Annotated in this window: 42 protein-coding genes and 3 tRNA genes; 28 read left to right on the top strand and 17 right to left on the bottom strand. The window is 39.2% G+C overall.

The annotated features are described in order from the left end of the window. Positions 1-10: 10 nt before the first annotated feature. The 3 genes from H5117_RS18010 to H5117_RS18000 form a co-directional block, all read right to left on the bottom strand. A tRNA-Asn gene (locus H5117_RS18010) sits at positions 11-87 on the bottom strand. Positions 88-108: 21 nt separating this feature from the next. Continuing rightward, positions 109-185: transfer RNA gene (locus tag H5117_RS18005), tRNA-Asn, on the bottom strand. Positions 186-206: 21 nt separating this feature from the next. After that, positions 207-283, bottom strand: a tRNA-Asn gene (locus H5117_RS18000). A gap of 1051 nt (positions 284-1334) precedes the next feature. Between H5117_RS18000 and H5117_RS17995 the strand changes: the two genes are divergently transcribed. The 5 genes from H5117_RS17995 (at position 1335) to H5117_RS17975 (ending at position 7451) form a co-directional block, all read left to right on the top strand. Next, positions 1335-2714: an MATE family efflux transporter gene (locus H5117_RS17995; protein WP_138489356.1), complete on the top strand. Its 1380-nt coding sequence runs from the start codon at positions 1335-1337 to the stop codon at positions 2712-2714. Next, positions 2711-4705 carry an excinuclease ABC subunit UvrB gene (uvrB, locus tag H5117_RS17990; protein WP_039487290.1) on the top strand — a complete coding sequence of 665 codons (1995 nt, stop codon included), beginning with the start codon at positions 2711-2713 and terminating at the stop codon, positions 4703-4705. The genes H5117_RS17995 and uvrB overlap by 4 nt, the downstream gene beginning before the upstream one ends. A 2-nt stretch (positions 4706-4707) precedes the next feature. Further along, entirely contained in the window at positions 4708-5646 is a 939-nt protein-coding gene (locus H5117_RS17985) for a class I SAM-dependent methyltransferase (RefSeq protein WP_182738820.1), read from the top strand. Continuing rightward, the gene (locus tag H5117_RS17980; RefSeq protein WP_182738819.1) at positions 5647-6327 is read left to right on the top strand and encodes a tRNA (adenine(22)-N(1))-methyltransferase TrmK; all 681 of its coding nucleotides are present in this window, start codon (positions 5647-5649) and stop codon (positions 6325-6327) included. 101 nt (positions 6328-6428) lie between these two features. Further along, entirely contained in the window at positions 6429-7451 is a 1023-nt protein-coding gene (locus H5117_RS17975; RefSeq protein ID WP_182738818.1) for a hypothetical protein, read from the top strand. A gap of 4 nt (positions 7452-7455) precedes the next feature. Here H5117_RS17975 and H5117_RS17970 read toward each other — a convergent pair whose 3' ends face one another. Next, positions 7456-7698, bottom strand: coding sequence for a hypothetical protein (locus H5117_RS17970; RefSeq protein WP_010553668.1), 243 nt, complete (start codon positions 7696-7698; stop codon positions 7456-7458). A 198-nt stretch (positions 7699-7896) separates the two neighbouring features. On the opposite strand from H5117_RS17970, the gene H5117_RS17965 reads away from it, so the two are divergent. Continuing rightward, entirely contained in the window at positions 7897-8346 is a 450-nt protein-coding gene (locus H5117_RS17965) for an isoprenylcysteine carboxylmethyltransferase family protein (RefSeq protein WP_182738817.1), read from the top strand. 94 nt (positions 8347-8440) lie between these two features. Here H5117_RS17965 and queC read toward each other — a convergent pair whose 3' ends face one another. Beyond that, on the bottom strand, positions 8441-9097 hold the full coding sequence (gene queC, locus H5117_RS17960; RefSeq protein ID WP_002960416.1) for a 7-cyano-7-deazaguanine synthase QueC: 657 nt from the start codon (positions 9095-9097) through the stop codon (positions 8441-8443). 145 nt (positions 9098-9242) lie between these two features. Between queC and queE the strand changes: the two genes are divergently transcribed. The 4 genes from queE (at position 9243) to H5117_RS17940 (ending at position 12668) form a co-directional block, all read left to right on the top strand. Then, positions 9243-9908 (top strand): 7-carboxy-7-deazaguanine synthase QueE, encoded by a 666-nt coding sequence (gene queE / locus H5117_RS17955; RefSeq protein WP_024591014.1) that lies wholly within the window; start codon positions 9243-9245, stop codon positions 9906-9908. A 226-nt stretch (positions 9909-10134) separates the two neighbouring features. Continuing rightward, entirely contained in the window at positions 10135-10878 is a 744-nt protein-coding gene (locus H5117_RS17950) for a class I SAM-dependent methyltransferase (protein ID WP_182738816.1), read from the top strand. A 367-nt stretch (positions 10879-11245) separates the two neighbouring features. After that, positions 11246-12172: a hypothetical protein gene (locus H5117_RS17945; RefSeq protein ID WP_182738815.1), complete on the top strand. Its 927-nt coding sequence runs from the start codon at positions 11246-11248 to the stop codon at positions 12170-12172. Beyond that, positions 12141-12668 (top strand): hypothetical protein, encoded by a 528-nt coding sequence (locus tag H5117_RS17940; protein WP_182194268.1) that lies wholly within the window; start codon positions 12141-12143, stop codon positions 12666-12668. The genes H5117_RS17945 and H5117_RS17940 overlap by 32 nt, the downstream gene beginning before the upstream one ends. Positions 12669-12946: 278 nt before the next feature. Here the strand turns inward: H5117_RS17940 and bcp are convergent, their stop codons facing one another. Together bcp and H5117_RS17930 are read right to left on the bottom strand one after the other, a co-directional pair. Next, a complete protein-coding gene (gene bcp, locus H5117_RS17935) occupies positions 12947-13426 on the bottom strand; it encodes a thioredoxin-dependent thiol peroxidase (protein WP_002963124.1) in 480 nt (159 codons plus the stop codon). An 11-nt stretch (positions 13427-13437) separates the two neighbouring features. Continuing rightward, the gene (locus H5117_RS17930; RefSeq protein WP_007583906.1) at positions 13438-13971 is read right to left on the bottom strand and encodes a glycine cleavage system protein R; all 534 of its coding nucleotides are present in this window, start codon (positions 13969-13971) and stop codon (positions 13438-13440) included. A gap of 358 nt (positions 13972-14329) precedes the next feature. Here H5117_RS17930 and bamC point away from each other — a divergent pair, with 358 nt between their 5' ends. Then, the gene (gene bamC, locus H5117_RS17925; RefSeq protein ID WP_039487313.1) at positions 14330-15391 is read left to right on the top strand and encodes an outer membrane protein assembly factor BamC; all 1062 of its coding nucleotides are present in this window, start codon (positions 14330-14332) and stop codon (positions 15389-15391) included. A gap of 66 nt (positions 15392-15457) precedes the next feature. Continuing rightward, entirely contained in the window at positions 15458-16828 is a 1371-nt protein-coding gene (locus H5117_RS17920; RefSeq protein ID WP_138489349.1) for a YjiH family protein, read from the top strand. 53 nt (positions 16829-16881) lie between these two features. On the opposite strand, the gene H5117_RS17915 is transcribed toward H5117_RS17920, so the two are convergent. After that, a complete protein-coding gene (locus tag H5117_RS17915) occupies positions 16882-17028 on the bottom strand; it encodes a DUF2897 family protein (RefSeq protein ID WP_182738814.1) in 147 nt (48 codons plus the stop codon). 89 nt (positions 17029-17117) lie between these two features. After that, positions 17118-17654: an acyloxyacyl hydrolase gene (locus H5117_RS17910; RefSeq protein ID WP_182738813.1), complete on the bottom strand. Its 537-nt coding sequence runs from the start codon at positions 17652-17654 to the stop codon at positions 17118-17120. 245 nt (positions 17655-17899) lie between these two features. On the opposite strand from H5117_RS17910, the gene H5117_RS17905 reads away from it, so the two are divergent. Both H5117_RS17905 and H5117_RS17900 read left to right on the top strand, forming a co-directional pair. Then, positions 17900-18493 (top strand): phospholipid-binding protein MlaC, encoded by a 594-nt coding sequence (locus H5117_RS17905; protein WP_024595677.1) that lies wholly within the window; start codon positions 17900-17902, stop codon positions 18491-18493. Positions 18494-18850: 357 nt separating this feature from the next. Further along, complete coding sequence (locus H5117_RS17900) at positions 18851-20188, top strand: ankyrin repeat domain-containing protein (protein WP_182672817.1); 1338 nt, start codon at positions 18851-18853, stop codon at positions 20186-20188. Between the two features lie 80 nt (positions 20189-20268). On the opposite strand, the gene H5117_RS17895 is transcribed toward H5117_RS17900, so the two are convergent. From H5117_RS17895 to H5117_RS17875, 5 genes are read right to left on the bottom strand one after another with little or no spacing between them, the layout of a single operon-like run. Then, on the bottom strand, positions 20269-20712 hold the full coding sequence (locus H5117_RS17895) for a DUF2069 domain-containing protein (RefSeq protein WP_024595679.1): 444 nt from the start codon (positions 20710-20712) through the stop codon (positions 20269-20271). Beyond that, positions 20709-21263 (bottom strand): NAD(P)H:quinone oxidoreductase, encoded by a 555-nt coding sequence (gene wrbA, locus H5117_RS17890; RefSeq protein WP_002961459.1) that lies wholly within the window; start codon positions 21261-21263, stop codon positions 20709-20711. The genes H5117_RS17895 and wrbA overlap by 4 nt, the downstream gene beginning before the upstream one ends. Beyond that, positions 21263-21610, bottom strand: coding sequence for an arsenate reductase (glutaredoxin) (gene arsC / locus H5117_RS17885; RefSeq protein WP_024595681.1), 348 nt, complete (start codon positions 21608-21610; stop codon positions 21263-21265). The genes wrbA and arsC overlap by 1 nt, the downstream gene beginning before the upstream one ends. A gap of 53 nt (positions 21611-21663) precedes the next feature. Beyond that, a complete protein-coding gene (locus tag H5117_RS17880) occupies positions 21664-23121 on the bottom strand; it encodes a M48 family metalloprotease (protein ID WP_039487326.1) in 1458 nt (485 codons plus the stop codon). A gap of 1 nt (position 23122) precedes the next feature. Continuing rightward, the gene (locus H5117_RS17875; RefSeq protein ID WP_024597628.1) at positions 23123-23788 is read right to left on the bottom strand and encodes a hypothetical protein; all 666 of its coding nucleotides are present in this window, start codon (positions 23786-23788) and stop codon (positions 23123-23125) included. A 145-nt stretch (positions 23789-23933) separates the two neighbouring features. On the opposite strand from H5117_RS17875, the gene H5117_RS17870 reads away from it, so the two are divergent. The 11 genes from H5117_RS17870 to H5117_RS17820 all read left to right on the top strand — a co-directional run bounded on the left by H5117_RS17870 (position 23934) and on the right by H5117_RS17820 (position 39158). Beyond that, positions 23934-24152 carry a sulfurtransferase TusA family protein gene (locus H5117_RS17870; RefSeq protein ID WP_002961455.1) on the top strand — a complete coding sequence of 73 codons (219 nt, stop codon included), beginning with the start codon at positions 23934-23936 and terminating at the stop codon, positions 24150-24152. Beyond that, a complete protein-coding gene (locus tag H5117_RS17865; protein WP_182738812.1) occupies positions 24145-25221 on the top strand; it encodes an AI-2E family transporter in 1077 nt (358 codons plus the stop codon). The genes H5117_RS17870 and H5117_RS17865 overlap by 8 nt, the downstream gene beginning before the upstream one ends. Positions 25222-25356: 135 nt before the next feature. Continuing rightward, positions 25357-27612, top strand: a complete 2256-nt coding sequence (locus H5117_RS17860) for an aminotransferase class V-fold PLP-dependent enzyme (protein ID WP_182738811.1) — start codon at positions 25357-25359, stop codon at positions 27610-27612. A 400-nt stretch (positions 27613-28012) separates the two neighbouring features. Continuing rightward, positions 28013-29659 (top strand): glucose-6-phosphate isomerase, encoded by a 1647-nt coding sequence (gene pgi / locus H5117_RS17855; protein WP_039487336.1) that lies wholly within the window; start codon positions 28013-28015, stop codon positions 29657-29659. Between the two features lie 269 nt (positions 29660-29928). After that, complete coding sequence (gene zwf, locus H5117_RS17850) at positions 29929-31401, top strand: glucose-6-phosphate dehydrogenase (RefSeq protein ID WP_024597624.1); 1473 nt, start codon at positions 29929-29931, stop codon at positions 31399-31401. A gap of 2 nt (positions 31402-31403) precedes the next feature. Beyond that, a complete protein-coding gene (gene pgl, locus H5117_RS17845) occupies positions 31404-32114 on the top strand; it encodes a 6-phosphogluconolactonase (RefSeq protein ID WP_182693523.1) in 711 nt (236 codons plus the stop codon). A gap of 336 nt (positions 32115-32450) precedes the next feature. Continuing rightward, the gene (locus tag H5117_RS17840; RefSeq protein ID WP_024597622.1) at positions 32451-33155 is read left to right on the top strand and encodes a SapC family protein; all 705 of its coding nucleotides are present in this window, start codon (positions 32451-32453) and stop codon (positions 33153-33155) included. A gap of 127 nt (positions 33156-33282) precedes the next feature. Further along, positions 33283-34314, top strand: coding sequence for an isoaspartyl peptidase/L-asparaginase family protein (locus tag H5117_RS17835; RefSeq protein ID WP_029752414.1), 1032 nt, complete (start codon positions 33283-33285; stop codon positions 34312-34314). Positions 34315-34508: 194 nt separating this feature from the next. After that, complete coding sequence (gene hrpA, locus H5117_RS17830) at positions 34509-38396, top strand: ATP-dependent RNA helicase HrpA (RefSeq protein ID WP_182738810.1); 3888 nt, start codon at positions 34509-34511, stop codon at positions 38394-38396. Positions 38397-38471: 75 nt separating this feature from the next. Beyond that, complete coding sequence (locus H5117_RS17825) at positions 38472-38852, top strand: PleD family two-component system response regulator (RefSeq protein ID WP_024597850.1); 381 nt, start codon at positions 38472-38474, stop codon at positions 38850-38852. Between the two features lie 9 nt (positions 38853-38861). Then, positions 38862-39158 carry a PilZ domain-containing protein gene (locus H5117_RS17820; RefSeq protein ID WP_007581065.1) on the top strand — a complete coding sequence of 99 codons (297 nt, stop codon included), beginning with the start codon at positions 38862-38864 and terminating at the stop codon, positions 39156-39158. Positions 39159-39187: 29 nt separating this feature from the next. Here the strand turns inward: H5117_RS17820 and H5117_RS17815 are convergent, their stop codons facing one another. Continuing rightward, entirely contained in the window at positions 39188-40378 is a 1191-nt protein-coding gene (locus H5117_RS17815) for a class I SAM-dependent methyltransferase (protein WP_002961441.1), read from the bottom strand. Positions 40379-40518: 140 nt separating this feature from the next. On the opposite strand from H5117_RS17815, the gene H5117_RS17810 reads away from it, so the two are divergent. After that, entirely contained in the window at positions 40519-41175 is a 657-nt protein-coding gene (locus H5117_RS17810) for an HD domain-containing protein (protein WP_039487345.1), read from the top strand. A 1-nt stretch (position 41176) separates the two neighbouring features. Beyond that, the gene (locus tag H5117_RS17805) at positions 41177-41617 is read left to right on the top strand and encodes a VOC family protein (protein ID WP_182738809.1); all 441 of its coding nucleotides are present in this window, start codon (positions 41177-41179) and stop codon (positions 41615-41617) included. On the opposite strand, the gene H5117_RS17800 is transcribed toward H5117_RS17805, so the two are convergent. Together H5117_RS17800 and H5117_RS17795 are read right to left on the bottom strand one after the other, a co-directional pair. Beyond that, positions 41614-42606, bottom strand: coding sequence for a two-component system response regulator (locus tag H5117_RS17800; protein WP_182738808.1), 993 nt, complete (start codon positions 42604-42606; stop codon positions 41614-41616). The two genes, H5117_RS17805 and H5117_RS17800, sit on opposite strands and share 4 nt — an antisense overlap. Before the next feature lie 3 nt (positions 42607-42609). Next, positions 42610-45963, bottom strand: coding sequence for an MHYT domain-containing protein (locus H5117_RS17795; RefSeq protein ID WP_182738807.1), 3354 nt, complete (start codon positions 45961-45963; stop codon positions 42610-42612). 315 nt (positions 45964-46278) lie between these two features. On the opposite strand from H5117_RS17795, the gene H5117_RS17790 reads away from it, so the two are divergent. Continuing rightward, positions 46279-46977 carry a M48 family metallopeptidase gene (locus H5117_RS17790; protein WP_182716748.1) on the top strand — a complete coding sequence of 233 codons (699 nt, stop codon included), beginning with the start codon at positions 46279-46281 and terminating at the stop codon, positions 46975-46977. Positions 46978-47033: the final 56 nt, after the last annotated feature.

The following is a 47033-nucleotide window of genomic DNA, read 5'->3' as shown; positions in this document are numbered from 1 at the left end:
TATGATGATTTGGCTCCCCCTCCCCGACTCGAACGGGAGACCTGCGGATTAACAGTCCGTCGCTCTAACCAGCTGAGCGAAGGGGGAACTACATCATAAACATAAACTTGGCTCCCCCTCCCCGACTCGAACGGGGGACCTGCGGATTAACAGTCCGTCGCTCTAACCAACTGAGCTAAGGGGGAATCGTTTATGGTTGAAAAACTTGGCTCCCCCTCCCCGACTCGAACGGGGGACCTGCGGATTAACAGTCCGTCGCTCTAACCAACTGAGCTAAGGGGGAAGCGTCTTGCCTTTCAACGGGGCGAAATATTAATGACCGAGCCGCAAAGTGTCAACATATAAAAGTCATAAATTGAAAAAAGAGGTTTATTCGTTGTTTTTATGTTCGATCTGCGTGATTTATAGCTCTATTAAAGCTGTTTTTTTAAGAATTTAAGAATACTAATGCGAGTTTTATTATTGTTGAGTCTTTAAATTGGTTAAATTAAACACGCCATTAAAGCCACTTGTAATTAAAAAACAACTCAAAAACATAAAATTTCATTTTTTACTTTCGGGTATTCTTCGTATTTATTTACTTTTTTATTTTGATTTTCTAAAAATATACCTGCATGAATAGTCATAAAAGTATTTTCCCTCTTAATAGTGATCCAATTTTGATCTATAAATTGAGTATTTATTATCTTCGCTCAAAAATAGAACAATCAATAACTTAACTTTGTATTAAACGTTTTTTATTTACTAACGTATAAGTATGTTAAGAAGAAAAATCGGCAAGCTTGCGTTTTCAGTGTGAGTTTATAAAAATGCCACAATTAGCAAATCAACAATTGGTTGGACCTCAGCGAAAATTGCGAGTCTCTCAAGGCCTTTATAAATGCGGCTTTGAATGAGTTATCCACGGTTTCTGTGGATAACTCTGTTTATGAAACTTTAAGAACATCATCGGCACCAATGTTTTAGGGTGCTACAACGATTTCAAGCTTTTAAATCACTATTTTTTATTCATTGTAAAACAGTGGGTTATGTTTTGGTGGCTAATAGATGTAACTCCATGAATGAATTTTTTCGTAACGATAAACCAAGTAGTTGCTTTGTGTAAAAAAGCATCAGATAACACAGGGTGTTTGTAATAAAAGTTATAAAAATGTGTTTTAATTGTTTTTTGGCGTGTTTAGGCTCTATTTTAACAAAAAGATGTAAAAACCAAGTTTTACTATTTTTTAGAATATTTACTTACGTAATTACATCAATTGTAGTGATAAATCCGTGGCTTGAACTGTCTTGATGCTTTAAAATGATTCGTTCAGTAAAAGAGGCCTATTTATTTCATGCGCGCAATTTCAAAATCTCAGACTCGCCCAGATTTACTAAACGATCCTATCTTGCCTACATTAAAGACGATGACCATACCGATGATATTCGGCATGATCACACTAATGATGTTCAATATTGTAGACACCTTTTTTATAAGTTTACTTGGCACCGAACCATTAGCTGCCGTGAGCTTTACATTTCCAGTTACTTTTACCGTTATCAGCTTAGCAATAGGGCTGGGGATCGGTACATCAGCAGTAATAGCGAAAGCGCTCGGCAGTAATAAAATTGATGAAGCACGTTTTGATGCCAGTATTTCTTTAATGGTTGGTGTGGTTTTGGTTATTGTGTTGTCATCTGTTGGATATTTACTGATTGACCCCATATTTACTTTACTAGGAGCGGGCGCGCAAGTATTGCCGTTAATACATGAATACATGAATGTATGGTTTATCGGTAGCGTATTTTTAATAACCCCAATGATTGGTAATTCGGTACTGCGTGCCAGCGGTGATACCAAAACGCCAAGTATAGTAATGGGCGGAGCCGGGCTGATAAACGCCGTACTTGACCCAATACTGATATTTGGCTTTGGGCCGGTACCCGCGTTAGGAATTCAAGGCGCTGCCATAGCAAGTGTTGTCGCATGGTCGGTCGCTGTGGTTATTATTTTATATATATTAGCGGTTAAAAAACGTTTGTTGAGTCTAAAAGCGGGCAAGCAAACTGTAACTGGCGCTATTCGTAAAATATTAAAAATTGGTTTACCTGCTGCAGGTGCAAACATGCTTACACCCGTTGCAATGGCTGTAATGACCGCCTTAGTAGCGCATCATGGGCCAGAAGCCGTGGCCGCATTTGGAGTAGGAAGCCGGATAGAATCTATTGCAAGTATTTTAGTGCTTGCGCTATCGATGACATTACCGCCATTTGTGAGTCAAAATTTTGGGGCTGGCAAATTATGCCGTGTTAAAGAAGCGTATACCGGCACACTAAAATTTGTGATGGTATGGCAATTTGCCATTTACGTATTACTAATTGCATTTTCAGGTGTAATAAGCCAATTATTTGGTAAAGAACAAGCCGTAATAGATGTAATTAAGCTCTTTATTTATACCATCCCACTAAGCTATGGCTTACAAGGGGTGATCATATTATCAAACTCATCGTTTAATGCTTTACACAAACCAATGAACGCATTGGTACTAAGCGTTATTCGTTTATTCATATTTTATGTACCATTTGCTTATATCGGTAACGAAATAGCCGGATTATTAGGGTTATTTATAGGCGCTGCCATAGGTAATTTATTTACAGCAATAGTGGCATATAAATGGTTTATGAAAAAACTAGAAGCGCTGAGCGGCGAATCGTTACAGGAGTGCAATAATTGAGCGACCATTTTCAGTTAAAATCACATTTCAAACCAGCTGGCGATCAGCCTACCGCCATTAAACAGCTATGCGAAGGGTTAGAAGCGGGGCTTGCACACCAAACGTTATTAGGTGCCACCGGTACAGGTAAAACCTTTACTATGGCCAATATTATTAGCGATTTAAATCGTCCAACAATAATAATGGCGCACAATAAAACATTGGCTGCGCAGCTATACGGCGAGATGAAAGAGTTTTTTCCTAAAAACGCGGTTGAATACTTTGTATCGTATTACGATTACTACCAGCCAGAAGCCTATGTTGTATCTAGCGACACATTTATTGAAAAAGATGCTTCGATAAATGAGCACATAGAGCAAATGCGTTTAAGCGCGACCAAAGCATTACTTGAGCGTCGCGACACCATTATTGTGGCATCGGTATCGGCTATTTATGGTTTGGGTGACCCTAAATCGTACATGAAAATGATGCTGCTTTTAAAAGTGGGCGAAAAAGTAGATCAACGCGACATGCTACGCCGCCTTGCTGAAATACAATATACCCGCAATGATATAGATTTTAGCCGAGGTACATACCGCGTACGTGGCGAAGTAGTTGATATATTCCCAGCAGAATCAGACACTTTTGCTGTTCGAGTAGAAATGTTTGATGATGAAATAGAACGCTTAAGTATTTTTGACCCGCTTACCGGTGCAATTGAAAAGCACATAGTGCGCGCTACTATTTATCCTAAAACGCACTATGTTACCCCGCGTGAAAAAATACTTGGCGCTATCGAAAAAATAAAAGAAGAACTAAAAGAGCGACGCGCCCAGTTACTCAGTGCAAACAAGTTAGTAGAAGAGCAACGTGTAGCACAGCGAACGCAATACGATATAGAAATGATGACCGAGCTTGGTTATTGCTCGGGTATAGAAAACTACAGCCGCTATTTATCTGGGCGTACGCCAGGCGATCCGCCGCCAACATTGCTTGATTACCTACCTGATGACGCATTAATGATTATTGATGAATCGCACGTAACCGTATCGCAAATTGGCGCCATGTATAAAGGCGACAGAAGCCGTAAAGAAAACCTTGTTGAGTATGGTTTTAGAATGCCCTCAGCAATGGATAATAGGCCACTGCGTTTTGAAGAGTTTGAAGCCATAGCACCACAAACTATTTATGTATCGGCAACGCCTGGCGACTTTGAGTTAGAGCGCTGCGCGGGCGAAATAGCAGAGCAAGTAATTCGCCCAACAGGGCTGCTCGACCCACTTATAGAAGTACGTCCTGTGGGCGATCAGGTTGATGATTTACTCTCAGAAATATACAAAAGTGTGGAGAAGGGCGAACGCGTACTGGTAACTACACTTACTAAACGTATGTCTGAGGATTTAACAGACTACCTAAGCGAGCATAATGTAAAAGTACGTTACTTACATTCAGACATTGATACCGTTGAGCGCGTAGAAATAATTCGTGACTTACGAGCAGGCGTGTTTGATGTGTTAGTGGGCATTAACTTACTGCGAGAAGGCCTTGATATGCCAGAAGTGGCACTTGTTGCCATACTTGATGCTGACAAAGAGGGCTTTTTACGCTCAGCTCGCTCGCTGATACAAACTATTGGCCGTGCTGCTCGTCACTTAGATGGCCGCGCTATTTTATATGGCGACAGAATTACAAAATCAATGGCAAAAGCCATGGACGAAACAGCACGCAGGCGCGAAATTCAGCATGCATATAACGTTGAGCACGGCATAGAGCCTCATGCTCTGGCTAAAAAAATACTTGATGTAATGGATGTAGGCGAAGAAGCGGCTCCTAAAGACAACCTTAAACTTATTCGTAAAGAGTCTAAAAAAGTTCTTAGCGCGAAAGAAATTGCCGTGCAAATTAAGCAGCTTGAAACCAAAATGCATGCATACGCAAGCGACCTAGAATTTGAAAAAGCGGGCTCTGTTCGCGATGAAATACATGAACTACAACAACAGTTGATTAACTAAAAATGACAGCAAACTTTACACCTCTTATTACTGCGCTTGAAGACGCGCCAATTTTAAAAAATGAACTGTGTCGTGTTTTTCATGGCCGAGGCCACAGCGTCGAAGCATTAAGCCATATTAATTTAGACTTTTACCCGCCCAGTTTATTTTTGGTTTCGTACGATGAAATTGACGAGCAAACACTAAGCGAGCTCACCAATGTTGTGTGGCAGTGGGCGCAAGAAAATCAGCCTGAGCTTATTACGTCACTTGTGTACCAGCAACGTGCTGGTGTACAAAGCCAAAACACCGTGGTTTATGGGCAATTACCTAACCCACATGTTGTAACCGAAAATGGCATTCGCTTTTTGGTTGATTTACAGAGCCGCCAAAATACCGGAATATTTCCCGATATGCGCAGCGGCCGTGAATTTGTAATGGCCAACAGCAAGCATGGCAAAGTGCTTAATTTGTTTTCGTATACATGTGGGTTTTCGCTTGCCGCCATGCAAGGCGGGGCAGATCATGTGATGAACATGGATATGAGCAAAGGAGTGCTAAAAGTCGGCAAGCAAAACCATCAGCTAAATGGTTTTGAGCGCGGGGTAAGTTTTTTACCTCACGATATTTTAAAATCGTTTGGAAAACTAAAAAAAGCAGCCCCGTTTGATTTAATAATAGTTGATCCGCCAAGCTTTCAAAAAGGCAGCTTTATATTAACTAAAGACTATCAAAAAGTGCTGCGCAGGTTGCCAGAGCTACTTTGCGATACCACACAATTACTATTATGTGCGAATAGCCCAGAGCTTAGCGAAGAGGCGTTTAAAACATTAATAAACGAGAACACCCAAGGCGCAATTGAATTTGTTGAGCGCCTAGCCCCCACCGAGCGTTTTATTGAAGTAGACAGCGACAAAAGTTTAAAAGCGCTTGTCTATAAAACGTCACAAACACCTGCTTAAATGAAGCTCAGTAAACGCCTAACTGCCATTGATACATTAATTTCGCAGCATCACGATATTATTTGGGATTGTTGCTGCGACCATGGTTATTTAGGCATGGCGCTATTAAAACGCGCAGCTGCAAACCACGTTATTTTTGTAGATATAGTCGCCACTTTAATGAACGATTTAGAAGCGCAATTATCATCTATTAATAAATTACAAAAAACCTGTGATAAAAACCCGCAGTGGCAGGTCTTGTGTCAGGATGTAGGCAAAATAGAAATTGCTCAAAGTAAAAGCCAAGTAGTTGTAATAGCAGGTGTTGGCGGTGAGCTGTTGTTAAGTTTAGTACAACAAATCATTGCTAATAACGCAGTTGAGCATTTAAATAATGTTCGGTTTATTTTATGCCCAGTGCATCACACTTATAAGTTGCGAGTGGGTTTAAAACAACTCGGTTTAGGGCTTATAAGTGAACAAATAGTTTACGACAACAAACGTTTTTATGAAGTGATTGAAGTGAGCTTTAGTACCAATAATGAGATTAGCCATACCGGCAACAAAATGTGGGACTTTGCTAGTACAGAGCACGCTATGTACCAACGGCAACTCATAAATCATTATAATAAAATGCTCAATAAAGATAAGCCATACTATCAAAAAGTTATAACAGACTATCAAGAACTCACCGTTAGTTAAAAAAGCCCAAAATTAGGGCGTACATGTGATCTAATTACGACGTTGACGACGTAATGTGTTCATAGTTTATATCGCACTACGCGAGTTTATTTGGTTTATTTATGTCAGATAACAAGAGTCACATTAATCATTTGCTCAGCAATGAGCAAAAATGGCAACACAGTTACGAGCAACCTATTTCTTATGCACCCCTTGTGCAATTGGCTAATAGTAATTGGGTGGTGCCACAGCATTTTTTACGTTACAAGCACACGCTCCAAAGCGTAAACGAAGTACTTGAGAGTATTGAGTTTTCGGCTCACTTTAGAGTGCTCGCTGCACAAAAAGGTGAAGAAATTTACCTGCAAGTAGCAGTGCTGAGCCCTGATAACTACCAAAAAAGCGCATCTACTAATGAAGCCAAATCTAAAAAACTATTATTTGGCAGACGTTGGATAGTAGAGGAAAACTTACCTACTTCAGAGCTTATTCAAACCGCATTTTTAGCGTTAAAAGTAGCGCGAGAACATGAAGTAAGAGAACTTTTTCAGTTAATGCAAAGCGGCGCAACAAGCACGCCATTTAACAATCACCACGACTTACCTGTAATGGCGCAAAACCCTGAACTTGTTAAAAGCGAAGCGGTTACAAGTAACGTTGATGAAGTGCTTAAACGTATTGTATTTGCAGGAAAAAGTATTGAGCTGAAAAGTCAGCAGCAAGTAGCCGAGCAACATTTATATACTGTTGAACTGTTGTGTGAGGATTGCCAGCTTAGCGAGTTTAATAAAAAAACAATTGCGTTTTTAACAGCAGACTCATCCGCTAATAGTTTTTTACACGGCTTAATTGCGGCATTGGTGGCCATAAGTAATGACTACGTAAACGAGCAGTTTAAATACAAAGGTTTTGCCCGTTTTAGCAAGCACGTAGTAGTTGAACAAATAGGTAACCTAAGTATCGCTATGCGCTCGCCAAGTACCGTAGGGCTTTGCTCTATGGGTAAGCAACATGCTAATCAGTTAAATTTTGAGATAGACAGTGGGCGAGCACCACAGGGCTGCGGGCAAGCTATTGGTGGGTTTTTAGCTGCTCACGGCATTGAGCAGCCAGAAAATGCGCATTTATATCCAAATTACTTATAAAAACTTAAAGTTTATTAATTTCATCTTTAACGTTAAAGCTTGAATCAGTAACAATAGCCTCAAGTGTTTGTACACGCTCTTTTAATGCAAGCACTTGTGCGTTTGTTTCAGCTAGTTGTTTATGGGCATCGCTGTTGTTGTTTTGCATTTTATGCTTAAACTCAAGATGCTTTTTATACATATCGTAAACTACTCCTGAGCCAACCGAAATTAGCACAATAAGTACAATCATCGTAGTTCCAGACATAACCTCATTCCTTATCATTTTATTATTCGTTTATGGTTAAAGTATAACCTTTAAGCGCTTATGATAAAGCTGACAATTGTAACTTAATTTGTATAGCTTAATTAAGCTCAGCTTTGAGCGTGTTCATCATTTATACACTTAAGATATTGTTTAATGGCTGCATAAATAAACATATTTTAGTCAATACAGTGAGTTGCCATGTTAAATAATAAAATTCCACCGGTTATCGTTGTGCTGTTTTTTGCAGGCATAATGGCGCTTATTGCGCATTACAGTGTTATTGATTTCACCGCCTTTATTACCTACTTAGCAGCAAGTTTGGTCATTATTGGGTGTGTTTTTTGTATTGCAGGGGTAGCGAGCTTTAAATTAGCAAACACCACAGTAAATCCTAATAAACCTGAGCAAGCGTCAAAACTTATTACGAGCGGCATTTATAAAATTTCGCGTAACCCAATGTACGTGGGTTTTGCATTTATTTTAGCAGGGTGGGGTGTTTGGTTAAGTTCCTTGTGGGCGCTTTTATGTATTATCGGGTTTATTGCCTATTTAACATTTTTTCAAATAATACCCGAGGAGCGTGCGCTCACTAAATTATTTGGCGAAGAGTTTACCGCTTACAAAGCGCGCGTAAAACGCTGGCTGTAATCAATATCATTGACTTAAAACGTGACAAACAAAAAAGGCTATCGATGATAGCCTTTTTTTGTTTGCAGCAATTGTATTACTAATTAATTGCGGCTTATTCGTATTCTAACGGGTCTGTAATGTTATTTAGTGCAAATGCTTCAAGGCGTTCTTGGCACGCGCCACATTTACCACAGGCCTTTTCACGGCCGTTATAACATGTCCACGTTTGGCTGTAATCTAAACCCATTTCAATACCGTCGGTCAAAATACCAATTTTAGTATTATTTAAATACGGGCTAAAAATTTCTACCGCGTCGTAGTTCGCAATACGACACACATCATCCATTTTTTGCACAAATTCAGGACGGCAATCAGGGTAAATAGCATGATCCCCAGAGTGAGCGCCGTAATAAACTTGGCTAGCTTTAAGTGATACCGCGTAGCCAACAGCAAGCGAGAGCAAAATCATATTACGATTAGGTACAATCGTACTTTTCATGCTTTCTTCTTCGTAGTGGCCTTCAGGTACGTCAATATCATCAGTAAGTGATGAGCCACCAATAAGTTGGTTAATCGCCGAAATATCAACAATTTTATGCGGAACGTTTAATTTTTCACACACACTTGCCGCTACTTTAAGCTCTTTTACATGACGCTGACCATAGTCAAATGAAAGGGCATATACATCATGGCCTTGTTGCAGGGCTTTATTTAATACGGTAAATGAGTCCATACCGCCGGAATAAATAACAACTACTTTTTGCGTCATATCTGTTTTGCTCTTAGTTTTAATAGAGGTTTATATCAGGGCGCGATATACTACACGGCCGCAGCTTAAATAACAATTTTTGCACAGCGCTTTTTGGTTTTTTAATAGTAGCAATTTGGCTGCTAGGTAGTAAGTGAGATCTCTTTTGTACAAAATTAATGAAGTGTTTGAAACCATTCAAGGTGAAGCTAGCTTTACTGGCACACCCTCAATATTTTTACGTCTGCAAGGCTGCCCAGTAGGCTGCTCTTGGTGCGACACCAAGCAAACGTGGGATGTTGATAATGTATATAAAGTATCGCTGGATGAAACCGTAGAAAAAAAAGCCGACTCAGATCATTGGGCTAACGCCAGTGCAGAGCAAATTTTAGCGCTGTTTCAATCACGTGGTTACACCGCAAAGCATGTTGTAATTACTGGTGGCGAGCCATGCATGTTTGATTTAAATCCAGTCTGTAACTTATTACACGAACACGGTTTTAGCACACAAATAGAAACTAGCGGCACGTTTGAAATACTCGCCCCAGAGCAAACATGGGTAACGGTATCGCCAAAAATCAATATGCGCGGCGGTTATGAAGTACTTACCAGTGCAATGAAGCGTGCCAACGAAATTAAACACCCCGTTGCCATGCAAAAGCATGTAGAAGAGTTAGAAGAATTATTTGCTAAAACAGGTGTTAACCCTAAGCTTGTTTATTTACAGCCAATAAGCCAAAAAGTATCAGCAACTAAACTCGCAATCGACACCTGTATTGCCAAAAACTGGCGCCTATCAATACAAGTACATAAGTATTTAGGAATTAGTTAAAGCCAGCTTAAAGTTATATTACGTATGTTGGGTAGAGCGAAGCTAAACCCAACAAATCTCCACTTCCGCACCATTTTCTAATAACGTTTTATAACATTTAAATACGTGGATTGGATAAGCGAAGCACCACCCGACAACCCTAAAGCACATATCTTCTTCGCTAATAGCCATAACTAGTTTACTATGCGCGACTTAAAAATATTCTACTACTTACCACTAGGCTTATATGTCCGCAAACGCGCTTTACACCGACCTTTCTGATTACTACGACTTAATGTGTGCAGATATTAATTATCAAGCCCAAAGCAATTCTATTCACAGGCTGCACCAAATTTTTGGTAATGGCGGAAATACCCATCTCGATTTAGCATGTGGCACCGGCCCGCATGTGCGTCACTTTATTGATAACGGTTATAAAAGTAGTGGGCTTGACTTAAACCAGCCAATGCTCGATAAAGCAAAAGTTCGTTGCCCAGAAGCGCAATTTTCATTGCAAAACATGAGTGAATTTAAGGTAACCGAGCACTTGGATTTAATTACCTGCTTTTTGTATTCAATCCATTACTGCGACGGCATTAATAAGTTAAAAGAATGCCTTGCCAGCGTACACAGCGCATTAAACGTAGGTGGAATATTTTGTTTTAACACGGTTGATAAAAACAAAATCGACAGCGATTCATTTGTAGAGCACACAGCAACAAGCGAAAATAGCTTCTTCACATTTCGTTCTGGCTGGCACTATAGTGGCAGCGGCAGTAAACAGTTATTAAAACTCAGCATAGAAAAAACCACCGCAGACAAAACACTCGTATGGCACGACGAGCACCCAATGGTCGCTTTTAGTTACACCGAGCTTAAAGAAGCCTTAAAACCGTACTTCGAAATTCACATATTTGAACATGACTACGACAAAATAACCCCATGGGCACAGCGCTCAGGCAACGCCATTTTTGTCTGCGTAAAAATTTAAGTTAAACACGTACGTTGGGTAGAGCGTAGCGAAACCCAACGAGCTCCATACCCACGGCCAATACCCACACCCAATAACCCCGCATTATATATTTGAAAACGTAGGTCGGATAAGCGAAGCGCCATCCGACACAGTAGCTTGTTTAAGTTTCGGCGAATATAAACAGCTAATTATGATGTATGAAGTCAAGATTTGACCCCTATGGCTGTTATTGTTAAATGGTTAAAAATAGCAAAACAAGGCACTAATTAATTATGATGTGTGAGGTCAAAATTTTTACCATTTGGTATTGCCTCCAAGAGGATTTTAAACTGTCTACTTTGTGTGTATTATCAAAAAATAATAATACATATAAGGAAATATAAAAATGAATAAAGAGTACCTGATTTTACGCTACTCATTAGTAGAAGAAGCGCAAAAAGCGCTTAATACAAAAGCAATACCACCAGTTAAAGGCCATGCAATTTTACCAGCGATAAAGAATGATAGAGAGTTTAAGTCAGCAGGCGCTCTTTATAGCGTACTTGGGTTTAAAGAACTTGTTCCGTCTTTTGGATATGATTTTCCAAATGGACGTTTTTATTGTGGGAAAATTGCAAAACTAAAAAAACAGCAAACAGGTGAAAAAATTCCAGGTGACATTGTTGAAGTGGTGCATGACAACTGGATCCCGTTATCAGTAGTAATTGATATACAAACACAACACATATTTGTTAGGAAAGATTGGCGATATGGCGACCCTGAACATATTGCTAGGTCATTGCAGACAGCCTTTACTGACCCAGTACTTGCTACTTATAACCATCGTATTTTTATTGAAGGTAAGTCAGAGTCAGCTAAGTTTTGGAACATTGTAAGTTCGAAAAGTAAAATATACAGGCTAGAGTTTAAGTTGATATCTCCAAATATTTTAGATACAAACCAAAAAGCAAGGGATGCGGTTGAAGCATTGCAAGATATATTTGGGCAAGATGAGATAGATATTACTTTGAAAAATGACTCTGGTGATTTAAAAGTACCAGAGGCACCTGTATCTAACTATCTAGAGTATATTGCAGAAGGCGAAGGTAGTTGGAGTGTTGTCACAGAAGGTGAGCGAGGCGGCAAGAAGGCGCATAGTAGTAATGAAAATATTGATACAGTAAGTCTACCGTCTATTGAAAGTGAGAATGAAACTGATGATTCTCAAATGGAGTTAGGTGAAAAAGCAGACTCTGTGCATACCTTAAATTATAAAGAGTCAAATTTAGGTGCTGAAGTTTATGCGACAATTAAACATATGGGTAAAAGTTAAAAAACCATTATTAATTGGTTTATATATCTTGGCGTCTTTAATTCTATGTTTCGCTGTTTTGCATATGACTAATGGGGCTGCAAAAAAGTTATTTGATACTGTATTGGCAGTTTTCCCTTACTTTGTGGCTGCCGCGAGTGCGTTAACGTGGGCGTTGTTTAACTATATTGAAGGTGTGTTAAAGGATGTAAGTGAGCTAAAAGGTAATCAAAAAAAGATAGGGATTGCAGTAGAAAAATTAACAGATCTAAAAAATGAAGTTATCAGTAACGCTGCTTTTATTATATTATTATTGTTTTTAGATGCCCTGTTTAAGGGGGGAGCTGGCTTGTTTGACGGGGATTCAACCCTTTTAGAGTGGCTCTTTTTGTCAGTCAGGGGGGGCGTTATTTCCTTGGCAATTTATGCAGCATATGATCAGTTTCAGGGTTTTAAAAGAGCGCAACAATTTAGACTAATCATCAATAATGGGAAAAGACAAAACAATAGCAAATAGTGTTAATAGCCTTGTGTATTTTCACTGTATTGATGGCGTAATATTAACAATTGAGGCTTGAGGGATTCTCCATAAATTTAACCTAAAACCATAGGGATAAAATCTTGACTTCATACATCAAAATTATTGATTGCCTATTTATCCCTCGAGCATGCTCTTATAAATCTAAGGTTTAATAACTAGCATAAAAAAAGCGTTGCCCTTGAGCAACGCTTTTCTGTATTTGTCTAATAGCTGGTAGCTAACTTACTTAGCCGCTAGCTTATTCTGCCACAAACTTATTCTGCAGCTAAATAATCCAACACTACTTGATGATGATCTTTAGTTTTAAACTTATCAAATAGGTGTTTTATTTTACCGTCTTGGCCTACTAAAAACGTTAGGCGGTGAATACCATCGTACTCTTTACCCATAAACTTTTTGTAGCCCCATACACCAAATGCTTCAGCAATGGCGTGGTCTTCATCGGCTAATAAATCAAAATTAAGCTCTTTTTTAGTTTCAAAGTTTTTAAGGCGCTTAATTGGATCTGGGCTAATACCTACAACGCGGGTGTTAAATTTAGCAAGCTGTGCTTGCTCATCGCGTAGGTTTTCGGCTTGTACAGTACAACCCGGCGTTGACGCTTTAGGGTAAAAGTACACAAGCACTTGTTGCTCTTTTAACAGCTCGCTTAATGTTACTGTTTCGTCGTTTTGGTTTTGTAGGCTAAAAGCGGGTGCAGTATCGCCAGCTTGTAATGGACTAATTGTGTTCATGTTTAGCATCCTTAACGAATTCGTTTAAAAATATAATCTACGTTTAGTGTGTGAGAAAGGCTCTCAAAACTAATTTTAAATTGATCTATATCTACATCAACAGGTATGTTGAATTCAAGTTCACAACGCATTTTAATGTTGTCTTCTTGGGAATAAGTGTCTGACTTAAGTGAGCAAATACTAATATTATTGTCGGCAAAAAAGCGCGTTACTTTGCTCAATGTACCAGGGGTGTCTATGCCTGTGTATTCTAGTGTGTAACCTGCACAAAACTCGCTAGGAGTATGACTTGCTGTGCGCTTCATCATGGTTAGCAGGCCAAGTTCCATGGCTTTAGTGGGCAGTACGTGCTCTATGCGGCTTATTGCCGACATGTCGCCGCTAAGTAGCATTATGAAGGTAAATTCGCAGCCTAAAATAGCAATACGGCTGTCAATAATGTTGCAGTGGCAATCGCTAACCAGTTGGGTTAGTTCACTTACTATACCGGGTCTGTCTTCGCCAATCGCTGTTAAAACAATTTGATGATTTGAAAATGCAGTCATGAGTTCAAATACCTTGTTACTTGGATTATATCAACCGAGTTGGCAACACCAAAAATACACACAAGAAGTTGCACGGCGGCGAAGTTTAACACAAAAAGGGCTCTAAACTACAGCACACGCTAATTAAGCGCTTTTAAAGTGCGGTGTTTCTTGTTTTTACTGGCACGGGAAAGTACCATAGCTAAAATTTGCTTATTTGCGCTTAGTTGCTTACTAAGTTGAAGTGCTGAACTTTATTGCATTTAGGCAGCCAAATAATAAATGTAAAGTTAATATTGATTTTACACTGAACCAAATCGGTATTACCCACTCATATATTTGTTAAAACAATTAAAGGGTATGCTAAGGAGAAATATCTGTGCAGTATTGGATCCCAAAAGCACTTGCAGTAAGTGTATTGGTAAGTTTATCAGGGTGTAGTGTATTTATTAATAAGGCACATGACGAGCGTAATTATCGTACGCATGAGCCTGTAAAAGCACCAGCGTCGTTATCTCAACCAGCTCAAGACCCAGTTTATAAAATGGATGTAGGTCAATACGACAACAATCCTGAAGCTACAAATTACCGCCCACCAGCACAAGTATTAACAATTGCTAAAGGCAGTTGGGTAGAAGAGACAGATAAACAAGCGCGTATTTATTTTGATAAAAACGATGGCATTGCTGATTTAGATGAGTTTCTTTGGGATACGATTAAATCTGTCCTAGCTGATAATAATGCAGGAACTACTAAAGAAGATAAGCTACTTGGTATTATTGAAACTGATTGGTACTCAATCATTAAAACCGAAGAAGGTTTTTGGTGGTGGGGCGATGAAGTTAACGATGATTTAGAAAAATTCAGATTCACTATTGAAGAAAAATCACATCAACGCACTGCGTCTTTACGTGTAGAGCTGATTGATTTTAAAGGTGATAAAACGCTAACAGACTTACTCAAGCAGCAGCTAGAAGTACGTGCGCTTAACCAAGTAGTAAGCGAGTTTGATTACCGTTACCGTCAACTTGAAGTTGATATGCGTAAACGCCAAGGTATTATTTCTCTTGAAATGGGCTTTGATAATAAAGGTAATGCAGCACTTGTAACTGAGCAATCTTACGACGCTGTGTTTGACCGTTTCTCTGGGTTTTTAGAGCGCTTGTCGTTCTCTATTGTTGAAATTAACCCAGATACGGGCTTAATTACTGCAGATTATACTAAACCAGAAACAAGCGTTTGGGATTCAATTTGGGGTGATGACGTAGCTCAACTACCTATTGATGAAGGCCAATACCAAATTTTAGTAAGCAAAACTAAAGAAGGCGGTACTAGCTTAACGTGGATGGATGATAAAGGCGAAACGCTTGAGCCAGGTACTATGAATGGTTTACAACAAGCATTAGAAGCAGCACTCATTCAGCGCGGCATTAAAATTTAAATAATAATAAGTTTTACCACAAAAAGAGCGCTATGCTCTTTTTGTGGTTTTTATAGGTTAAACAATATGTCTCAGCTACCTGAACGTTCACACTATACGTGGCGCACTTGGTTTACTTTTTTGGTTCCTTCGTTAATTGGTGTGTTTTTATTTATGACACCCATTAGTACTTCGCAAGGGATGACCATTCCTATTGCAGTTATGGCAAAAGCGGTTCAAGCAATGATGCTTGGCTCTGCTCAAGCAATTATTACCCTCATTATTTGTATTACAGGGGTTATTTCTGTAATTACTAAAGTGTTTAAACCCGCCGCTATATGTAACTCACCTTTGTTAAAGCATTTATTTGATGTGAGCTGGACATGGCTGGTGGTACGCTTATTTGGTATGGCGTTTGGTTTAATGACGTACTTAAGCCTAGGCAGCGAGATGATTACCTCGGCCAATACTGGCGCGCTGGTATTAAATGACTTATTGCCTGTGTTGTTTTCGGTATTTATTTTAGCGGGCTTATTACTGCCGCTATTAATTAACTTTGGTCTATTAGAGCTTGCTGGTACGTTAATGACCAAAGTAATGCGCCCTGTATTTGGTGTACCAGGCAGAAGCGCGGTAGACTGTACTGCGTCGTGGTTAGGTGATGGCAGTGTGGGTATTTTGATGACTGCAAGGCAGTACGATCAAAAGCATTATACACAACGCGAAGCGGCTATTATTGGTACTACGTTTTCAGCGGTTTCAATTACATTTAGTTTAGTGGTGCTTGGGCAAGTTAAACTTGAATACCTATTTGCACCGTTTTACGCAACGGTATGTTTAGCCGGTATTGTTGCCGCTATTATTGTGCCGCGATTACCGCCACTGCGCTTTAAAAAAGACTTACTCATTGATGGCACTGAGCCAGATAGAGACGCTGAAACAATTCCGGGTCATAAAACTTTATTTGGCCATTCGTTAGATGTTGCACTAGCTAAAGCAGATAACTCAACGGGTGTTAAAGGCACTATAAAAGAGGGCGTACATAATGCGCTTGATATGGTGTTTGGTGTGTTACCTGTAGTAATGGCGGTAGGCACATTTGCACTGATCATTGCTGAGCATACGCCTATATTTCAGTATTTAGGTATGCCGTTTGTGCCATTTTTAGAGCTATTGCAAGTACCCGAAGCAGCCGCTGCGTCGCAAACTATTATGGTTGGTTTTGCTGATATGTTTATTCCGTCAATATTAGCAGCAGGGACTATTGAAAGTGATGTAACGCGCTTTATTATTGCCGCAATGAGTGTAACTCAGCTTATTTATATGTCTGAGGTAGGTGCACTTTTACTTGGCAGTAAAATACCGGTAAATATTTTAGAGCTATTTATTATATTTATTTTGCGAACGCTAATTACTTTACCTGTTATTGCGCTAATGGCGCATTGGCTAGTAGGCTAAATTAGCAAAAATATGATTTAGCGAATTGGTATTATTGAAAAAGCCCTGATTGATCAGGGCTTTTTTGTGTCTGTTGTATTTTTTATATTGGCGTTGGACTTTATAAACTCCTGTTTTGCAGAGAGTCTAATCAGCGCAATATTACCAATGATAATGGCAAAAACAACAGCGACAATAATTACAATATGCCAAGTTTGCATCGCAGTATCACTTAATATTTAGTACGTTTAAGTGTGACCGCTTTGCGCTATAACAGCAATTAATTTACTCAAAAATACAACCAATAACCTTAAAAACGTCTCGCTACCGAAAGCGTTAAAAAGTTAAGCCCAGGGTTTGGCTCTTTAAAGCCTGCGTTTGAATAGTGAATAACGCGAAGGGCAACATTGGTGTGGCCAAAATCGGCTACAAGGCCTATGCGGTCTTCAAATTGGTAGTGAGTACTTATGTTTTTACCGGCAAACTGCGTTTCATCAATTAGTGATATACCAATACCTGCTTCTACATAAAATGGGGTGTTGTTAAAACTAAAAGCAGGAAATTGCAGCACAGGTGACATAGCAAGTACTAGGTTTGATTGTGTTTCATCGCCGTGGCGGTATTCCCACATGTTTACGCTGGTTTCAAAGTAAAAGCGTGCATCACCAATAATGTTTTGCATACCAGGTGCATGATACTGATACGCAAGCTTAACGCCGTTTACGTTACCTTCGCCTTTGAGAAAGTCAACGGCATAACCGTGGTCCGATTGAGCAAAAGCAAGCTTGCCAAAAAGTGAAACTACTAATACAAAAGAGATAATAAGTGTTTTAAGTGACGTTTTCATAAGTGCCAAATGTTCGTTTGATTTAAGTTGATAACTAAATGATAAGGGCGGCCTGTTAACAATTACAATGAGGACAAAATGCCGGTTGTATATGAGCTGTTAATGGAGTTTTCTAACTGCTTGAATTTATTTTATTTATTTGATTGGTGCTAATTGGGCATTAATAAGTTGCTTATTTGTGCCTTTTTTATTGCGTATAGTTCGCGTAAATTACAGCCATCTTAATCACACAGACATATACAATTATGAAACTCTTTAAACTATTCGTTTTAGCCACTGCTTTTTTTAGCAGTTCGTTATTTGCACAAGCTCAGCAATCACCAGATCAGTTACTTGAATCGGTAGCCGACAAGCTTTTTGCAGATATTGGCCAAGTAAACTCAAAAGGTACAGCCAGCAAAGACGCGATGGCTGCCATTGTTGAAAAACGTTTAATGCCACATATTGACGTTAAGTTTGTGTCGTTTAAATTATTAGGTAAACACATTAAAGGTATTGAGCGCGAGCAAGCTGTTCAATTTATAGATGCAGTAGAGCATTACTTAACAGGCACATACGCCGGTGCACTAATGAAGTACACGGGTCAAAAAGTAGTATTTGAGCGTAATAACGCAAAAAGTGACTCTGAGTACGCAACAGTTAATACGCAAATTATTGAGCCAAATGCGCCTACTATCGACTTAAGCTTTAAGCTTCGTTTAGGTAAAAACAATGAGTGGAAAGTATACGATATTGTTGCTGAAGGCATTTCACTATTAAGTGCTAAACAAAAAGAGATTATTCAACGCATTTCTGATGTGGGTTTAGAGCAAGTTATTAGCGAGTTAAAAAGTAAATAGACTATTTGTCTGGCTCTGATTAAGCCCAACTCCAACCTCAAAAACGGCCAATTACTTATGTACTTGGCCGTTTTTATATTTTTGCTAAGGACAATACCAATCCACAGTAATACTTAATCATTTAGAGCAACTAAATAACGAAATTTTTGCCTTGCTATCACACGGTTTTCTACCTCAAAATAAATCACTTAATTAAGCGAATTGGTATAATCCTAAAGGATTGTTGTTATTGCGTAATTTTGCGCTAGCAGCAAAACAAAGGTGTGCTAGAATATCGGCACTTTGATTAAGCGTGGTGTCAGCTTAAAACTGATATAACTTACCACCCCCAAGCCACACTGGAGTTGTGTTGTTTTAATGGAAAATGTACTGATTTGGCCAAAGGAATACCCATTACTTATTAAAGGACTGGTAGAACAAAACGGTGCCTTTATTTTAGATGCTTTGGAAGCTTGGCCTGCTTGTCGTTCTACAAATGAAGACGATGGTGTATGCACCACCGTGCTGCCACCTATTTATTATTTGGCATGGCTAACCCCGCTGGAGCCATTTGAAGAATGTTACTTTCAGCATATCTCTGAATATGACGAAGACGCACAAGCGTATATTAGTGCGGTTAAAAGCCATTACTACGATAATGAATACACCCCTGAAAGCTTAGTACTTATGCTGTGCCAGCGCCTTGAAAAATATGCAAGCGTGGCTGCACAAAATACCATAGATACGCCACTGTCTTTAGTTGATTTATTTTTTAGTAAACGCTACTTCACCTTAATTGAGCATGCGTTAAATAATAAAAGTAAACTCTCGGCAAAGGACACATTAGCGCTTTGGAAAGAAGTTGATTTTAGAGAGCGCCTAAGTGCGTTTATTCCAGAGTCTATTGCTGACTTGGATACCCTTTGTGAACTTGCCAGCGAAAAAGTAGCTGCGGGTAAAGACTATTTTACGCTGCTTACGCAGGTTTCTCCTGATGTTGACTCTGTTGTACTGCTAGAAAAAGCTTTGCTTACTCATTTACGTAAAAAAACAGCTAAGCAAACAATGGCTATGCGTTTTATTGAACAAGGCGCTACTGGTGTACTTGCTGATGAAAACAATAAAACAGCCTTTATGTGGGCCGCCGAAAAAGGCTTTGTAAATGTGGTTGAAACGCTACTTGCAAAGCAAGACAAAAAAGCGACAGATAACTTAGGTAATACTGCGCTTCATTATGCTGTGTTTGCTAAAAATGAGTCGTTAATGGTGCTGCTTATTAAAGCCGGATACGATTTTAGAGCACGTAATAAAGAAGGTTTAAGCTGTTACCGTTTAGCGGTGAGTATTAAAGCTAATAACTTAGTTAAATGTTTAGAGCGTGACTTTGGTATTAAAGAACTTTCGCCAGAAGGGCAGTTCGATCGCATTAAAAAAGTGCATGTGCTACATGCTATTGTGACTATATTGCTGCCTTTACAGTTGTTTTTCTTTTTTGATGAAACCCTCTCAATTAAAAGTGAGCTGACGCTGGGTTTAACTATGACTGCAGTGATTTGTTTTTTCTTTGCGACCACATTAAAGCGCTGTGCGCTATATCCACATATTAAACACCCTTGGGGTTTATTTGTGCTTAGAGGCTTTTCGTTTATTAGCTTAATTGCTCAAATAGGGTTGGCGAGTATTGTGGTGCTAGCTGCCTTGAGCGATTTAGTTTAGCTAGTTTTAAACAATTAATAAAAAACGCGCTTAAAGTAATTTAAGCGCGTTTTTTTGTATATATCGTTTATGGTTAAGCCTTATTTACCGTGCTCATTTGCTGCTTTTTCTTCAGCTAATTCTTCTTTAAGCTTACGGATTTTTAAACCTTGTTCTTGTCCGCGGTGTCTTGCGTAGTAAGTACAGCCAATAAACATTGAAGAGGCAAACACAAGCTCTAACAACACCCAAATTAATTCATCTGGTGCTGCCCACAGCATGGTAAGCCCGTGGATAAAATAAAGCATTACAATAAAGTTAGCCCACGCATAGGTGTATGTGTTGTCTTGAATTATGCCTCTTAGCGGCAGCAGTAAAGGAATGATAGGAAAAAACAATGACACCCAACTAGTATTACCGTCTAGAGGGGGTACAAAATACATCCACAAAGGAATCAGAATAAGTAAACCAACATAGCCAAATAGTGCTGCACGTTGAAATTTTACCGTAATCGGCTTTTTAGCTGGACTGTCAGCTGTAGTCATTTAAGTTTTCTCGCAATGTGAGTAAGGCGTTTACCAACGCTTTGGCATATTTTAATTTCGTCTTTGCTTAGCTGTGCACTATTAGCGCTGCCAGCGACGTGTGTTGCACCGTATGGTGTTCCACCAGTTTGTGTTGCAAGTAGTTCGGGCACATCGTATGGCACACCCATAAGCATCATACCGTGGTGTAATAGTGGCAAAGATAAGTTAAGTAAGGTTGCTTCATTTCCACCATGCATACTACTTGATGACGAAAATACACACGCTGGCTTATCGATTAATTGGCCTTTTAGCCACAAGTCGCTGGTGGTTTCCCAAAAGCTTTTTGCTTGAGAGGCCATCATGCCAAATCGAGTTGGTGTACCAAATGCTAAACCATCGCAATTTATTAAATCATCTTTGGTGATCACAATATCGTGCGCATTTTTAGCCACAAAGGTGCGAAGTAGTGCACTAGCACCTTGTTGCTCTATCGACTCTGCTATCTCGTGAGCCATTGCTTCAACTGAGCCATGGCTTGAGTGATAAAGCACCACAATGGTTGCACTCATTATAAAACGCTTAGTACGTTTTCTGGTGGACGACCAATCGCTGCTTTATTGTTATTAACTACGATAGGGCGTTCAATCAATTTTGGGTATTTAACCATAGCGTTAATAAGTGCATCCTCATTTGTTTCATCTTTCAAATTAAGCGCTTTGTAGTCATCTTCTTTTGTGCGCATCATTTCACGTACGGATGAAAAACCAAGTTGGATTACAAGCGTTGAAATTTGCTCGTGAGTAAGAGGGGTTTTTAAATACTCTACAACACTTGGCTCTATCGCTTTACTTTGCAGTAGCGCTAGCGTTTCGCGTGATTTAGAACAACGTGGGTTGTGGTAAATAGTAACAGACATAAAATGATTCCAAAGTGTGAATTGCGTCTATTTTAGGGTAAGCGCTTGCAGACTTAAAGTCTTGCAAGCTCTTTTTGTAAAAGTCGATACTGGGTAAGTAGTGCTTTTAAACGTTGTTGCTTTACAAGTTCGGTTGGCTCTACGAAGTTAAGTGCTTTTTGTACTTCGTCTGCGGCTTTTAAATAAGCACCGTATTGAGCCAATACATCGGCGTTCGCTTCGTGATATGAGGCTAATTTATCTTGTTTTTTATACGCATCAGCCAGAAGTTGCTTACCTAGGTTATGATCTGGCTTTTCGAGTAAAAAACTTTTCAAAATATTTTCGGCTAGTTCATATTGCTCAGCTTCAAGTGCTGCGTTGGCATAGTTGAGCGTAATTACCTGATTATTAGGGCGATACTGATTTAAATCGGCTAAAAATTTTACGGCTTCATCTGCCTTTTTTTGCGCGATGAGTAAATCGGTATGGGTATCTATATAAAATAGGTTTTTAGGATCGTTTTTTAAAAGCTCGTCTAGTATTGGGGCTGCTTCATCAAGCTTTTTTTGATCAAGTAAGCTAATAGCTAAACCGTACTTTAAAGCGGTGTTATCGTAGCTATTTTCGCGTAGTCGTTTTCTAAATAGGTCTTCGGCGTTTTCTGGTTTGTTGTCGTAGCGCGCAAGCACGCGGCTTTTAGCTAAATTAAACTCAAGACTGGCACTCATATGACGCACAGGAAATTGCTCTGCACGCAAACGTACATCAGATACTCGACTCTCTGGTAATGGGTGAGTAAGTAAAAACGCAGGTGGTTTATATTTATAACGAATTTGCGCGGCAAGTTTAGTTAAAAATTCGCTTGATGCACGAGCATCAAAGCCTGCATTGTTAAGCGTTTGCATGCCTATGCGGTCAGCTTCTTGCTCGGCTGAGCGACTATGCGTTAACTGACTAAAAGCAGATTGTGTTTGGCTGGCAGATATAATCGCAATACCCGCATCTGGTGCAACAACGGTTGCTAATATGCCGGCTATCATACCGGCAATAGTCAGCGCGCTGTTATCTTGTTGTTGTTGTATTCTTCGTGCTAAGTGGCGCTGTGTTACGTGAGCAATTTCGTGACCAAGCACTGAGGCAAACTGACTCTCGTTATCGGCTTGAGCTATTAACCCTGTATGCACGCCTACATGGCCGCCATAAAAGGCGAAGGCATTTATTTCTGAGTTGTTTATCCAAAAAAACGAAAACGGAAAGCGCACGTCATTAGCATTAGCAACGAGTTTACGGCCAATAGTTGTGAGGTATTCATCAAGCACTGGGTCATTTATTACTGGTGATGAGCCTCGTATTTGCATCATCATTACTTCGCCAATGGCTTGTTCTTTTTCGAGTGGCAGTGCTTGTAATGCAGATGTTCCTAAATCAGGAAGCGTAAAGTTGGTTTGCGCTTTTAAAGGTTCGCTTATTAATAAGCTAAACGTAAGCGCAGCACTGCATAAAGTGATAAATGCTGATTTTAGCTGCATTTTATTCCTTGTTAATTTGTTCGCCAATTGCAATTTTGGCTATGTCTATTTCGTCACTGCTTGCACGGCTGTCTTTTTCGCACAATTGGTATAGTTCTTTTATTGTGACTCCATCAAGCTTTACAACGTTCAATTCTCGCTGCAAAAAAGTAATAATTTTATGTACTACTTTGTGTGCATGTAAAATAATGGCTTTATCTGCTTTGTCGCCTCGTTCAAAATAAAAGCCAATAAACTTATGTAACTGACTTATTCTGATCAAGTTTTTCATTGAATGTGGGTCCCACACTCTAAACTCCATAAAGCGATTGTTTTTTATGTATTGATCAACAATAACATCTTTAGCATAAGGCTGTGCCCATAGCTCAAAGCCTCTGTCGGTAAATACTTGGTGCAGCGCAATACGTGGCTTATGTTTGGTATGTATTTCACCTAAGTTATCTTCATAGCCTTCTAATAAATCTAAGTTCCAATTGCGTTTATCTAAAAGTTGTTTAACTGCATTGTCGAACCCATGATCTAAAATTCCTTCTGATTCGCTTATTGATGAGGCAACAAGGTGATAAAAAGGAGGTAGTTCGCCCCAATTAATCTGCTTTTTAAACCAATTAATCTCTTTGAGTGTTGGATTACTTGGTAGTTGCGCTTTATTATGCGTGCCAGGCATTAACTTATCCTTACTGCTAGTTATGTTATAAGGATAAACTATTGCAGGAATTGTTTTAACAAAAAGTTACAACGGTTTGAGTATATAAATACGTAGACCGTAAATATGCGACTTATTATTCATTTACTATACGGATAAAGTAGTTATGGTAGAGCGCGATTTAAAAGAGTTTAAGTGTCCTCAGCAGTTTGTGCAGTTTAAGCTTGCGCTTCGAAGTGCACAGTCATCAAAACAACGCATCACTTTTAGTCTGAACAAAGGTGAAAGTGCGAACGACATTGAACGTTTTTTGCAAAAAAATGCTTATAGTTACAATTTTGATAAACAACGTGGGTTGTTATTAGTGGAGCCATTACATGTTTGAATACGTAAAAACATGGTACGAAAGGAAGTTCTCGGATCCTCATTCGTCTACCTTATTATTTTTATTATTGGTATCAGTTGCCTTACTTTACTTTTTTGGCGCGTTAATTGTTCCTGTGCTTGTTGCACTGGTTATCGCTTATTTACTAGATTGGCCGGTTGTTCATTTAGAGCGTGTTGGCTTAAAACGTTTTACTGCAACAATTATTGTAATGTTGATATTTATTAGCATTATGCTCACTCTTATTTTAGTTATTGGCCCAGTGCTTTGGAAGCAAACCAGTAACTTAGTGCAAGAAACACCGCATATGCTAGAGCAGGGGAAGTCTTATTTAATGGCTTTACCTGAACAATACCCAAGTTTAATTAATATAGAACAAGTACAAGCAATTGTTGCAACCGTAGAAGCTAAAATTATTGAGTTTGGTCAAGCGGTATTATCGTTTTCACTTACGTCTTTAAAAGATGTTGTTGCTTGGCTTATATATTTGGTGCTTGTGCCGTTATTGGTGTTTTTTATGCTTAAAGATAAGCTGGAGCTGACAGGGAGTATAGATAAACTGATCCCGCAGCAACGGCGCTTGATTTTACAAGTGTGGAACGAAATGAACCAACAAATTATGAATTACATTCGCGGTAAAGTATTCGAAATTTTAATTGTTGGTGGTGTGTCTTTCATTGCATTTACTGTTTTAGATTTGCGCTATGCAGCTTTACTTGGTGTGCTTGTTGGCTTTTCGGTATTAATTCCATTTATTGGCGCGGCACTCGTCACTATTCCGGTAGCGGCAGTTGCACTGTTTCAGTTTGGATTAGAAACGCAGTTTTGGACCATTTTAATTATTTATGGAATTATTCAAGCGCTTGATGGCAATGTACTTGTACCGCTGTTGTTTTCTGAGGCAGTTGATTTAAATCCGGTATTTATAATTGTCGCGGTATTATTTTTTGGTGGTTTATGGGGGTTTTGGGGCGTATTTTTTGCCATCCCACTGGCCTCATTAGTAAAAGCGCTAATAACAGCTTGGTCGTCAACGCACGAAGAGATCAGCAAAGAGCTCAGTGAATAGTTAAGCAAACAGACTTTTAGTTTAAAAAAGCATAGTAAACGCACCTCTAGTGCTAATTGATTATTACTCATTACCTGTAAATTTATGTACTATTGGTAATAAGATATATTTTTTAGTAATAAGGTGCGTTTTTTAATGTCTGAGTTTTTATTGCACGATGAGCCAGTAAAACAAGTTTACCTTGATGCAAATGCAACGACCCCTGTGTTGCCTTGTATTGCTGATGTTGTTTCTCATACCATGCAAATATGTTTTGGTAATCCTTCAAGCCCGCATATCACAGGTATTCAAGCCAAGCATTTATTAGAACAAACACGTCAAAAGGCACGCACGGTTATTGGCGCAACTAATGGCGATATCCTATTTACCTCTGGTGCAACGGAGGGTATTCAAACTGCGGTGGTTTCTACATTAATTAATGCTAAAAAGCAGTCTATTAAAAACCCTGTATTATTATATGGCGCAACTGAGCATAAAGCGGTGCCAAATACACTTAAACATTGGAATAGCGTACTTGACGTTAATGCTGAGGTGCTTGCTATTCCGGTTGATAGTAACGGTATTTTAGATTTAGATTTTATCGCAGAGCATATTTATAACGCTTTGATGATTTGCACCATGGCCGTTAATAACGAAACCGGTGTATATCAAGATTTACCCGCTATAGAGCAGGTGATTCGTAGCCGTAACAAAAATGTATCGTGGATGGTGGATTGCGTACAGGCACTCGGTAAACAAGCGCTCGCACTGAGTAATACAACTATTGATTACGCTCCTTTTTCGGGGCATAAGCTTTACGCACCTAAAGGTATTGGCTTTTTATATATTCGTAGTGGCAGTGCGTATACACCTTTTATAGCGGGTGGCGGTCAAGAAAGTGGAATGCGTTCAGGCACCGAAAATCTACCCGGTATTGCAGGGTTAAACAAACTATTTAGTATGTTGCTTGATAAATCAGACGATACATTTAAGCCAATTAGCATACTTAACTCTTATCGAAGCAAGTTACAAAGCGCGATAAAAGACACCTTTGGCGATATTACATTTAATCATGATTTTGCTTATAGCGTGCCTACCACACTTAACTTTGCGGTAAACGACTTAACGAGCAAAGAAGTGATTGATTTATTTGATGCTGCGGGCATTCGCGTAAGTGGTGGCTCGGCTTGTAGTACGGGCGCATCAACAAGTTTTGTTTTAGATGCAATGGGTGCAAGTAAGTGGCAAAGCGAAAACGCGATTAGGCTATCGTTTGGACCTGCTGCAACACAACACGATATTGATGATGCTTGTGTGCGGATTCGCGCTCTTAAAGCAATACTTCAGGCTAACTGTTTAATTGTATCTGATAGCACTACACCACAACAAGAAGTGTGCGCACTTGGCCTTACTCAGTTTAGGCACCAAGGAGCATGTAGTTGGCTTTATGTAAGCGATGATAAGCGCGCAGTTATAATAGACCCGATTGTTGAGCTTATTCCGCGTTTTGAAAAAATAGCCAATACACAAAACTTAACTATATCAGCGGTGCTTAATACTCATCTGCATCAAGAGCGAGAGTCAGCGACTAATTTATTAACCAGCGTTCTTGCATCAAGAGTTGTAAAAGGTGAGGTTGATGCTTTAGGTTGGCCACTAAATGCAGAAAGTATTAGCTTAGCAAATGACGAACTTGAAAAAATAGCGACACCTGGGCACAGCAAAGATAGCGTAAGTTATTTATTAAAAAATAGTAATGGCGAAACGCGTTATTGTTTTTGTGGTGATTTAATTTTGCCTGCAGGGCTTGGCAATACATCGCTTATAGGTGGGGATGCAAAAGCAATGGCACGCTCTATTTTAGCAATAAGCGAGCAACTTAATAGCACCAGCATTATTTGCTCAGGGCACGACTACCAACAATGTTTTGCCATGAACTGGGCTGTACAACAAAACCAAACGCCATTACTCAATGCGTTAGTAAGCGGCAGTATTTCAGTTGATGAATTTACAATACAAAAGCAGCAGTACGACGCTTCAAAGCAAGTAAATAACACGCAATTGTGTGGTTATGTAAATGCATTGCCTGAGATTGATACACAGCAATTAAATTTTGATGACGCTAAAGCAATGTTAAACACCAGCGATGTGTATTTAATAGATACTCGGGAGCCGTATGAACATGGAGCAAATAATGTTGCTCAGTTATTTAATACACTTGATAAAAAAACATTAAATATACCGCTTAGCAGAATGGCAAATGCGGTATTTGAAGGGCAGTTAAGTAAAAATAACAACTATATTTTATTATGCCGCAGTGGTAACCGCTCAAAGATTGCTGCGAGCAATTTAATGCAGCTAGGATACAAAACTGTTTATAACCTAAGTGGTGGGCTAGCGCTTAGTAATTAAGCAAAGATTTTAATTTATACAAAATCGGCTTTAGAGCCGATTTTTTGTTTTTAAGGTTTATTTGTTTGCAAGGCAAACAATTACAGTAATTAGTGAATAACTATGAAAAGTAATTAGCAGCGCTTATAAAAATTCATTAATATTTCATTTTGATTGATTAAGCTATGCCGTTGCCTTTAAAATTACAGGTAAATTAATTTATAAAATTTTTATGATACCGGTGTCAAAAGCTAAAAATTGCGTTATCATCTGCACATAAAATTATAAAAACAGCACTTTTTTTGCATTTTTAGTTATACTATTTGCGCTTTAATTTAGTGTGAATAAGTAGTATTAAGAGTTTTGCTTTTATAAAAAACATTTTTAAATCAATTGATTGAAAAAAATAGAGGATATTTCCATGTCTAACCGAACGCAACTAGCAAGTTGGCAAGCACTAGAACAAAGTGCAGCTAAGATGAAACAAACACATCTAAAAACGTTATTTGCACAAGATGACACGCGCTTTTCTCAGTTTTCTACTCAAGTACCAGGCGTATTATTCGACTATTCTAAGCAACTTATTGATAACGATGTTTTTGCTAACTTAATGTCGCTTGCTAAAGAATGCGATATTGCATCGTGGCGCGATAAAATGTTTAGCGGTGAAAAAATAAATATCACTGAGGACCGCTCAGTTTTGCATACGGCACTTCGTAATCGTGCTCACACTCCATTAATTGTTGATGGCGAAAACGTGACACAAGCCGTAGACAACGAATTAGCTAAAATTAAAGTGTTTGTAGAAAAAGTTCGTAGCGGTAAATGGTTAGGCTACACCGGCAAAGCGGTAAAAGATGTTGTAAGTATTGGTGTTGGTGGCTCTAATCTTGGTCCACAAATGGCAACTGAGGCATTAAAAGCACTTGCTGATGATACGTTAAATGTTCACTACGTATCTAATGCTGACGGTGTACAAATTTCGTCTATATTAAAAGCCATTGACCCTGAAACAACATTATTTGTTATTTCGTCAAAAACATTTACTACGTCAGAAACCATGACAAACGCAAAGACGGCGGTTGACTGGTTTTTACAAACAACAAAAGATGAAAGTACAATTGCAAAGCATTTTGTTGCAGTAAGTACAAATTTAGAAAAAACGGCAGCCTTTGGTATCAGCGACGAAAACGTATTCACTATGTGGGATTGGGTTGGTGGTCGCTTTTCACTTTGGAGTGCGATAGGCTTACCAATTGCTTTATATTTAGGCTACGACGCCTTTGAAGCAATTTTAGAAGGTGCGTTTGAAATAGACGAGCACTTTAAATCAGCGCCGTTTGAGCAAAATATACCATTAATTATGGCATTGCTTAGTGTATGGAATACGAGCTTTTTAGGTTATACAGCGCAAGCTATATTACCGTACGATCAAGCACTGCATATGTTGCCTGCGTATTTACAGCAAGGCGAAATGGAAAGTAACGGTAAACACGTTAACTTTGCAGGCGAAACAGTACCTTATACTACTGTTCCAATTATTTGGGGCATGACGGGTATTAATGGCCAGCACGCATTTTATCAGTGTTTACACCAAGGTAATGTAATTGTACCTGCAGATTTTATTGCATCAGTTAAGCCACAAGTGAATGTTGATAAGCATCACGATATTTTATTATCGAACTTCTTTGCACAAACAGAAGCGATGATGAGTGGTGTAGATGCAGCGCAAGTTACAGCTGATTTAACCGCTAAGGGTAAATCGCAAGCAGAGATTGATGAGTTATTAAATCATAAAATTCATCAAGGCAATCGTCCTACAACGTCTATGCTATTAGATACAGTAGATGCTAAAACAGTGGGCCGTTTAATTGCACTTTATGAGCATAAGATATTTTGCCAAGGCATTATTTTAGAAATATGCTCGTTTGACCAATGGGGTGTAGAGCTGGGTAAAGGTTTAGCATCTAAAATTGAGAGTGAACTCACTGATGATAGCGTGAAACACGCTCATGATAGTTCTACAAACGGCTTAATGGCGTACTATAAACAAAACCGTACGCAGTAAAAAATTCGCTTACGCAAGTAAGTAAACCGAGTACCTTTGAACGGGTAGCGCTGGAGTGCTTAGGGTCTGTATTTTTGTGAGAGGAGATACAGGGCCCCTAAGGCTCATTTAATTAGCGCAATGATAAACAATAATAATAAATCATCGATACAGAACAATTCAGCAGGCTTTTATTTAAATACAGCTATAAAAGCCATCTAATCTAGCAATAAATAGGCATACCCGCGCATTTACAAAATGTACTGGGTATCACAACGTAGAGAGTAACTATGCTTAATCCTTTTGATATTATAATTTTTGGGGGCGGTGGTGATCTTGCGTTACGCAAATTGCTACCTGCAATGTACAGAGCATATCAAGAAGGTAACTTACCTGAAGGCTCACGTATCCTACCAACAGTGCGCGAAGAATCGAAACGTGCTGAATACATAGAAACAGCGCATAAAGCATTACAAGAATTTTTAAGCAAAGGTGAGTTTAACGCTAAAGATTGGAAAGCGTTTTCTACTTTTTTAGTGCCAGTGGTAAGTAATGTTACAGAAGCAGACGACAACTGGGATGTACTAAAAGGCATTTTAGATGAGCACGAAAGCACTAAGTCTCGCGTGTTTTACTTATCGCTTCCGCCTGCTGTTTACGGCACATGTTGTGAAATATTATCGACTAAAGGTTTAATTACCCCTACATCACGCGTTGTTGTTGAAAAGCCAATTGGTTATTGCGGTGATTCTGCTGAAGCAATTAATGGAAAAATTGCAGAGTTTTTTAATGAAGAACAAATTTTCCGTATTGACCATTACTTAGGTAAAGAAACAGTACAAAACTTAATGGCGCTGCGTTTTTCAAACTCATTGTTTGAAAATATGTGGGATGCTAAATCTATTGATAATATTCAAATTAGCTTATCAGAAACGGTTGGCCTTGAAAGCCGCGCTGGTTTTTATGATAAAGCCGGTGCACTTCGTGACATGGTTCAAAACCACTTATTACAACTACTTTGCTTAGTTGCAATGGAGTCGCCTAATAAGCTTAACGCTAACAGCATTCGTAACGAAAAACTAAAAGTATTAGAAGCACTTCGCCCGCTTGTAGATGGTGATGTTGATGAAAATATTGTTCGTGGTCAATACGTACCAGGTGACTTAAACGGTAAAATTGTACCGGGTTACTTAGAAGAGCTAAATGAAGGTTCTAGTAAAACAGAAACGTTTGTAGCTATTCGCGCGCATATTGATAACTGGCGCTGGGCAGGTGTTCCATTTTACCTTCGTACGGGTAAACGTATGGCTAAGCGCTGTGCAGAAATTGTGGTTGAATACAAAAAAGTATCTCACAATATCTACGAAGATAACGTGGGTAATATCGAGCCAAATCGTCTTGTTATTCGTTTGCAGCCAGAGGAAACAATTCAACTAACGCTTATGTCTAAGCGCCTTGATAATCTTCAAATGCAACTTGAGCCAGTAACAATGAATATCGAGCTTTCACAAGCTTACAGCAATGGTTTCCACTCAGATGCGTACAAGCGTTTAATGCTTGATGCTGCTGCTGATAACCCGTCGTTATTTATTCACCGTGATGAAGTTCGTCAAGCGTGGAAGTGGATTGATCCAATCATCGATCGTTGGCAAGACAAAGGCAAGCCTGCGCTTTACCGTGCTGGTAGCTGGGGACCTGATGATGCTGATGAATTATTGGCAGAAAACAATCATGTATGGTTTAACACAGGCGATAAGGTATAAGCATGGCAACACTAGTTGAAAAGTTTTTTGATGATAAAGACGCGTTAACAGCTGAGCTTTCTGCAACGCTTGAGCAATCATTACGTGATGGCATTAAAAACGATGGCCGTGCTGTATTAATGGTGTCGGGCGGCTCGTCTCCTGCGCCCGCTTATAAGCATTTATCAACGCTTGATTTAGATTGGCAACATGTTGATGTTGCTATGGTTGATGAGCGTTGGGTAGATCCAAACCATGAAAAAAGTAATGAAGCATTTATTAAAAGTACTTTATTACAAAATCATGGTAGTGCTGCCAACTTTATTACTATGAAGAACGCTGCAGCAACGGCTCAACAGGGCGCACAAGAGTGTGAAGCGGCTTATAGCGAGCTAAAAAGCCCATATGATGTAACTATTTTAGGTATGGGCCCAGATGGCCATACAGCGTCGTTATTCCCAAATGCAGATGGTTTAGAGCATGGTTTAACAACTGAGCAAACAGTATGTGCAATTAATGCGATACAAAGTGATGTGACGGGTAGTATTACTGAGCGAATGACATTAACTTTAAATGCCATTGCGCAATCTAAAGTGGTTAAGCTTTTAATTAGCGGTGAAGAAAAACTCGCTGTTTATAAGCAAGCAAAAGCGGGCGGCGATGTTAATGACATGCCACTTCGCGCTGTGCTTAATCACCCAAGTATAAATATTGAAGTATATTGGGCGCCTTAATTTAGATGCCAATTTAACTTTTAAAGGCCGCTTATATAAGCGGCCTTTTTTATTTGCTTAAATTTAAGCCTAAACACTGCAAAAAAATAGCTTTGAACTGTTAACCAATGTTAATGAATAACTTTGGTTTGTATTAAAATTAACCACGAAGTGTGTTGTTTTTGAACAAAATTTATGAGTTTGAGCTGTATGTTTTTTAGCAACGTTCAGATTTAGTTAAATTTTATTTTTTCATGGTTGTTGTCACAAAAGTTTCCCTTCCTTTTTTAGCTCAAAAGCATTAGCCTAAAGGCATTAACAATGAAACATATAAATTAAAATAAACGGAGCAGTAACATGGCGGAGCAACAAGTACAGCCTTTACACAACGAAAAACATGCCAACACTAAAATTCAAAACGGCATCAATGTAGAATTCATGAAAACTCAACACTTAGTGCCAGTAGTTGCACATGAGTTTGCACGTGTAGCAAACGAGTTTCCAATGTCATTCGTTAAAAATAACGAAACCGGCACTTTTCAAGCAGTTGCTATGTTTGGCTTAGAGCCAGGCGAAAACCTTTTTGTAGAAGATGGTAAATGGACTGCAGCATTTGCACCTATGGCATCTACTCGTTACCCACTGGGTTTAGTTAAACACCCAGATCAAGATCAATACGGTATCGTAATTGACGAAGCAAGTGCGCTTGTTGGTGAAGACGAAGGTAATGCATTATTTGAAAACGGCGAAGAAACAGATTACCTAAAACGTCGTAAAGAAGCGCTAGTATCATTTATTGAGTTTTCTCAAGTAACTGAAGCGTTCACTAAATTCCTTGCTGATAAAGAGCTACTAATTGCGCAAACGCTAACAGTAGACATTAAAGGCGAGAAAAAAGACATCAACGGTATTTACCTTATCGATGAGAAAAAACTAAACGAGTTAAGCGATGCTGATTTCTTAGAGCTTCGTAAACGTGGTTACTTAGCACCAATTTACTCGTTCTTAACGTCTACTCACCAAGTAGCACGTTTAGCGCGTTTAAAAGCTAAACAAGCTTAATTACAAACACGTAAAATTTTAAAAAGCGCCTTAAGGCGCTTTTTTTATGCCATTAAACTCACTTTAGTTGAAATTAAGTCCGTAACCATTCACATTAGTTTATAACTTCCCCATAAAAGAACTCATCATGAAAACACCATTATTAGCGATTTTTGCGAGCAGCTTTGTTGCTTTAAGTAATAGCGCAGTAGCTGCAGAGACTCCTTTTGCCATTGCGATTCATGGTGGGGCAGGGACAATTGAAAAAGCACGATTTACACCCGCTCAAGAAAAAGAGTATCGTGCAAAATTAACGCAAGCAGTAGAGACAGGTTATAAAGTATTACACCAAGGCGGCGAAAGCTTAGATGCGGTAATTGCAGCAATTGCAGTATTAGAGCAATCCCCTTATTTTAATGCAGGGCGTGGAGCGGTATACACCTACGATGGCGGGCATGAGCTTGATGCATCCATAATGGATGGTCGAAACCGTGAAGCAGGCGCAGTTGCGGGTGTAAAGCATATTGAGAGCCCAATTAACTTAGCGCGTTTGGTAATGGATAACTCTGTACACGTAATGCTTAGTGGGCAAGGCGCTGAAGAGTTTGCTAAAGAGCAAGGTGTTGAGCTTGTCGAAAATAACCTATTTGATACCGAGCCTCGTTACAAAGCGCTTTTAAAAGCAAAACAAAAATTAGATAAAGCCAAAGCAACCAGTAAAGAGTACCAAGCCGCGCACAAAGCATTACCTAACTCTTACAAAATGGGCACGGTTGGCGCAGTGGCGCTTGATAAAAATGGTAATTTAGCGGCAGGTACATCAACAGGTGGTATGACCGCAAAACGTTATGGTCGTGTGGGGGATGCGCCGGTAATTGGGGCCGGAACATTTGCTGAAAATGAATCGTGCGCGGTATCGGCAACAGGGCATGGTGAATACTTTATTCGCTATAATGTAGCAAGCGATATATGTGCGCGAGTTAAGTACCAAGGTAAAACCATTGCTGAGGCAGGGGATGAAGTTATAAACGGTGTGCTTAAGCCTATTGGCGGCACTGGCGGCGTAATTATTATTGATACAAAGGGTAATATTAGCTTACCGTTTAATACCTCTGGCATGTATCGGGCAAGTAAATCGAATACGCAAGCGACCTACGTGGGCATTTTTAGTGACGAATAAGTCAACGTCATTTAATTTATTCAATGTAGTTAGCCCTGAAAATAATTGTTTAAAATAAATTTATTATTCACAGTTTAGTTCAATAGCAGCGTTTATATAACAAACAACCCCGCGTTATGCATTTTGTAGGATTAACCCCAGCCGTTTAATTTGATACAATTACGGCTCTTTAACTAATTTTATAAGGTATGCGGGTGGTAAACCTAGGTCAGTTGTTTGGCGAGCTAAAAACGTGCTTAAAAAAAGATCAATTCATTTTCAAAAAACGCTTACATGGCGTAAAAAAAATAACGGATGAAAGCAAGCATGCCAACGCGCTTGAAAAAATAGCGGCTGATATAACCCGTAGCCAAGAATTACGCGATAAACGCTTAGCTGGCCTCCCTAAAGTGACTTACCCTGAGCAATTGCCGGTAAGTCAAAAAAAGGAATTAATTAAAGACGCCATTGCAAATAACCAAGTGGTTATTATTGCCGGTGAGACGGGCTCAGGTAAAACAACGCAAATACCTAAAATGTGTTTAGAGCTTGGTCGCGGTGTTGATGGTTTAATTGGTCATACGCAACCACGTCGATTAGCAGCGCGTACTGTGGCTAATCGTATTGCTGAAGAAATGAAGTGTGAACTTGGTCAGCAAGTTGGCTTTAAAATTCGTTTTAGCGATCAGGTATCTAATAATACGTATATTAAATTAATGACTGACGGTATTTTGCTGGCTGAAATTCAGCAAGACCGTTTTTTAAATCAATACGACACGATTATTATTGATGAAGCGCATGAGCGTAGTTTAAATATTGATTTTATTTTAGGTTACTTAAAAAACCTGCTTCCAAAACGCCCTGATTTAAAAATAATAATTACCTCAGCGACTATCGATCCTGAGCGTTTTTCAAAGCACTTTGATGATGCGCCCATTATAGAAGTATCGGGTCGTACTTTCCCTGTTGATGTGCGCTACAACCCTATTACTGATATTAATAAAGATGATATGGAAGCGGAAGGCGATCAGCTACAAGGTATTTTTGATGCCGTTGATGAGCTGTGTGCTGAAGGCCCTGGCGATATTCTCATATTTTTAAATGGTGAGCGTGAAATACGCGATACCGCAGATGCACTTAGCAAGCGTAATTTAAAACACACCGATGTATTGCCACTTTACTCGCGTTTATCCAACGCAGAGCAAAACCGTATATTTGCGCCGCATTCTCGTCGTCATATTATTTTATCGACTAACGTAGCCGAAACGTCACTCACCGTGCCAGGTATTCGTTATGTAATAGACCCAGGTACTGCGCGTATAAGTCGCTACAGCTATCGTACAAAAGTACAGCGCTTACCAATAGAGCCTATATCACAAGCAAGTGCTAATCAGCGTATGGGTCGTTGTGGACGTGTTGAAGCGGGTATTTGTATTAGGTTGTACTCTGAGGATGATTTTTTATCACGTCCAGAGTTTACCGACCCTGAAATACTGCGTACTAACCTTGCGTCTGTTATTTTACAAATGTTGGCGCTAGGGCTTGGTGATATGGCGCAATTTCCGTTTGTACAAGCGCCAGATAGCCGCAATATTAATGATGGCCTAACATTGCTTGAAGAGCTACAAGCGGTAAAACCAGCTAAACGCGATAGTAAAACCAGCCTAACGCAATCGGGCAGGGAGCTTAGTCGATTACCCGTTGACCCACGTTTAGCAAAAATGGTGCTAACAGCCCATAAACTTGGCGCATTGCGTGAAGTGATTATCATTGTAGCGGCGTTGTCTATTCAAGACCCACGTGAACGCCCACAAGAAAAACGTGCTGCTGCCAATGAAAAGCACGGTCGTTTTGATGATCCAGATTCTGATTTTATCGCTTTTTTAAACTTATGGAATTACTTAGAAGAGCAGCAAAGCGAGCTGACTAATAGCCAATTTAGAAAGCTGTGTCAAAAAGACTTCTTAGCCTATATGCGCCTGCGTGAATGGCAAGATATTGTTTATCAAATAAGTACTGTGTGTAACGAAATGGGCATGAAAGCAACCAGCCAAGCGGCTGATGGCGAACTTGTTCACAAAGCGTTATTAAGCGGAATGCTAAGCCATATTGGCTTTAAAGATGAAAAACAAATATACAAAGGGGCACGTAATAGTCAGTTTCATATTTTTCCAGGTTCAGGTTTATTTAAAAAGAGCCCCAAATGGATCATGTCGGCGGAGTTGGTAGAGACAAGTAAGTTATATGCCCGCACAAATGCAAAAATAGACATTAACTGGGTAGAGCCATTAGCACAGCACTTAGTAAAACGTAGTTACACTGAACCACATTGGGAGAAAAAACCAGGTGCGGTAATCGCGTTTGAGCAGCAAACTTTATATGGCTTACTTATTGTAAATAAACGCCGCTGTGTTTATAGCAACATAGACCCTAAAGTGAGTCGAGAGCTTTTTGTGCGCACTGCATTAGTTGAGCAAGAACTGGGCTTAAACGAGGGCTTTTTAGCGTTTAACCGTGAGCTAATAGAAGATATTCAAGTTCTGGAAAATAAGTCACGTCGTCGTGATATTTTAGTTGATGAGCAAACGTTATTTGAGTTTTACGATAAAAAAATACCCAAAGAAATTAATAACCGCGCTGCATTTTTAAAATGGTATAAAACACAAAAACAACAAAATAAGCATTACCTACACATGACTCGTGAAGAGCTAATGCAGCATGGTGCAAGTAATATCACTGAGTTTGACTACCCTGACACATGGCAGCAAGACAATATTATATTGCCGCTTGCTTATCATTTCGATCCAGGCCAAGCAGTTGATGGCGTTGCGGTACAAATACCGGTCGCGCTGTTGAATCAAGTGCAAGAAAGTGGTTTTGACTGGCACATACCAGCATTTAGGCATGAGCTAATAAGTGGGCTTATAAAGTCATTGCCTAAATCGCTTCGTCGTAATTTTGTGCCAGCACCAAACTATGCTGATGCAGTGCTGGCAGCTATTGAGCCAATGCAAGGGAGCTTAATTGATGCATTAACGACGCGTTTATTGAGAATGACAGGTGTAAAAGTTGATCCAGAGGCATGGGATTTAACCGCGCTTGCACCGCATTTAAGATTGCAGTTTGAAGTACGTGATGAGAGCGATAAGTTACTTGCACGAGGGCTTGATTTAGCCAAGCTCAAAGCAGAGCTGCAAGGTGAAGTAACCGAAACACTGTCTAAAGTAGCCGATAAAGGCATTGAAAAGTCAGACCTAACACAATGGGATTTTGGTGAGTTACCCGCTTCATACGTTAAAAAGCAAGGTCAATATGAGATAAAAGCATACCCTGCGCTGGTGGATAAAAAATCAGCCGCTGCAGTGGAGCTTTTTGATAGCGAAGCAAAAGCGCAGCAAGCACATCAACAAGGTTTGCGCCGTTTAGTACTATTAAATGTGCCATCGCCAATTAAGTACTTACAACAAAACTTACCGAATAAGGCAAAGCTGGGTTTGTACTTTAACCCATTTGGTAAAATAGCTGATTTAATTGATGACTGTATTGCCGCAGGTGTTGATAGCTTATTAGTAAAACACGGTGATATACGCGACGAAAAAGCATTTGAAACAGTAAAAGAGCAAATACGCGGTGAGCTGGGCGATGCCGTTGTATCGATTGCAACGCAAGTTGAGCAAGTATTAAGTATTGCTCATGCCCTGCATAAAAAAATGAAAGGGCGCGTTGATTTAACCATGATAACTGCGCACGGCGATATTAAGTCACAGCTTGAGTCACTTATATTTAAAGGTTTTGTGAGCGCGCATGGCGCAGATAAAATAGCGGATTTAATTCGTTATTTAAAAGCGATTCAAAAACGTTTAGAAAAGCTGCCTGTGGATCCAAATCGTGATAGGTTATGCGTACTAGAGCTAGATAAAGTTGCGCAAGAGTATAAAAAAGTAATTAATAAAACGCCTAAAGGGTTACCTATACCACAAGAGGTAACCGCTATTTTCTGGATGCAACAGGAGCTTAGAGTGTCGCTATTTGCTCAAACACTAGGAACGCCTTACCCAATTTCAGCCAAGCGGGTACTTAATGCGATAAAAGAGATAGAATAAAACTTGCATTTTCTATTAAGCTTAGTACCTTAATAGAAGGATTTATTTTTGTTTTGAAAAGGAAGCGACATAGTTATGTCCTCATCGATTGAACATAAAACAAAGCGACTTTTAGTGGTAGATGACGAGTATTTTAATTTTGAAATGCTCAAAGCCGCACTAGCGTCGAAATTTGATGTTAGTTACGCAGATTCAGGGCAAAGCTGCCTTGCGTCAGCAATTGCGAGTCCGCCAGATATAATTTTGCTTGATGTTTGTATGCCTGGTCTTGATGGTTATGATACATGCCGAATGCTAAAGCACACACCTGAAACAAAAAATATTCCTGTTGTTATGGTATCGGGCCTAGAGTCCCCATCTGAAAAACAAGCAGGGTTTGATGCTGGTTGTAACGCGTATGTTGTAAAGCCATTTTCAGTGGGTGCTTTGTTGGAAGAAATTAACACGGTTGTTTAGAGGTAACATATGTTTACTGATGATAAGCGAAATTTTAGACGCATGCAGATTAACACTCCTGCAAATTTAACAACGATAGAACCAATAGCGGGTTTAAGTTTTGCCGCAGAGTGCGTGGATTTAAGTGCAACAGGTTTATCAATTCATTTAGATGAATTGCTTGAACCTAATACCTTACTGACGGTGAACATTGATTCGACTCATCCAAGTATTGCGCCTTTAAATGCAACTGCAAAAGTAATACGTGCCAGCAAAGAAGATGATGGCACGGTAACAGCAGGTCTTGAAATCATTCAGTTTAACTAAATCGATTCAGTTAAACTCAATAGTAGATATTAAAAAACCTTACAGATTAAGCCTTTTAAGTAAAAGCCTTCAGGGTAGCTGCCAGCAATTGGATGATCGGCTGCCTGGTTTAATCGCTCCATTATCAGTAGGTCTTTACCTGCATCAAGTGCTGCATCGGCTACTACTTTTTGAAACAGGTTTTGTTCCATTAAACCAGAGCATGAGAATGTTAATAGTGTTCCGCCTGGTTTTAGTATTTGCATGGCAATCATGTTGATATCTTTATAGCCACGACACGCGCCCGTTAGCTGCGCTTTATTATCAGCAAATTTTGGTGGGTCCATTACGATGGTATCAAACTGTCTACCTTCGTCGCGGTATTGGCGTAATAATTTAAATACATCCTGCTTAACAAAGCTCACTTTGTTTAAATCTAAGTTATTATGCTCAACATTACGTTTTGCTGTATCTAAAGCGGGTTGCGATACATCTACGTTAGTTACATGCTCACATCCACCACGCAGGGCATACAACGAGAATGTACCTGTGTAACTAAAGCAGTTAAGGACAGTTTTACCTTTTGAGAAGCGCTCAAGTGCAGCACGGCTGTCACGCTGATCTAAGTAAAATCCTGTTTTGTGACCTTCAATTATATCAACTTCGATTTTTAAGCCGTTTTCTTCAATAAGCACAGGCTCTTTTGGTTCATTCCCCCAAAGTGCGCCTTTAATTGGTTCTAAGCCTTCTTTAGTACGTACATCTACGTCAGAACGCTCATATATGCTAGAGCCGGGGAAAATAGACATCAATGCGCCTACAATCTCGCCTTTATGGCGCTCGGCACCGGCGCTTAATAGCTGGCACACTAATACGTTGTCAAACTTATCTATTGTAACGCCTGGTAAGTAATCAGACTCAGCAGCACATAAGCGAAACCCTGTTAATCCGCCTTCTTCAATAACTTGGCTACGGGCTTCTAATGAGCGACGTAAACGGCGTTCAAAAAAGTGTTGATCGATGACTTCTTTTTCGTCAAAGCTCCAAACACGTGCACGAATTTGTGAGTGAGGGCTATACGCAGCAGTTGCTAAAAACTTACCTTCGCTGTCGTGAATCGTTACTGTGTCGCCTAATCCAGGTTTACCTTTAATTTTTTTGATGGCTTTTGAAAATAACCAAGGGTGTTTTCTTTTTAATGATTTATCGCGACCAGCTTGTAGGTAAACGGCAGATGACATAAGGCTTCTCAGTAGTAATAAATAAGCGCTGTATTTTAGTCAAGCAAGGAGCAACATACAATGAATGTTTTGCAAGGGGGGCATAAAGCACGGTAAAGTACGGATAATTCATTGATTAATTAGCTTTTTGGAACCTAACTTTGTCTGACGTCGCTTTAAGCCCTGATTTAGAAATACTTAACTCACAATGTAGAGGGTTTATCGCCTCTTTAGTGCATGCTGATGTTGCTCATGACATTACTCATATAGAGCGAGTGGTGCGTGTTGCAATACAGTTATGTAATGCGGAGCAGGCAAACATGTCAGTAGTATTACCTGCAGCGTGGATGCACGACTGTGTGGCGGTGGCTAAAAACCACCCTGATCGTGCAAAAGCCTCTACTATGGCAGCTGATAAGGCATTGGAGTTTTTAAAATCGATTAATTATGACGAGTCACTTTTTGATGAGATTCATCATGCAATTGCAGCGCATAGCTTCAGCGCAAATATAAAAATTAAAACAGTTGAAGCGCAAATAGTACAAGATGCCGACAGAATGGATGCGTTGGGCGCTATTGGCGTTAGCCGATGCATGAAAGTTGGTGGCTCAATTTCTCGGTTATTATATAACCCAAATGACCCTTTTTGTGTTGAACGCGAGGCTGATGATAAAACATACACGCTTGATCATTTTTTCATAAAGTTATTACATATTGCCGATAGTATGAATACCCCATCAGCTAAAGCAGAGGCGAATAGACGAACAAGGTATATGCATGAGTTTTTAGAGCAATTAAAGTCAGAAATTGGTGAGTAATGTGAATAATACAAGCATACCGAAATTATCTGGCATTGATCATTGCCATTTAAATGTTGATAACTTAGCTAATGCCGTTAAGTGGTATGAACGGGTTTTAGGTTTTAGCGTAGTGCCAGAGCTTGCCTTTTGGAATGAGCATGGGCGAGGCCCTTTAACGCTTGAGGATGCTTGTTCAACCTCTCGTTTAGCATTGTTTGAAGGAGATGGGCGCAGTAAAGGGATTGCATTTTTGGCCTCAGGGGATCAATTTATTCAATGGCGTATTCATCTTGAGAGTTTAAATATAAAAGTAGTTTTAGCAGATCATGGTGTAACGTTTTCTATGTACTTTAAAGATGAAAGTGGCAATAGCCATGAAATTACGTCACATGACTATCGTTATATAAAATCTTATTACCCAAATGTTGAGCTTGGCTCTCACAGTGCTAAAAAGAATTAGCTTTCTTGATTTGCATTTTTTATAGCAATAATATCGTCTAAGTTTTTTATTAATAGCTCGCTTAGAGCGGGATCGAAATGAGTTCCTGCTTGCTCTTGCATATGCAAAACTGTTTTCTCTACGCTCCAAGCCTCTTTGTAAGGGCGTTTTGAGGTAAGTGCATCAAATACGTCAGCTATAGCAACAATTCTACCTTCAACTGATATTTCTTCGCCTTTGATCCCGTTAGGATAGCCTGAGCCATCCCATTTTTCGTGGTGTTCAATTGCAAGTGTATGCGCAAGTTGTAGTAAAGGAGATGATGAGTTTGCTAAAATTTGCGCGCCAATGGTGGCGTGTTCTTTCATATGATCAAACTCTTCAGAGGTTAACTTTCCAGGTTTGAGTAGGATAGCGTCAGGAATACCTATTTTTCCTACATCGTGCATTGGGGCAGCTTGACGTAAAAGTTCTGCTCGTTGTTCATCCATACCTAGTGCTAACGCTAATACTTTACTGTATTGGCTCATGCGCACTATATGTTCACCCGTGTCGGTGTCTTTATATTCCGCTGCACGGCCTAGACGTTCTACTAAATCTACATGAGCTTGCTTTAATTGCTCTGCTTGTACTAGCGACAAGTGAGTATTAACCCTTGCTCTTACAATGGCAGGGCTTATTGGTTTAGTAATATAATCTACTGCGCCTAACTCAAAACCTTTGTATTCATCGCTTTCATCGCCAAGCGCAGTTACAAAAATAATTGGGATGTGTGATGTTTTAGGATTTCTCTTAACTATTTGGCACACTTCAAAGCCATTCATATCTGGCATCATTATGTCGAGCAAAATTAGCTTTGGTAGTTCTTTTTCAAGTAGTGCTAGTGCGGCATCACCAGATTTAGCAAACGACATACGATATTGATTACCTAACACTTCACGCATTACTTTTAGATTTGCAGGCTCATCGTCAACAATTAATACCCGTGGCCTATCTGTCGTAAAATCCATTAATTAATACTCATTGTTTGTTAGTTTTTCAATTAAGGTTTCTAGTATTACGTGTGCTTTATCAAAATCAAATTCATCAAAGGCTTCGGCTATATCATCAACTTCATTTTGAAAGGTAGAAGGTGCGCCGCGTTGCAACTTTGCGAGTAGTTCATCATTTAATTCTGCATTTTGCGCATCTTGATGAAGTGTTTCACACAATTGCTTAATCTCATCTATTGATAGAGTGTCTGAGCTATTATCTTCAGGCTTGCTATTTGGCTCATCGCAAGTATTTGATGACAGCAGTTGCGTTATAATAAGTAGTTCGTTTTTGATATCGTCTAAAAGACTAATAACTTTAGCATCACTTTGCTTGTGCTCTAAATCGGTTAATAACTTCATTAACGTTGTTAGCCCTAAGTTACCAGCAACACCTTTGAGTGTGTGAATGAGGCTATCGACATCTTTTATGTTTGATAATTTATCATTAAATAATCTCTCAAACCGCTTATCACTATCACTAACAAACTTAGTAATCTCTGTAAGTTGCTTACACTTAGAACCCCAAAGTGCTAATCCTTTTTCAAAATCTATATGCTGCGCTTTAGGATCGCTTTGCGATATAACCATTTCTTTTGCAATACCAAGCCCCAGCACTTGCGCTATTTCTTGGTTAAGCTGATTTATATCGACGGGTTTATTGGCAAAGCCATTCATGCCTGCTTTTTTAGCCGTAAGCTTATCTTGCTGTAATACGCTTGCTGTGAGCGCAATAATTGGCGTGTACTTAAGCTGCCTTTGGTTTTCTATTGCTCTTATTTTTTGTGCTGCTTGTATGCCATCACACAAGGGCATATGTATATCCATTAAGATGACATCAAAGTCTTGTTCTTCAAATACTTTAATCGCTTCAAGTCCGTTTGACGCTTTGGTAACTGAATGCTGATCGCGTGACAGAAGCAAAGACAGTAGTTCTGTATTTTGCTCTATATCATCAACTACTAGTACTCTAAGTGCAGGCAGTTGGGTGTGTAGACCATCAAAATAATCAATTTTAGATTCGTCACCTAAGGTAAGCGGCAATGAAAAGTAAAAACAGGTGCCTTTACCTAGCTCACTTACTAAGTTTATTGTTCCGCCCATAAGCTCTACAAGTTGTTTACTTATGGTTGTACCAAGGCCTGTACCACCAAAGCGGCGAGTAGTAGTGCCATCGGCTTGTTCAAAAGGTTGAAATACAGCTTGAATACGATCTTTTGCAATACCAATTCCGGTATCTTGCACTTCAAAAAACAGATGCTGATTTTGTGTCATGCCAACGGTGACCGTAACAGAGCCTTTTTCGGTGAACTTAATCGCGTTACCAATTAGATTAGTGAGTACTTGTCTGAGTCTATCTGGGTCGCCGTAGTACGTAGAACTTACTGATTCTTTAATATGGAGTTTAAGTTCTAAATCTTTCTTTTTAGCCTCTAACCAAAAAGTAGAAATAATACTGTCTATCACTGGTTTTAAGCTAAAGTGGGCTGGCTCAATGGTGAGCTTACCGCGTTCTAGTTTTGCAGAATCGAGAATTTCATTTAACAATCTTAGCAATGAACGCGCTGCATTATTTACGGTAACCAAGTGCTTTTGTTGTTCTTGATCAAGTGGGGTGTCCATTAATAGATCGCTAAAACCTATTATAGAATTCATTGGGGTGCGTATTTCATGGCTCATATTAGCCATAAAAGATTGCTTTGCATGAGCAGCTTCTTCAGCTTTAAATTTAGCTTGCTCAAGTTTTTCTTCATATTCTTTGCGTTCAGTAATATCGACTAAAACACCATCAATCCACTTTGGGTTGCCTTGAGCATCAAAGTCGATACTCCCTTTATCTAACAACCACAAAATTTTGCCATTTCTATGTCTAATTCGGTATTCAATAGAATATTGAGACTTTGCATCAACAGCTTTAGTGACTTCATCAACAGCTTTAGTGACTTCATCAACTATTTGTTTTTGATCTGATTTCAAGACCAAGTCATTAAACTCGATACAATGCTCTGTAAACTCATTTGGGTTATATCCTGTAAGCTCAATTATATTTGGACTAATAAATAACATAGTCCAGTTGTCATCAAACTTACATCTAAACGCTACTCCGGGCATGTTATCGATAAGAGAGCGGTATTTTTGTTCTTTCTCTTCTAAACTTTGTTGCAAAGCGCGTTGTTCGGTCAAGTCGGTAATAAAGCCAACATATAAAGGGTTATGGCCCGGCTGATTTACTTCGCCTATACCTAAGCGAATAGGAAAAACATGTCCGTTCATGTGTTTTGCATATACATCACGGTTTATGCCTATTATTTTACCTAGATCAACATTGTGAGCATTTAAGAGGTATTCGTCGTGGTGCTTGGCAATGTTATCGTCCATTAGCATTTTTACGTTTTTGCCTTGAACTTGGTTTTCTTGCCAGCCAAAAATTTTACTAGCGGCTTCATTAAAACTTAAAATAATACCAGCATGGTCAATGGTAACAATGCCATCTATAGCGGTACCTAAAATAGCATTTAGACGGGATTCTTTTGCCGACTTCTCCTCAAGTAGCATGCGATAGCGAACCATACCATTTATTACACCAACCACGCTTGTAATCGCGATAGTTGCTGTGGCGACTGCAATGGCGATAAAAGTTAGTCCTGCGGTTGCATTAGCATCATCATAGATTAGTGGCGATGTAGCTACAAAACGTGTAGCGGCCATACCCATGTAGTGCATACCAGCAACAGCACACCCTAAAATAACAGCGCTAATTGAGTTATTTTGAAGAGGTGATAAAGAGGGTAAAAAACGCTTAAGATTAAAGCGACTGTAAAGGGCTATAAAGGAGAGGGCTACAGCAACAATGATTGATAACGCAAAAATCAATGGATCATATCTAAGTAAAGGAGCAAGGTCCATTGCAGCCATGCCGCTATAATGCATAGTGCCAATGCCGGCTCCTAGTAACACAGAGCAAATCGACAATACTTTTAGATTCCCTTTACTATTTACTAGCATTGATACAGCGTACTGACATGCTATAAATGCTGGTATAAAAGAAAGGAGAGTGATTGTTGGATCATAATCAATATTAGTACACAGTGAAAAGGCAAGCATACCAATAAAGTGCATACTCCAAATACCAGCCGAAAAAACAGTAGCAGCGGTCACATTTGCTAAACGTTGGTAGCTAGGAAATTGAGTTTCTTTTGCGAGCTCTATAAGCCGAATGGTGAAAAAGGCTGCAAAAATAGCAATTAGCAATGACATTGAAACTAATAGAGGATCGTAAACGCCATTAATGATTAAGCTAGGATCTTGGTCTGTGATAAAAAAAGCTGATAACATAATGGCTCAAAATATAATCTTTATTTATCAGTTTAATCTAATTAATTAATAAATAAACTGTTAATTCAATGAAGTGATTAAAATAACGAATTTATTACTTTTAGTTTTCTTTTATTTATCAGGCATTAGTTTTTTAGTTGGTGTTTTTTATTCTAATGTATTGCCTGTCACAGGACTAAGTTAGATTTATATGGTCATATTTAAGTTTCTATCGAGTAACCTTAATAAAACTAATGAATTGGCTTAACTAAGCGAAAATTACACTTTATTTGGTTTTATTAATTGCTGGTGAATTTTCTCGTAGCAATATCATTAATGAGTATGAAAGTGTTTGAATATCAGTTAAAGAAAAGTATAAAACGTAAAACGGTTGCCATTAAAGTACATAACAAGAAGGTGACTGTATATGCCCCTCAATTTGTTAGTAATAAACACATCCAAGAATGGCTTTTTGATAAGCAGGTGTGGGTAAATGCTCAATTAACTAAACAGCACAATATTGCTGATAGCAGACAGAACCCGCTCAAAGACAAACAAATTTTAATCTTTGATAGCATTATAAACATAGAATTTAAGCAAGGTACTAAGTCCGAAGTACTAAACTGTAACGACAGCTTGCTTATTACACACTCTTCGCGCGTTAAAAATACTTCGCAAAAATATCAGCAACTTCTTGAAGAATATTTAAAAGAGCAACTAACTGCATATATAGAAATGCGTTTAGCGTACTTCTGCGCACAAATGGGTGAAGAATTACCTACGAGTCTAAAAGTAGCTATTTATAAGCGAAAGTGGGGAAGTTGTAATAGTAAGCGAGAGCTAACATTTAATTTGCATTTAATCGGAGCCCCTTATCATGCTATTGATTATGTGATTGTTCACGAGTTAGCGCATTTACGTCACTTAAACCACAGCAAAGCTTTTTGGCAACACGTTGAGCATTTTTTTCCTAATTATAAAGCATCATCAACATGGCTAAAGAAAAACAGTATGAGTTTACAATGGGTGTTTTGAAGTTAACCTGAATATAGGAATATAGGAATATAGGAATATAGGAATATAGGAATATA

It is taken from the genome of Pseudoalteromonas sp. SG45-1 (assembly GCF_014164135.1).
GTDB lineage: Bacteria > Pseudomonadota > Gammaproteobacteria > Enterobacterales > Alteromonadaceae > Pseudoalteromonas > Pseudoalteromonas distincta.
Note: the sequence above shows the minus strand (reverse complement) of the source record. Positions and strands in the feature narration are given on the sequence as shown.

What these genes read in the sequence shown, in the direction of transcription:
- H5117_RS17995 (WP_138489356.1), top strand. Translation starts at nt 1,335, where the DNA reads ATGCGCGCAATTTCAAAATCTCAGACTCGCCCAGATTTACTAAACGAT.
- H5117_RS17985 (WP_182738820.1), top strand. Translation starts at nt 4,708, where the DNA reads ATGACAGCAAACTTTACACCTCTTATTACTGCGCTTGAAGACGCGCCA.
- H5117_RS17980 (WP_182738819.1), top strand. Translation starts at nt 5,647, where the DNA reads ATGAAGCTCAGTAAACGCCTAACTGCCATTGATACATTAATTTCGCAG.
- H5117_RS17975 (WP_182738818.1), top strand. Translation starts at nt 6,429, where the DNA reads ATGTCAGATAACAAGAGTCACATTAATCATTTGCTCAGCAATGAGCAA.
- H5117_RS17970 (WP_010553668.1), bottom strand. Translation starts at nt 7,698, where the DNA reads ATGTCTGGAACTACGATGATTGTACTTATTGTGCTAATTTCGGTTGGC.
- H5117_RS17965 (WP_182738817.1), top strand. Translation starts at nt 7,897, where the DNA reads ATGTTAAATAATAAAATTCCACCGGTTATCGTTGTGCTGTTTTTTGCA.
- queC (WP_002960416.1), bottom strand. Translation starts at nt 9,097, where the DNA reads ATGACGCAAAAAGTAGTTGTTATTTATTCCGGCGGTATGGACTCATTT.
- H5117_RS17950 (WP_182738816.1), top strand. Translation starts at nt 10,135, where the DNA reads ATGTCCGCAAACGCGCTTTACACCGACCTTTCTGATTACTACGACTTA.
- H5117_RS17945 (WP_182738815.1), top strand. Translation starts at nt 11,246, where the DNA reads ATGAATAAAGAGTACCTGATTTTACGCTACTCATTAGTAGAAGAAGCG.
- H5117_RS17940 (WP_182194268.1), top strand. Translation starts at nt 12,141, where the DNA reads ATGCGACAATTAAACATATGGGTAAAAGTTAAAAAACCATTATTAATT.
- bcp (WP_002963124.1), bottom strand. Translation starts at nt 13,426, where the DNA reads ATGAACACAATTAGTCCATTACAAGCTGGCGATACTGCACCCGCTTTT.
- H5117_RS17930 (WP_007583906.1), bottom strand. Translation starts at nt 13,971, where the DNA reads ATGACTGCATTTTCAAATCATCAAATTGTTTTAACAGCGATTGGCGAA.
- H5117_RS17920 (WP_138489349.1), top strand. Translation starts at nt 15,458, where the DNA reads ATGTCTCAGCTACCTGAACGTTCACACTATACGTGGCGCACTTGGTTT.
- H5117_RS17915 (WP_182738814.1), bottom strand. Translation starts at nt 17,028, where the DNA reads ATGCAAACTTGGCATATTGTAATTATTGTCGCTGTTGTTTTTGCCATT.
- H5117_RS17910 (WP_182738813.1), bottom strand. Translation starts at nt 17,654, where the DNA reads ATGAAAACGTCACTTAAAACACTTATTATCTCTTTTGTATTAGTAGTT.
- H5117_RS17905 (WP_024595677.1), top strand. Translation starts at nt 17,900, where the DNA reads ATGAAACTCTTTAAACTATTCGTTTTAGCCACTGCTTTTTTTAGCAGT.
- H5117_RS17900 (WP_182672817.1), top strand. Translation starts at nt 18,851, where the DNA reads ATGGAAAATGTACTGATTTGGCCAAAGGAATACCCATTACTTATTAAA.
- H5117_RS17895 (WP_024595679.1), bottom strand. Translation starts at nt 20,712, where the DNA reads ATGACTACAGCTGACAGTCCAGCTAAAAAGCCGATTACGGTAAAATTT.
- wrbA (WP_002961459.1), bottom strand. Translation starts at nt 21,263, where the DNA reads ATGAGTGCAACCATTGTGGTGCTTTATCACTCAAGCCATGGCTCAGTT.
- arsC (WP_024595681.1), bottom strand. Translation starts at nt 21,610, where the DNA reads ATGTCTGTTACTATTTACCACAACCCACGTTGTTCTAAATCACGCGAA.
- H5117_RS17880 (WP_039487326.1), bottom strand. Translation starts at nt 23,121, where the DNA reads ATGCAGCTAAAATCAGCATTTATCACTTTATGCAGTGCTGCGCTTACG.
- H5117_RS17875 (WP_024597628.1), bottom strand. Translation starts at nt 23,788, where the DNA reads ATGCCTGGCACGCATAATAAAGCGCAACTACCAAGTAATCCAACACTC.
- H5117_RS17870 (WP_002961455.1), top strand. Translation starts at nt 23,934, where the DNA reads ATGGTAGAGCGCGATTTAAAAGAGTTTAAGTGTCCTCAGCAGTTTGTG.
- H5117_RS17865 (WP_182738812.1), top strand. Translation starts at nt 24,145, where the DNA reads ATGTTTGAATACGTAAAAACATGGTACGAAAGGAAGTTCTCGGATCCT.
- H5117_RS17860 (WP_182738811.1), top strand. Translation starts at nt 25,357, where the DNA reads ATGTCTGAGTTTTTATTGCACGATGAGCCAGTAAAACAAGTTTACCTT.
- pgi (WP_039487336.1), top strand. Translation starts at nt 28,013, where the DNA reads ATGTCTAACCGAACGCAACTAGCAAGTTGGCAAGCACTAGAACAAAGT.
- zwf (WP_024597624.1), top strand. Translation starts at nt 29,929, where the DNA reads ATGCTTAATCCTTTTGATATTATAATTTTTGGGGGCGGTGGTGATCTT.
- pgl (WP_182693523.1), top strand. Translation starts at nt 31,404, where the DNA reads ATGGCAACACTAGTTGAAAAGTTTTTTGATGATAAAGACGCGTTAACA.
- H5117_RS17840 (WP_024597622.1), top strand. Translation starts at nt 32,451, where the DNA reads ATGGCGGAGCAACAAGTACAGCCTTTACACAACGAAAAACATGCCAAC.
- H5117_RS17835 (WP_029752414.1), top strand. Translation starts at nt 33,283, where the DNA reads ATGAAAACACCATTATTAGCGATTTTTGCGAGCAGCTTTGTTGCTTTA.
- H5117_RS17825 (WP_024597850.1), top strand. Translation starts at nt 38,472, where the DNA reads ATGTCCTCATCGATTGAACATAAAACAAAGCGACTTTTAGTGGTAGAT.
- H5117_RS17820 (WP_007581065.1), top strand. Translation starts at nt 38,862, where the DNA reads ATGTTTACTGATGATAAGCGAAATTTTAGACGCATGCAGATTAACACT.
- H5117_RS17815 (WP_002961441.1), bottom strand. Translation starts at nt 40,378, where the DNA reads ATGTCATCTGCCGTTTACCTACAAGCTGGTCGCGATAAATCATTAAAA.
- H5117_RS17800 (WP_182738808.1), bottom strand. Translation starts at nt 42,606, where the DNA reads ATGGATTTTACGACAGATAGGCCACGGGTATTAATTGTTGACGATGAG.
- H5117_RS17795 (WP_182738807.1), bottom strand. Translation starts at nt 45,963, where the DNA reads ATGTTATCAGCTTTTTTTATCACAGACCAAGATCCTAGCTTAATCATT.
- H5117_RS17790 (WP_182716748.1), top strand. Translation starts at nt 46,279, where the DNA reads ATGAGTATGAAAGTGTTTGAATATCAGTTAAAGAAAAGTATAAAACGT.